Raw genomic sequence first — 55,579 nt, 5'->3', positions numbered from 1 at the left:
GCAGACCAACATCGTCGACCGCTTCCACTTCGCCCTGCGCCCCGGCGGGCACCTCTTCCTCGGCAAGGCCGAGATGCTGCTGAACGACAGCGACCGCTTCGAGGTCGTCAACATGCGCCAGCGGGTCTTCCGCCGCCGGGCCTCCGACGCCGGCCTCACCTACCACCCGCCGCCGCTGAAGATCAGATCCAGCGCGAGCGCGCGGAGCGAGATGCGTTCGGTGACCCGTACCCGCCAACTGCGCGACCTGGTGCTCGACGCCGGGCCGACCTCGGTGATCGCCCTCGACAACGACGGCGTCGTCTCGGTGATCAACAGCCAGGCGCGGACCCAGCTGGGCCTGACCACCGGTGACCTCGGCCGGCCCTTCCAGGACCTGGAGGTCTCCTACCGGCCGACCGAGCTGCGCTCACTGATCGACCAGTCCACGCACGAGCGCCGGGCGCTGCGGGTCAGCCAGGTCGACCGCCAGGTGGGCGAGGAGACCCAGCACTTCGACATCCTGATCCAGCCGATCGCCGGGCCCTCGGGGCTGCACGCCGCGACCGTCATCTCCTTCACCGACGTCACCGTCGCCACCCGGCTCAAGGCCGAGATCAAGCGGGTCCGCGAGGACCTGGAGACGGCGTACGAGGAACTCCAGTCGACCAACGAGGAGCTGGAGACCACCAACGAGGAACTCCAGTCCAGCATCGAGGAACTGGAGACGACCAACGAGGAACTCCAGTCGACCAACGAGGAGCTGGAGACCACCAACGAGGAACTCCAGTCCGGCAACGAGGAACTGGAGACGATGAACGAGGAGCTCCGCATCCGCACGGAGGAGCTCGACGAGGCCAGGGCCTTCCAGGAGGCGGTCCTGACCAGCATCGCGGCGGGCGTGGTCGTCCTCGGCCGGGACCTGCGGGTCAAGAGCTGGAACCGCGGCGCGGCCGATCTGTGGGGGCTGCGCGAGGACGAGGTGGCCGGCCAGCCCTTCTTCGACCTGGACTTCGGGCTGCCGACCGAGGACCTGCGCTCCGTGGTGGAGCGGTGCCTGGAGAGCCGCAAGCGGTCCGGCCCGGTCGGACTCCAGGCGCGCAGCCGGATCGGCCGGCCCTTCACCTGCGACGTGTTCTGCTCGCCGTTCGGCGGACGGCACGGCGGGGTCGTCCTGATGATGGAAGAGAGCCGAAGCGGTACCTCCGGCTGACCCCTCGGCGTAGCCTGGGCGGCATGGACCCGCAAGGGCACAGGGGAGACCTCGGTCTGGCGGCGGTGGCGAGGCGCCGCGCGGCGCTGGCGCGCGAGCGCGCGGCCCGTGCGGAGGCCGCCGCCGCGCGCAACGAGCGCCTGGCCGAGGCCCCCGGCCGGGAGTACCACGCGATGATCGCGGAACGGCACCGCAGATCCGCCGAGTGCCACCACGCCACCGCGCGCCTCCAGGACGACTTCGCCGACCGTGCCGCCGCGTGGACGGAGGGCGGGGCCACCCGGCCCCGGTTCATGACAGTGGTCGCCGAGGCCTGCGGCACCGGCAGCGCGGCGGTCGCCCTGCTCGACTCACAGCGCCACCAGCTCACCGTCGCCGGGTCCGACCACCGCTCGCGCAGCGCCCAGGACCTGGAGTACGTGCTCGACGAGGGACCCGGCCAGGACGCGGCGACGCAGCGCCGCGCGGTGCACGCCGCCGGTTCCGCGATCGAGGAGCGCTGGCCGCGCTACGGCCCCTCCCTGCTCTCCCTGGGCATCGCCTCGGTGTCCGCCGTGCCGCTGCAGACACCGGACAACTGCGTCGGCACGCTCACCGTCTTCCGGTCGCGGCCCGCGGAGCCGGACCCCGGCCGGCTCTCGGAGGTCGCCGCCGCCCTGACCCACATCGTGCTGCTCGACCCGGACGCCGACCCGGACCTCTACGGCGGCGCCGACTTCCGGGCCGTCGTGCACCAGGCGGCCGGGGTCCTGTCCGTCCAGCTCGGCCACCCCGTCGACGACGCGCTGGCACTGATCAAGGCGCGGGCGTTCGCCGAGGAGGTGTCCCCCGACACGATCGCCCGGCGCATCATGCGCGGAGACCGCGAACCCTCTGAGGAAGAGATGCCATGACGCCCGAACAGCGGCTGGCCAACGCGTTCGTCGCCCTGGCAGGCGGCACCGAAGCCGGTCCCCTGGACGTGCCCAGGACCCTGTCGGTCCTGGCCCACCGCGCTCCGGTCCTGCTCGGCGTGCGGGCCGCGACCGTGGTGTTCGCCCCCGAGGGCCGGGAACCGGCCCTGGTCGCCGGCTCCGACCCACAGGTGTCCCGCCTGGAGCAGGACGCCGCCGAGTGGCGCGAGGGACCGGGCCACGACTGCCGGCAGGCCGGTGACCGTCCGCCGGCCCAGGAGTCCCTGGACAGCCTGATCGTCCGGCAGCGCTGGCCGCACTACTCCCCGCGCGCCCTGCGGCTGGGTTACACGCATGTGATGGCCCTGCCGCTGCGCTCCCGGCCCGCCGCCAACGGCGCCCTCGTACTGCTCTCCCGCGCGCCGCGCTCCGTCTCGCCGGGCGCGGTGACCCTCGGCACGTCGCTCGCGGACTTCACCGCGCTGATGCTGGAGCGGGCCCGCGAGGCCGACCGCAGCCGCACCCTCACCGCCCAGCTCGAACAGGCCCTGTCCGGCCGCGTCATCATCGAACAGGCCAAGGGCGTCCTCGTCACCCTGCGCAACCTCTCCCCGGAGGACGCCTTCGACATCCTGCGCAAGTACGCGCGGTCACGGCAGCGGCCGGTACGCGACGTGGCGCGCGAGGTGGTCGAGGGCCGCGCCGACCCGGAACTGACCGGGGGCGGCCCGTTCTGACGGTGCGTGGGGCGGCATCCCGGCGGCCCGGCGGGCTCAGGGCGTGATGCGCGCCCGCCGGACCGCGGTCGTCTGGTCCACCTCCGACACCCGGACCGTCGCCCGCAGGGTCCATGTCCCGGGGAGCGGCAGGGTGACGGTGTTGGCGCTCCAGTAGCCGCCGCGGTCGACCAGCTCCGCGTCGATCGGGCCGATGTCCCGCGCCTCCAGGGTGAAGGACAGCCGCAGTTCCGGTACGGAGATCAGCCCGCCGTCGGCCCCGAAGACCACGGCCTGCACGGCGTTGTCGCCGGTACGGCCGGGATCGAAGGTGACCTGGACCGTGCCCTCGCCGTCCGGGGTGCCGACGTCGAACGGGATCGTGGTGACGGAGGCGGGCAGCAGCGCGCCGGCCGGGGCGACCCGGGCCGCCTCCTCGTCGGCACGGCCCGGTGAGGTGCCGGTCAGCACGGTGGTCACCGCGAGGACGACGGCGGCGACCAGCGCTTCGGCGAGCACGGAGCGGCGCAGGGACCGGCGACGGGGGTCCTCCGAGACCCGCGCCTCGTCACCGCCCGCGTGCACGCCGGCGTCGGCGGCACCCTCGTCCGCGTCTGCGTCGTCGACACGCGCGTCCGCGTCCGCGTCTGAGTCGGCGACACGCCCGTCCGCGTCGGCATCGGCGTCGGTGCTCACGCGCGCGTGCCCGTCCACGGCAACAGGCTCGACCTCCGCCTCCGTCTCGGCTCTCCCGCCGAGGGGCGGCGTTCCGGCGCCCGGTCCGCCGAGGGGCGGCGTTCCGGCGTCCGGTCCGCCGAGAGGCGGCGTTCCGGCGTCCGGTGGGGGCGGGCCACCGGACGGTACGGAGATCCGTGCGTGGACGGCCGTGGGGGTGCGGGAGGTGTCGGCCGGCACGGCATCCCGCACGTCCCCCGCCGGTACGGCGACCCGCGCCTCCCCCGCCGGTACGGCGACCCGCACGCCCCCCACCGACGCCCCCAGTCGGCTCGTCCAGCGGCGGGACACCGCCGCCAGTGTCACCAGCGCGGCCACCGTGATCGCCTTGGCCGTCAGGAGCCTGCCGTACGGCGTGCCGGTGAGGGCTGTCCAGGAGCCGAGGCCGCGCCAGGACTGGTAGACGCCGGTGGCGACCAGGACGATCACCGAGGTCAGGGCCAGCCGGGAGAACCGGGCGACGGCGGCGGCCGGTAGTTCAGGCCCCGCCGGAACCCGACGGCGGCGCAGCAGGACCAGCAGGGCCGCGAGCCCGCCCAGCCAGCTCGCCGTGGCCAGCAGGTGCAGTACGGACGACACCAGCGCCACCGGCACCTGCGGGCCCGCGGCGGCGTGTTCGGCGCCGGACCAGGTCAGGGCCAGCGCGGTGGCGACGGCGGCGCCCGCGACACGTTCGCCGCGCCCTGCCGGGGCGCCGCGCAGGAGGCGGGCCAGCAATGCCGCCGCCGGGGCGAGCAGCACCAGCCGCGCCGCCAGCAGCAGTCCCGGCCGGGTGGTCAGCGTCCGCCCGAGCGCACCGGGGTCGAGGGCCGCCGCCGGTCCGGTGCCCGCCTCGTAGGGGGCGCGCAGCAGCAGGAGTACGGCGGTGGCGGCCGCCAGGGTCCAGCAGCCCGCCGCCGCGAGGGGGCGCAGCCGCCCGGCGCCGGGCGGCCGGCACACGGCGAGGAACACGCCCGTGCCGACGAGCAGCGCGGCGGCGAGGTAGGCGAGGAACCGCGTGGCCGTCCACAGGGAGACCGTCAGCGGGTCGTCGTCCGCGCCGGTTACGGGGGCGGCCCCGGCGGAGGGCGCGCCGACGGAGAAGGTGAACGCGCCGGAGACCGGGTGGCTGTCGGCGGACACCACCCGCCAGGCGACGGTGTACGTGCCGTCGCCGAGCCGGTCCGGCAGGGCGACCCGCGCGGTGTCGGACCGGCCGTCGGCACGGTCCGCCTCCCCGGTGCGGACGCGGTGGCCGTCGGGGGCGAGAACGCGGAAGGAGTCGTCGCGCAGGCCGACGGACTCGCTGAAGGTCAGGGTGAGATGGCGGGGGGCGCGCTGGAGGACGGTTCCGTCGCCGGGGTCGGTGGCGGTGAGGGCGGCGTGGGCGGACGCGGGCCCGGCACCGCCGAGGAGGAGCAGGCCCAGCACGGCGCCCAGCAGCACCAGCCCCCGGACCGCCCGGCGTCCCCGTCCGTCCCGCCGTGCCCGGCGCTCTCGGTCTCCGTCACGCTCCACGTCACCACCTCGTCCCGCGCCCCGTCGTGTCGGGGTGGGATACGGACCGCGGGGGCGCCGTGCTCACCAGGACGGGCGGGCGGTCACCCCGCCGTCCACCACCAGGTCGTGGCCGGTGACGAAGGACGCCAGCCGGGAGGCGAGGAACACGCAGGCGTCGCCGATGTCCTCGGGGCGGCCGAGGCGTCCGGCGGGCACCGCGTCGAGCCAGCGCCGTACGCCCTCGGGCCACTGTTCGGCCAGGCCGTCCCGGTCGGTCAGGCCGGGGGAGACGGTGTTGACGCGGACGCCCCAGGGCCCGTACTCCTGGGCCGCCGCGCGGGCGTGCTGGACGACCGCGGCCTTGGCTGCGCCGTAGTGGGCGTGCCCGGGGGCGGGGGCGCGGGCCTCGATGGACGCGATGTGGGTGACGGTGCCGCCGGTGCCGGTGCGGCGCATCACCTCCGCTGCCGCTGCCGTGCAGGCGAAGACGCTGGTCAGGTCGGTGTCGACCACGGTCCGCCACTCGGCGGCCGTCATCTCGGCGAGAGGGCGGACCGGTTGGACGGCCGCGTTGTTGACGAGCGCGTCCAGCCGGCCGCCGCCCCAGTCGGCGGCCTCCTCGACCAGGCGGCGGCAGGCGTCGTCGTCGGTGAGGTCGGCGCGCAGGACGACGGCCCGTCCGCCGCGTGCCCTGACCCGTGCCGCCACGTCACCGGCCGCCTCCACCGACGTACGGCAGTGGACCGCGACCGCCGCGCCCTCCTCGGCGAGGCGGAGCGCGATGCCCCGGCCGATGGAGCCGCCCGCGCCGGTGACCAGGGCGGTCTGTCCGTCGATGAGTTTCATGGGCGGCACAGTTCCACGATCCGGCGGGCCTCGGCCGGGTAGCGCGCCGTCAGGTCGGCCGCGGCGCCGTGCTCGTAGTCCGCGTCGGTGAAGCCGGGGGCCATGGTGCAGCCGAAGAGGGTCCAGGCACCGCCCGCCGTGACCCGGCCGCCCATCCAGGTGCCGGCGGGGACGACGTACTGGACGTGCTGGCCGCCCAGGACGTCCGGTCCCAGCACGATCGTGCGGGTGGCGCCGTCGGGGGCGAGGAGCAGCAGGGTGATCGGATCGCCGAGGTAGTGGTGCCAGACCTCGTCGGTGGGCAGGCGGTGCAGGGCGGAGAAGTCGTCCGGTCGGGCGGTCAGCAGCGCGACGATGGCGGTACCGGCCGGGTGGCCGTCACCGCGGTCGGGCCCGGCCCAGGTAGACCGGAACAGGCCGCCCTCGCGCGGGATGGGCTCCAGGCCGTAGTGGGCGACGAGGTCCTCGGGGGACGGCGGGGCCGTCCGGCGCGGCTGGCTCATCCGGGGAGCGTACGCGCGCGCGGCGGGCACCCGCGCGCGGTCCACAGACCCACGCGCGATCATCGGGGCATGGACGTCACCCTTCACCTCGCCCAGGACCCCGAGGCCGACGAGCTGCTCGGCCGCAGTCCGCTCGCCGCGCTGACCGGCATGCTGCTCGACCAGCAGATCCCGATGGAGTGGGCTTTCAAGGGCCCCGCCACCATCGCCAGGCGGCTGGGCGCGGACGACCTGGACGCGCACGACATCGCCGCCCGCGACCCGGAGGAGTTCGCCGCGCTGCTGGCGGAGAAACCGGCGGTGCACCGCTACCCCGGTTCGATGGCGGGCCGCGTCCAGCAGCTGTGCCGGTACCTGGTGGAGCACTACGACGGTGACGCCGAGGCCGTCTGGCGGTCCGCGGCGACCGGCCGCGACCTGCTCAAGCGCCTCCAGGAGCTGCCCGGCTTCGGCAAGCAGAAGGCGCAGATCTTCCTCGCGCTGCTCGGCAAGCAGCTCGGTGTCCGCCCGGACGGCTGGCGCGAGGCGGCCGGCGCGTACGGCGAACCGGACGCCTTCCGCTCGGTCGCCGACATCGAGGGCCCCGAGTCCCTGGCCAAGGTCCGCGCCCACAAGCAGGAGATGAAGGCGGCGGCCAAGGCGACCAAGGCGGCCAAGGCGTCGAGGACCACCGGGGAGAAGTGAGGGCTGGGGGCGGGGCCCGGGGGGACGAGCCTGTGGGGCGGAGGACCCTACCGGCCCAACCGGGGTCGCGGCCCCCGCCCGGCCGGGCCCAGCATGAAACATGACCGAGCCACCGAGCGGCCTCTGTACGCCGGGTGAGCGAATCTCGCGTGCGGCGCGAGGGGCGGCGTACGCCCAGCGGGGACACGACCTGACGTGAGCCCCGTACCGCACCCCGCCGTCCGCGCCGCGCGCCGGAGCGCCTGGCCGCGGGTGCTGGTCCTGCTGCTCGCCCTGCTCGTGCCGACGGCCCACGCGCAGGCGGCGACCCCGCCGCCCGCCGCCGTGGCGGGCGACGGCTCCGCGGCCGCCGAGTACGACCTGCTCGACACCGCCCTGCGCGCCCCCGCACGCGGCACCCGGCGCCCGGCCGCGCCCCGGCGTCCCGCGCCGCCGCCGGGCGTTCCGCGCCCGCCCGCCGCGCGCTGCCCCGGCCTCGCGCCGGTCAAGCCCCCGCCCTTCCCGCGCCCCGCACGCTCCGTCGTCCTGCGCTGCTGAGCGGACCGGCCCCCGGCCCGCCCACGCGACCGACGTACGCACTGCGCGTACACAGCGACCAGGGAAGACGAGAACCCCCCATGCTCAAGGACCCGTACGCCGTCCTGCGCGCCCTCCTGCGCGCGGAGGCGAGCCGCACCACCCCCGAGCCCCCGCCCGCCCCGACCCGCCCCCTCGACCGGGACCGGGACCGGCGCCCCGCACCGGAGCGTGAACGCGGCTGACCCACCGTCACCGGCGGCGGGAGCGGCGGCGTCCGCCGTCCCCGCCGCGCCGGACGGGAACACCCGGCCGATGTCCTCGTTTCCCGTGTTTCCCCCTCTTTGCTCCGTCTTTTTCAGCCCCGCACTCGGCCTCCATGGCTGCGCCCGGAACGTCTGGCCCGGTAGGCTTTCCGTGTGATCTTCAAGCGCATCGGAAACGGCCGGCCGTACCCCGACCACGGCCGGGAGAGCACCCGGCAGTGGGCGGACGTCGCGCCGCGCCCGGTCCGCCTCGATCAGCTCGTCACCACCAAGCAGCAGCTGGACCTGGAGACGCTCCTCGCCGAGGACTCGACGTTCTACGGCGACCTCTTCGCGCACGTCGTGAAGTGGCAGGGCGACCTCTATCTGGAGGACGGCCTGCACCGCGCGGTCCGCGCCGCGCTCCAGCAGCGCCAGGTGCTGCACGCCCGCGTCCTCGAACTCGACTGACGCGACCCGGGTCGACACCGCGGGCCGACATCGCGGGTCGACACCGTGGGCCGACGCTCGAACGGACGCTCCGACGCCCGTCGCTCAGGCCGGTTCTTGACCCTTTCGGGTTGCATCGGGCCGGCCACGCGCCATCGAATGATCATCTAGTAGGCATTGCAGCCCGGGAGCACTACGCTGCGTTCATGAGCATGCTGACTCCCCCCGGCATGGGCGGCAAGTACCGCATCACGGGTGACAAGTACCCGCGGATGCGGCCTCCCCGGAGGCACGGCCGGCTCGCTTTCCTCGGCGTCGCCTGTGTCGCCGTTCTCGGCGTGCTCGGCTGGGGCACCTGGCAGCTCGTCGACGTCTTCACCGGCGGCGACGAGGCGTCGGCGGCCGATCGCGCCGCCGCCGCGTGCAGCTCCCCCGACTCCGCCGAATCTGCGGGAACGAACGTTTCGTCGACCCCCGTCGCCCTGCCGAAGCCGGGGAAGGTCACCGTCAACGTGCTGAACGCGACGACCCGCGGCGGCCTCGCCCAGAAGACCGCCGACGAGCTGAAGAAGCGCGGCTTCCGCATCGGCGACGTCGGCAACGCGCCCAAGGAGTACGACAAGAAGGTCGACGGCACCGGGGTGCTGCTCGGCCCGGCCGCGTCCCTGAAGGCCGCGCTGCCCGTGCTCGGCACCCAGCTGCCCGCCGCCGAACAGCGCACCGACGCCGCCCGCAAGGACACCTCGGTGGACCTCATCATCGGCGACGGCTTCAAGGGCCTGGCGAAGAAGGCGGCGGCCGACACGGCGCTGGCCGCGCTGGCCTCCCCCTCCCCGGCCCCCAGCGCGGAGAAGGGGAAGAAGGGCTGCTGAGGCTCCCCGGGGCCCCGGGGTCCTACTCGGCCGCCCCGTACATCCGGTCGCCCGCGTCGCCGAGGCCCGGCACGATGTAGCCCTGCTCGTTGAGCCGCTCGTCGACCGAGGCGGTCACGACCGTCACCGGCGTGCCGGCCAGCTCGCGCTCCATGACCTCGACGCCCTCGGGCGCGGCCAGCAGCACCACGGCCGTCACGTCGTCGGCACCGCGCCGGATCAGCTCCTGGATGGCGGCGACCAGGGTGCCGCCGGTGGCCAGCATCGGGTCCAGGACGTACACCTGACGGCCGGAGAGGTCGTCCGGCATCCGGGTGGCGTAGGTCGATGCCTGGAGCGTCTCCTCGTTGCGCACCATGCCCAGGAAGCCCACCTCGGCGGTGGGCAGCAGGCGGACCATGCCGTCGAGCATGCCGAGGCCGGCCCGGAGGATCGGCACCACCAGCGGACGCGGGTGGGAGAGCTTGACACCGGTGGTCGTCTCCACCGGTGTGCGGATGTCGACCTGTTCGGTACGCACGTCGCGCGTGGCCTCGTAGGCGAGCAGGGTGACCAGCTCGTCGGCGAGACGGCGGAAGGTCGCGGAGTCGGTGCGCTGGTCGCGCAGAGTGGTGAGCTTGTGGGCGACCAGGGGGTGGTCGACGACGTGGAGACGCATGTCCACCACAGTAACCGGGCCCCCGGACAGCGACGTCCCCGCGCCCGGCAAGCCCCCGCCGCGCGCTTGACCCGCACGCCTGCGTCAAACCCCTCCGAGGAGGGAAGGCGACAGGAACATGACGCGGGGTGGTGAGACTGTGCCAGACCGGGAAGTCCACAACACGCCGTCCGGGCGTGCGGAACCGGGAGCGGGAGCGGAACCGGGAGCGGAGAAGCGTGCCGGGAAGGGCTCGGGGCGAGGACGGGGCGCGGACGCGCGCGGAACACCGCAGCCGAGGACGGCGGAGCCGAAGGCCCCCGCGGGGAAGCCGGCACCGGCCTCTTCCTCTGCGCCCCCCTCTCCTTCCTCCCCCTCTCCCTCCTCCCCCTCTTCCTCTCCCTCCTCCGCCGACCAGGATGCCGACCGTCGTCGGCGCCGGGCCCAGTTCCTGCGCGAGCGCCGGGAGGCCCTGGAGCTGCGGGACCGGGTCCAGCCGCGCCGGGCCAAGACCGCCCGGCTGCGACGGCAGATGCGGATGCGTACGTTCCGCTGGTAGGGCCGGGCGGGCGCCCGTACGGGGAAGATCCCGCGCCGCGCCGGTGTTGCTCCGACGGGCGTGCGCTGAGGCCGTGAAAAGCCGCGTACGATCCGCACGTGGCGGCGACGAGTGTGCTGACGGAGCCCCTCGCGACGCGGTTCCGGCGTGTTCGTCGGCGGAACCGCCACCGGGACGGATCCACGATCACGGCGGCCGGACACAGGGAGTCGAAGACATCCCCTGACGGCCGTGTTTCTGCCACGATTCCGAGTGGGTGGGGCTCGGAGCCCGCTCCTGGCCCGCCCGAGACCTCCGCCGGGGGGACCCCCAACCGGCACGCCTATGAACAGTGGGAGAGTCACGGTGTACTTCGCCGCACTGCTCGCGCGCACCGAAGACGGGTGGGAAGCGAGCGACACGGAGCTCGACGATGTGGAGACCCTGTCGGATCTGGCCGACCTGGCCCGGGAAGCCTCTCCCGACGAGGACACGGTCCTCGTCCTGATCGAGCAGGAGGGCGGGTGGTTCGGTGTCGTCCGGGTGGACGGCGAGGACGACCCGCGCATCTACGTCTCCGACGCCGCCGCCGCTGCCCGCAGCAGCTACGGCGAGATCCTGCTCACCGATGAACTGCTCGGCCGGGAACCCGACGACGCCGCCGACCTCGACGCCCTCGACCTCGACGGCACCGAGGACGGCGAGGCCAACGCCGACGAGGCCGACGACGCGGCGGACACCCCCGCCGCCGACTCCGCCGTACCGCACGGCCCGGTGGGCGACGCCGAGGTCCTGGAGGACCTGGGCGTGAGCGAGAAGGAACTGCGCTCGCTCTCCGAGGACGCGCTCATGGAGATCGCCGAGTCGCTGGGCGCCTCGGAGGTCCTGGAGACCGTCCGCTGACCGCATCCGACCCCGTACCCGAGTCCGTACCCGTACCCGTACCCGATCCGGTACTCAACCCCGTACCCGACCCCGTACGCGATCCCTGGCTGCCCGCGATGCGCCTCGCCCTGGACGGGGCGCGCCGGGCCGCCGCGGACGGTGACGTCCCGGTGGGTGCCGTCGTGCTGTCCCCGGACGGCCGTACGGTGCTCGCCGCCGGGCACAACGAGCGCGAGGCGACCGGTGATCCGACCGCGCACGCCGAGGTCATCGCGCTGCGCCGGGCCGCCGCGGAGCTGGGCGAGTGGCGGCTGTCCGGCTGCACCCTGGTGGTCACGCTCGAGCCCTGCGTCATGTGCGCGGGGGCGCTCGTGCAGTCCCGGGTGGACCGGGTGGTCTACGGCGCCCGGGACGAGAAGGCGGGCGCGGCCGGCTCCCTGTGGGACGTCGTCCGCGACCGGCGCCTCAACCACCGCCCCGAGGTGATCGAGGGCGTGCTGGCGACGGAGTGCGCGGCACTGCTCACCGGCTTCTTCCGGACCCGCTGAGCACGGCCGGCCGCCGGCGACGATATCGATTTCGGAGCACACCCCGCGGTGGGGTAAGGTCTCTCTCGGTAGCGTGTCCGAGCGGCCGAAGGAGCTCGCCTCGAAAGCGAGTGTGGCGCAAGTCACCGAGGGTTCAAATCCCTCCGCTACCGCTCTTGAAGGGCCCCGTCGAAAGACGGGGCCCTTCGTGCGATCATGAGCAGCGCCCGGGGCGGCGAGCGACGTCCGGGGCGGCAGGGACGTCAGCGACAGGGGAGGCCGCTGTGGCGGTGAACGCGAAGAAGATCGCCGTCTATGTGGTCGTGGTCTTCGTGCTGTACCTGATCATCACCGATCCGGCCAAGGCCGCGGACTACGTGCAGATAGGCTTCGAGGGCATATCCGACGCCGCCAAGGCCATCGGCGACTTCATGTCCTGGGTCGCGCACGGAGGTAAGTGATGATCCGGCACCTGGTCCTGTTCAAGCTGAACGAGGGCGTCGACCGCGACGACCCGCGCGTGGTGAAGGGCGTCGAGGCGTTCCGGGCCCTCGGCGGGCAGATCGACGAGCTGCGGTTCTGGGAGTGCGCCTGGAACATCAGCGACCGCCCCATCGCCTACGACTTCGCCATCAACTCAGCGGTGGACGACACCGACGCCCTGCGGCGCTACCTGGAGCACCCGGCGCACCAGGCCGGTGTCGCCCTGTGGCGCGAGTTCGCCACCTGGGTGATGGCCGACTACGAGTTCTAGGCCCGGCGGCCGCCTCCGCCGGTCCCCGCCCCGCACCGTTCAGGTGCGGGGCTGCTTTGCGTTATATGCCCTTTTGCTCCTAACAGTTCCCAACACGGCGTTATGTGGTGCTTGCGCACAGTGCTCATGTCTTGTGATGCTATGACCGCTTTTGACGGATGAGTTGACCGAAAGCTGATGGATCACGAGGTGGAGTTGACCGTGCCGGCCAGTACTGCGCCTCAAGCACCGCCCCAGGAAGCACCGGCACGGGAGGCACCGCTCCAGGCGGCCCCGGCCCAGGCGACCCCGGCCAAGGAGGCCCCGGCCCAGGAGGCGTCACCCGCGCCGCAGCGCAGCAGCCGGGGCGCCGACACCCGGGCCCTGACCCAGGTGCTCTTCGGCGAGCTGAAGGGGCTCCAGCCGGGCACGAGCGAGCACACCCGGGTCCGCGCGGCGCTCATCGAGGCCAACCTGCCGCTGGTGCGGTACGCCGCCGCGCGGTTCCGCTCGCGCAACGAGCCGATGGAGGACGTCGTCCAGGTCGGCACCATCGGCCTGATCAACGCCATCGACCGGTTCGATCCGGAGCGGGGCGTGCAGTTCCCGACGTTCGCAATGCCGACGGTGGTCGGCGAGATCAAGCGGTACTTCCGCGACAACGTCCGCACCGTCCACGTACCGCGCCGGCTGCACGAGCTGTGGGTGCAGGTGAACAGCGCGACCGAGGACCTGACGACGGCCTTCGGACGGTCCCCGACGACCGCCGAGATCGCCGAGCGGCTGCGCATCACCGAGGAGGAGGTGCTCTCCTGCATCGAGGCGGGACGGTCGTACCACGCCACCTCCCTGGAGGCCGCGCAGGAGGGCGACGGGCTGCCCGGCCTCCTCGACCGGCTCGGCTACGAGGACCCCGCGCTGGACGGCGTGGAGCACCGCGATCTCGTCCGCCACCTCCTCGTCCAGCTCCCCGAGCGGGAACAGCGCATTCTGCTGCTGCGCTACTACAGCAATCTCACCCAGTCGCAGATCAGTGCGGAACTCGGCGTCTCCCAGATGCACGTGTCGCGGCTACTCGCGCGTAGCTTCCAGCGTTTGAGGTCCGCGAACCGGATCGACGCATAATCGCAAGCGTGAGCGGGCTATAACCGGCGAGAGCGAATCGCTCACCTGGGCCGTTGTGGGCGATTGGCGCCCGAAAGGCCGTCAGACCCCCTGTTTCCAGGGGGTTTTCACATCTCGCATGTCGACATGTCACTACAGCGTGTTGCCGACATGTGACATTCTGCGGGAAGCGCGTTTGCCGGAGCTCCGGCTCCGGTATTCAGGTGAAGGCTGCGTTCCTGAAGTGGGGACGCCACGCCGCGACCGTCCCGCGACCCAAAGGGGGTGGCATGTCCGCAGACCAGGGCAGCTCGAAGGTGCTCGCGCTCGCGGAGAGCGAGACCGCGCCCGACTCGCTCGATGCGCTCGGCTCCGTCGACTCCGTCGACTCCGTCGGTGAGTCCTCTCCGCTCGATGCCGTGCCGGCCCAGGCGCTTCCGGTGACCACGGAGGCGATCGACACCCGCACCCTGTCCCGCTCCCTGTTCCTGCGGCTCGCCGCACTCGACGAGAACAGCCCGGAGCGGGCGTACGTCCGGGACACCCTCATCGAGCTCAACCTCCCGCTCGTGCGGTACGCCGCCGCGCGGTTCCGCTCGCGCAACGAGCCGATGGAGGACATCGTCCAGGTCGGCACGATCGGGCTGATCAAGGCGATCGACCGGTTCGACTGCGAACGAGGCGTGGAGTTCCCGACGTTCGCGATGCCGACGGTGGTCGGGGAGATCAAGCGGTTCTTCCGCGACACGTCGTGGTCGGTGCGGGTGCCGCGCCGCCTCCAGGAGCTGCGGCTCGCCCTCACCAAGGCGTCCGACGAGCTGTCGCAGAAGCTCGACCGCTCTCCCACGGTGAGCGAACTGGCCACCGTGCTCGGGGTGTCGGAGGAGGACGTCGTCGACGGCCTCGCGGTCGGCAACGCGTACACGGCGTCCTCGCTGGACTCGCCGGCCCCCGAGGACGACGGCGGCGAGGGGTCACTGGCGGACCGCCTCGGCTACGAGGACACGGCCCTGGAGGGCGTGGAGTACCGCGAGTCCCTCAAGCCGCTGCTGGCCAAGCTGCCGCCGCGCGAGCGCCGCATCATCATGCTGCGCTTCTTCGCCAACATGACCCAGTCGCAGATCGGCGAGGAGGTCGGCATCTCCCAGATGCACGTCTCCCGCCTCCTGACCCGGACGCTGGCACAGCTCCGGGACGGCCTGATCGCGGACTGACCCCCACCGCCACGCCACGGTCCGCGTGCCTCGCGGCGGGAGGGTCACGCCGCGAGTCGTGGGACGTGGACCGTGGGACGTGGACCGTGGGACGTGAGACATGGGCCGTGGGACATGGAACATGGGCCGTGGGAACGTGGGCCGTGGGGACTTAGGCCGTGGGCCGGACGCGTCGTAGTAGCGGCTGCGTGCAGGGTGCGCCTGGGCGGGCCTGAGCCGCCTGGGCGGGCCTGAGCCGCCTGAGCGCGGTCGCCCGCCTCGCCCCCTGCCCCCCGGCCCCCGGCCCCCGGCCCCCGGCAAAGACAAAGCGCCGCACCCCGTGCGGACACGGAGGCGGCGCCGGAGCCGGAGCGGTCGGGTCAGCTCAGTGCCAGCCACGCCACCGCCGCGATCACCACGACCGCGACCACGACGCCGATGATCAGGCCGACGCGGGGGCCGGAGGAGCCCGGGGCGGCCGACTGCCGGGTCTGCGGGCCGTCCTCGTCGACGAACGCGCGGAACATCTGGGTGCTGCCTGCGGGATCGTAATTGCCCTGGGGGCCCTGGGTGTTAGCCATGAGGCGAGACACTAGCGAATCCGGCGGACGGCCCCAAGCGCGGGGCGGGCGGCGACGGCCGCGACCGGTCCCGGAGCGGCGCGACACGCCCTACCAGCACGTTTACGTTCGCAATACTTGCCTTTGCCAAGCTTTTAGTGCTCTCTTACCTTCTTTATTTGCCTTCAGCAACCAACGGCTCCTATGGTTGCCCTAAGCAACAAATCAGGAGGTGCAGATGGCCGAGAAGGCGCAGTACGAGGAGCTGATCCGCCAGTTCAGCGCCTTCGGCGCCGTGAAACGGGAGCTGGGCCGCATCCTGCCGGCCGACTGCCCCGGAGGTTCCGTCGCCGTACTGACGTTGCTCGGCCGCCACGGCGACATGCGCATGAGCAAGCTCGCCGAGCTGCTCGCCGTGGACATGTCGGTGACCAGCCGCCATGTCGCCCACATCGCCGATCGGGGTTGGATCGAACGGTCCCCCGATCCGGCCGACAAACGCTCGCGCATCCTGCACCTGACGCCCGAGGGCCAGGAGCAGCTCGACGAGCTGTCCGAACGGACCACACAGCTGCTCGCCCACCGCCTGGGCGACTGGACCGACGACGAGGTCGGCCAGCTCGCGGGGCTCATGGCCCGGCTCAGGGCGAGTTTCGACGACTGCCGGTCGGCACCGGCGCGGACCACCGCGCCCGCCCCGGACGCGCAGTCCACCCGTACACCCGCGATCACCACGTAAGAAAAGGAAGTCCATGGCAACGACCACACCAGCCGGTGTGCGGGCTCATGCCAAGCACGGGGGAGGCTCCTCCGAAGGCGCTCCTATGACGCACCGGCAGATCATGGAGGCGCTGTCCGGGCTGTTGCTCGGCATGTTCGCCGCCATCCTGTCCTCGACCATCGTCACCAACGCCCTGCCCGAGATCATCGGTGACCTGGGCGGCGGACAGAGCGCCTACACCTGGGTCGTCACCGCCTCCCTGCTGGCGATGACCGCCTCCACCCCCCTGTGGGGCAAGCTCGCGGACCTGGTCAGCAAGAAGGCCCTGGTCCAGATAGCCCTGATCGTCTACGTCGTCGGTTCGGTCGTCGCGGGTCTCTCGCAGAACCCGGCGATGCTGATCAGCGCACGTGTCATCCAGGGTCTGGGCGCCGGCGGTCTCTCCGCCCTGGCCCAGATCATCATGGCCGCGATGATCTCCCCGCGTGAGCGCGGACGGTACTCCGGCTACCTCGGCGCGACCTTCGCGGTCGCCACCGTCGGCGGTCCGCTGCTCGGCGGTGTCATCACCGACACCTCGTGGCTCGGCTGGCGCTACTGCCTCTACGTCGGTGTGCCCTTCGCGATCATCGCGCTGATCGTCCTGCAGAAGACGCTGAAACTCCCGGTCGTCAAGCGCAAGGTCAAGGTCGACTGGGCCGGTGCCTTCTTCATCACCGCCGCTGTCTCCCTGCTGCTCATCTGGGTCACCTTCGCCGACGACAAGTACGACTGGATGTCGTGGCAGACCGGTGTCATGGTCGGCGGCTCGGTCCTGCTGGCGCTGGTCTTCTGCTTCGTCGAGACCAAGGCCAGCGAGCCGATCATCCCGCTGCGCCTGTTCAGGAACCGCACCATCACCCTGGCGTCGATCGCCTCGCTGTTCGTCGGCATCGCGATGTTCGCGGGCACCGTCTACTTCAGCCAGTACTTCCAGCTGGCCCGGGACAAGTCCCCGACCATGTCGGGCGTCATGACCATCCCGATGATCGGTGGTCTCTTCGTCTCCTCCACCGTCTCCGGTCAGATCATCACCAAGACCGGTAAGTGGAAGGGCTGGCTGCTGGCCGGCGGCGTGCTGCTGACGGCGGGCCTGGGCCTGCTCAGCTCCATGCGCTACGACACCCCGTACTGGCACATCGCGATCTTCATGGCGCTGATGGGTCTCGGCGTCGGCATGATGATGCAGAACCTCGTGCTCTGCACGCAGAACCAGGTGGCCCCGCAGGACCTCGGTGCCGCGTCCTCCGTGGTGACCTTCTTCCGGTCCCTCGGCGGTGCGGTCGGCGTCTCCGTGCTCGGCTCGATCATGTCCAGCCGGATCAGCCACTACGCCTCCGACACCATCGGGCAGCTCAGCCCGCAGGAGCAGGCGGCGGCGGCCAAGGCGGCCGGCGGCAGCTCGATCCCGGACATGGACCTGCTGCCCCCCGGCATCCGCGAGTGGCTGGAGAGCGCCTACGGGCACGGCATCGCCGACATCTTCCTGATCGTCGCGCCGATCGCCTTCCTCGGCTTCCTCGTGACGCTGTTCATCAAGGAGGTGCCGCTGCGCACCTCCGGCGCCCTGGCGCAGGCCGCCGAGGCGGGCGGTCAGAGTGCCGCCCCGGCCGCCCCGGCCCCCGCCGAGGCCGTCGCCCCGGCCGCCCAGCCGGTCCCGGCCGCCGCGGTCGCCGCCACCTCCGCGTCGGACTCCGGCACGGTGACGCAGACCCAGCGGCTCGCCGCCGTCGCCTCGGCGGGCGTCCCCGACGTCCCCGTCTCCGCCGGCATACCGGTCCGCGGCTTCGTCCGCGGCGCCGAGAGCGCGCCCGTCCCGCAGGCCGCCGTCACGCTGATCTCGCTCGGCGGACGCCAGCTCGGCCGGTCGGTCGCGCAGGCCGACGGCTCCTACGCGGTGGACGCGCCCGGCGCAGGGTCGTACGTCCTGATCGCCTCCGCCGACGGCTACCAGCCGCAGGCGTCGACGATCGTCGTCAACGACGAGCCGGTCGCGTACGACGTCCTGCTCAGCGGCACCAGCGGACTGACCGGTCTGGTGCGGGCCGCGGCGACCGGGCAGCCGGTCAAGGACGCGATGGTCATCGTGACCGATGTCCGCGGCGACCTGCTGGCCACCTCCGCCACCGGCGACAACGGCGACTTCACCCTCGCCGAGCTGGTGCCCGGCACGGTGACCGTGGCCGTCAACGCCGCCGGGTTCCGGCCGCGGGCGCTGCCCGTCGAGGTCGGCTCCACCGGGGTCACCCGGGTCGAGCTCGACCTGGAGGCCGGAGCCAAGGTCCAGGGCACCGTCAAGGCGCCGGCCGGCCCGCTGGCCGACGCCCGCGTGACGCTGGTCGACGCGGCCGGCAACGTGGTCGGCACCGCCACCACCGGTTCGGACGGGGCGTACGCCTTCACCGACCTGGACAGCGGCGAGTACACCGTCATCGCGACGGGCTACCCGCCGGTGGCGACCTCCCTGACCGTCAACGGACAGGGTGCGGACGGCCACGACATCGAACTCGCCCACCCGGGCGAGTAGCGAGAACCCCGGCCCGTGGTGGCGTGCGCGCTCTGAGCGGAGGCGCGCTCGCCGCCGCGGGCCGGTCTCTTTACGACCAATTTCTGCGCCTTTTCAGGCAATTCCTGAGTCTTACCAGGTCTTTTCAGGCCGCCACTGGGTTCAGGCCGCCACTGGGTTTTTGAGGGAGAGAACGGGATGGGACTGACCGCGAGGATCCGTACCAGGGACGGATGGGCCGTGTCGCACGCGGTCGTCACGGTGACCGACATGACCGGCACGCAGGTGCTGCGCGCCGAGGCGGACGCCGAGGGCGCCGTACGGGACACCACGGAGCTGACGCCGGGCGCGTACACCGTGATCGTCACCGCCGTGGGCTACGCGCCGGCGGCGTCCAGCGCGATCGTGACCGCCAGCGGCCGGGCCGAGGTCGGCACCGTCACCCTGGCCCGCCAGGGCGGCACCGAGCTGCCGCCGCCGGGACCCTGGACCATCGACCCGGCGCACTCCAGCGTCGGCGCCGTCGCCCAGCACCTGGGCATCTCCAGCGTGCACGGCCGGTTCACCGACTTCGCCGGGCTGGTGGAGATCGCCCCCGACGACGTCACCAAGTCCCGGGTGGAGGCGGTCATCAAGGCGGCCTCCATCGACACCGGCAACGGCATGCGCGACACCCACCTGAAGTCCGCGGACTTCCTCGACGTCGAGCGGTTCCCGGACATCACCTTCCGGTCCACGGGCGTCACCGAGGCCGGCCGCGACCGCTGGACCGTCCGGGGCGAACTGGGCCTGCACGGTGTCGTCCGCCCCGTCGACCTGGACCTGTCCTACCTGGGCACCGGCGCCGACCCGTGGGGCGGCACCCGCGCGGCCTTCAAGGCCACCACGGAGCTGCGCCGCGAGGACTTCGCCATGAACTACAACCAGGTCCTCCAGGCCGGCATCGCCGCCATCGGCACCACCCTCAAGGTGGAGCTGGACATCCAGGCGGTCCAGGGCGACTCACTGCCCCCCATGTGACCCGCGATGTGACCGGGCGGCTCACTGCCCGCGATGTGAGCGGGCGGCTCCGGCGACCCGGTCGACCAGGTCCTGGCAGAGGTCCCGGAGCTTGACGTTCCGGTCCTGCGAGATCCGCCGCAGCCGCTCCATCGCGGCCTGCGCGTCGAGCCGCTCGCGGACCATCAGGATGCCGACGGCCTGGTCGATGACGCTGCGGGAGAGCAGCGCGGTGCGCACGTCGGCCGCCGTGGAGCGCTGCCGTTCGATGCGCAGCGACGCCTCCACGGCACCGGCGGCCCGGTCCGCGAAGGCGCGGGCCGCCTCCCGGCCCGCGCCGAGCGCCTCCGGCTGAAGGCCGTAGAGGTTGAGGGCGGCACCGACCTCGCCCTCCAGCGCCAGCGGCAACGCCAGCACGCAGCGGATACCGGTGGCCAGCGCGTACTGCGTGTACTCCGGCCACCGGGTCTCCGTGGCCAGGTCCGGCACGTAGCGGGGGCTCTGCGTCTCGGCGGCGTCCACACACGGCCCCGAGCCGTTCTCGTACTGCCTCAGGTCGAGGCCGCCGGGCAGGCCGCGGCTGCCGGCCAGGGTCAGCAGCCGGTCGGCCCGGCGCACGGTGATGCTGCACGCCGAGGCACCGGGCACCTCCCGCACCGCGCGGTCGGTCAGATCGCGCAGCAGGGTGTCGAGACCCTGGCTGCGCACCATGGCGTGGTCCAGCGTGTCGGGCGTCTCGGCAGTCATGCCGTTACGGATATCCCGTCACCGCTCGTTAACGCCTCGGCCCCCGGGAGACTCGTGGGAGTCGACGATGCGGCGGGCGAGGTCGCGCAGTTTCACGTTCTCCCGCTGGGACGCCTTGACCAGGCTCTCGAAGGCGCCGGCGGCGTCTATGTCCATGCGTTCCATCAGGATGCCGGTGGCCTGGCCGATCAGGTCCCGGGTGCGCATCGCCTCGGTGAGCTGGTCTCGTTCGGTCGCCGCGTCCAGGGCCAGGCTGACGTGCGCGGTGAGCAGCAGGCCGACGCGGGTGGCGTCCTCGTCGAAGACTCTGGGCCGGGCGGCGTAGGCGTTGAGGACGGTCAGGGTACGGCGGTCGGCGCGGAGCCTGAGCGACAGCACGGACCGCAGGCCCGCCTCGGACAGGGGCCGGGCCGCCGTCTCCGTCCTGCTGTCGTCCAGCACCGCCACGGGGGCCGTCCACAGGCGGTCCCACAGAGGGTGCGGGTCCCGGCCGCCGGGGGCGGACTCCGCGGAGCGCACCGACTCGTCGCTCCACGCGATCATGCGGCGCCGGGTGCCGCGCTCGACCACCGCGATCCCCGCCTGCTCGGCTCCGGGCACGAGCGTCACCGCCAGCTTGACGGCGGTGCGCAGAGTGCCGTGCGGGGTGACCGTCTCGCGGAGTTCCCGAGCCGCCGCGGCAAGGGCCTCGGCCAGCTCGAAACCAGCCGGAAAACGCGGCACATCGGTAAATTCGGACGCAGTCACCACGAACCTCTTCGGCGAGCACGGCCGTACGGCCGTGCGCAGGAGAGCTCCGCAGCACATTCCCGACTGCGAGCACAGGACGGATAGCACTCTAGCTGCTCGGTTGCACGCAGGTGACGCCCGGCCGACGGTCCGCCCCAGCACCTTCCGCGGCCACCCTCCGGCGTGGTGGAATGGTAGACGGGTCAGGAAGCGGCCGCCCCTCTGTCGAAGCCGGGACGGACGTCTGTCAGGTGAGTGACGTGCCTTTAGTTCCACCACCCGGAGCACCGTGCGGGCCTCCCGGCCACACCGTGCTCGAACTGCCCGCCGAGATCGACTTCTGCAACGCCATGGAGCTGCTGCCGCTCGTCCTGGAAGCGGCCTGTTCCGATGACGGCCCCGCCCCTCTGCTGGTCCTGGACCTGACGGGCACCGTCTTCATGGACTCCCAGGGAGCCCGCCTCCTCGACGAACTGCGCCACCGGCTGCCCGCCGGCGTCCGGCTGCGCGTCGTGGCCACCCCCGAGGGCGTCCCCAGCCGTGTCCTGGAACTGTCCGGCCTGCGCCGCGACATACCGGTCCACGACAGTCTCGCGGAGGCGTTGGGCTCCGGTGACGGCGTCGCGGCCTAGGCTTCCGCCATGGCACCGAACATCGCTACGAACACCCGTGTCTCCCTGGACGAGCTGCTCGACTTCGTACGACCGCGCCACCGCGCGCTGCTGCTGACCCGGCGGGCCGACGGCGGGCCCCAGGCCTCGCCGTTGACCTGCGGGGTCGACGACTCGGGCCGGATCGTGGTCTCCACGTACCCGGAGCGCGCCAAGACCCGCAACGCCCGCCGGGACGAGCGGGTCGCCGTCGTCGTGCTCAGCGACGAGTGGAACGGCCCGTGGGTGCAGATCGACGGCACCGCCGAGGTCGTCGATGCGCCGGACTCCGTGGAGCCGCTCGTCGAGTACTACCGGAACATCGCCGGCGAACACCCCGACTGGGACGAGTACCGCGCGGCGATGCTGAAGCAGGGCAAGTCGATCATCCGGATCACGCCGGAGCGGTGGGGGCCGGTCGCCACCGGGGGCTTCCCCGCGCGGCTGGCCGAGAACGGCTGACGGCCTCCGCCCCGGAGGACGGAGGCCGTCGGTACGGCCGTCAATGCGGCTGTCAATGCGGCTGTCGATACGGCCGTCGGTACGGCCGTCAGCTCGCGTCGGTGGGCCGGGTGAGGTCGTAGAAGGTGGCCGAGCCGGCCGTGACCTCCTCGAAGTTCTCCTCGACCCACGACGTGATCTGCGCGGCCGTGCCGCTGTCGTCGGAGCCGCCGCCGGTGCTGCCCCCCGAGACGAAGTAGTGGATCTTCCCTTCCGCCACGTACTTCTTGAACTGGGCCAGCGTCGGTGAGGGGTCGGTGCCGTTGAAGCCGCCGACGGCCATCACCGGGGAGCCGGTGGCGAGCTGGTAGCTGGCGGCGTTCTGCGCGCCGATCGCCGCCGCGGCCCACGTGTACCGGTCCGCGTCGGTCTCCAACAGTTCCTTGGCCTCGGAGTCGACGTCGGCGCCGTTGAGCAGGCCGCCCATGCCGCCACCGCCACCGCCACCGGGGCCGCCGGATTCGCCACCGCCCGGGGCTCCCTGCGGGGCCTGGTTCTGCCCGTTCTGACCGCCGCCCTGGCCGTTCTGGCCCGGCATGCCGCCGCCCGTGCCGCCGCCGGGGAAGCCGCCCGTGCCGCCGTTGCCGTTCTGCTGGTTCTGGCCGCCCTGGCCGCCCTGGCCGTTCTGGCCCGGCATGCCGCCGCCCGTGCCGCCGCCGCCGGGGAAGCCGCCCTGGCCGCCGCCGGGCATCCCGCCGCCGCCAGAACCGCCCATCATGCTCGCGCCGGACGGACCGGCCGTGACGATGGAGCCCGTGTGGCCCTCCTGGAGCGTGCTGACCGTGTACGCGGTGGGCCCGGCCAGCGAGGCCGCCAGGCCCAGTCCGGCCGCCGCGAGCGCCAGCCGGGTCTTCAGCCGACCGGCGAAGACGAGGCCGAGCGCGGCCACCAGACCACCGACGAGGACCAGCCACTTCAGCCACGGCAGGTAGTCGGAGGTGCGGTTGAGCAGGACGTACCCCCAGGCGGCGGTCGCCGTGACGGCCCCCGCGAGGGTGAGGGAGGCCCACAGTTCCGCGCGCCGCTGCCACAGCGCGACGGCGCCCATGCCGACGACGGCCGCCAGGTAGGGGGCGAGGGCCACCGTGTAGTACTGGTGGAAGATGCCGGCCATGTAGCTGAACACGGCCGTGGTCATCAGCAGCGAGCCGCCCCAGACCAGCAGGGCGCCGCGGGCCGTGTCGGTGCGGGCGGCCCGGCGGGTGAGGACGAGGGCACCGACGAGCAGGATCAGCGCGGCGGGCAGCAGCCAGGAGATCTGGCCGCCGATCTCGGAGTTGAACATCCGGTCCCAGCCGGTCTCGCCCCACTGCCCGGTGGCGCCGCCCGTGCCGCCGCCACCGCCGCCGACGCTGCCGGTCTCCTCTCCGCTGAGGCGGCCGAGGCCGTTGTAGCCGAAGGTCAGCTCCAGGAAGCTGTTGTTCTGCGAGCCGCCGATGTACGGCCGGGACGACGCCGGCCACAGTTCGACGACCGCGACCCACCAGCCGCCGGAGACGACGATCGCGGCGGTCGACAGCGCGAGCTGGCCCAGCCGCTTCCTCAGCGCGACCGGTGCGCAGACGCCGTAGACGAGCGCGAGCGGCGGGAGGATCAGGAACGCCTGGAGGGTCTTGGCGAGGAAGGCGAAGCCGACGGCCACGCCCGCCCACACCAGCCACTTGGTCCGCCCGTCCTCCAGCGCCCGCACCACGAGGTAGCAGGTGAGGGACATCAGCAGGGCGAGCAGGGCGTCCGGGTTGTTGAACCGGAACATCAGCGCCGCGACGGGCGTCAGCGCCAGCACCGTGCCCGCGATCAGACCGGCCGCGGGGCCGAACCGGCGGCGCACGGACCCGTGCACGAGGGCGACCGTCGCCACGCCCATGAGGACCTCGGGGACGAGGATCGCCCAGGAGTTGAGGCCGAAGATCCGCACCGACAGCTCCATCGGCCAGAGCGCGGCCGGGGGCTTGTCGACGGTGATGGCGTTCGCCGCGTCCAGCGAGCCGAAGAAGAACGCCTTCCAGGACTGGCTGCCCGCCTGCACGGCCGCCGAGTAGAAGGAGTTGGCGTAGCCGGAGGCGCTGAGGTTGCAGAGGTAGAGGACGGCCGTGGCGAGGAGCAGCGCGAGGAGGGCGGGGCGGGCCCAGCGGGGGTCCTCGGGGTGGCCCTGCCAGAGTCTGCGCGGCGCGAACCCGCGGCCGGTGGCCGGTTCCGTCGCCGGGGATGCCGTCGAGGGCGGTGGCCAGGTGCCTGGTCCGGGGCCGGAGGCGGGCGCCTCCGTCCGGTCCGTTCGGTCGTAGTCGGTGGTCATCGCGCATCCCTGAGGTCGGGGTCGGCCGGCCGCACCGGCTGCAACGGCATGGTGGCCTCCGCGGGGCGCTGGGGCGCGCGCGGGAGCGGTCGCTGCGGCAGGGGGGCGTACGGGTGGAAGTTCGCGTAGGGGCCGGTCGGGGCCGCCGGTGACATGGGGGCTCCGGGGGCCGCCGGTGACGAGGGGGCCCCGGGGACCGTCGTGGCGTGGACCGGGGTGCCGCCGCCACCGGAGGCCGGCGGCTCGTCGTCGCGGCGGTCGGGGAAGACCCAGGCGCGGAAGAGCAGGAACCGCAGCACCGTGGCGGCGAAGTTCGCGGCGATCAGCACGGCCAGCTCGGTGGAGTGGGCCGGGTCGGTGGTGGCCGCGTTGAGCGCGGCGAGCGAGCCGCTGGTGAGGGCGAGGCCGATGCCGAAGACCACGAGGCCCTGCGCCTGGTGGCGGACGGCGCCGCCGCGGCCCCGGACGCCGAAGGTCAGCCGCCGGTTGGCGGCGGTGTTGGCGACCGCCGAGACCAGCAGGGCGAGCGCGTTGGCGAGCTGCGAGCCGCCGAAGGTCCGGAAGGCGCTGTAGAGCAGCAGGTAGAAGAGGGTCGACAGGGCGCCGACCACGCAGAACCCGACGAGCTGCCGGGCCAGTCCGCGGGGGACGTCGGTGAGGTCGCGGTCGCGCGGGTCGTCGCCGAAGGGGCGGCCCAGCCGGTCCAGCGGCAGCGAGCCGGTGGCCAGCGCCCGGCCCACCCGCCACACGCCCTTGAGGTCGTCGCTGGCCGTCTTGACGATGTGCACGGTGGAGTCGGGGTCGTCGACCCAGTCGACGGGGACCTCGTGGATACGGAGTCCCGCGCGCTCGGCGAGCACCAGCATCTCGGTGTCGAAGAACCAGCCGCTGTCCTCGACCAGCGGCAGCAGCACCCGGGCGACGTCGCCGCGGATCGCCTTGAAGCCGCACTGGGCGTCGGAGAAGCGGGCCTGGAGGGAGCCGCGCAGGATGAGGTTGTAGGAGCGGGAGATGAACTCGCGCTTGGCGCCGCGCACGACCCGGCTGCTGCGGCTGAGCCGGGAGCCGATCGCGAGGTCGGAGTGGCCGGAGATCAGCGGCGCGACCAGCGGCAGCAGCGCGTTGAGGTCGGTGGAGAGGTCGACGTCCATGTAGGCGAGGACCGGCGCGTCCGACGCCGACCAGACCGTCCGCAGAGCCCGGCCGCGGCCCTTCTGCTCCAGGCGGTAGGAGCGCACCTCGGCGAGTTCCGCCGCCAGCCGCGCCGCCACGTGCGGGGTGGTGTCCGTGGAGGCGTTGTCGGCGATGGTGATGCGGAAGGCGTAGGGGAAGGTGCGCGCCAGGTGGTCGTGGAGTCTGCGCACGCAGGGCTGGAGGTCCTTCTCCTCGTTGTAGACGGGGATCACTACGTCCAGGACAGGCGTACCGGCCCCCGCGGCCGGGAGGTGCTCCCGCGCCGGCAGGGTGCCCGGAGAAGAGTCGGTTCGCATGGGACCGACTCTTCTCAACTGCCCTGTCGCACCCGTGTGGTGGCGCTGTGCTGCACCTGTGAGTGCGATGCCCAGTTTGTCCGGGGGTCGGGGTGCACGCCCGCGGGGGTGTCCGCGGGGGCGCTCGCGACGGCGGGGAGCGCGGGTACGGGCACGGAAAGCGCCGGTAGATACACGGTGAACACGGTCCTGCCGGGGACGCTGTCGACGGTCACCGCGCCGCCGTGCGCCGCCGAGACGGCCTGCACGATGGCGAGCCCGAGACCGGTGGACCCGGTGGCCCGGGAGCGGGTGGAGTCGCCGCGCGCGAACCGCTCGAAGACGTGCGGGAGCAGTTCGGCGGGTATCCCCTGCCCGTTGTCCTCGATGTCCAGGCAGAGCCAGGGACCGTCCCAGCGCACCCGCGCGGTGACCGTCGTCCCGGGCGGTGTGTGGTTACGGGCGTTGCCGAGCAGGTTGACCAGCACCTGCTGGAGCCGGGCGGCGTCCGCCGACACGAGCGCGGGTTCGTCGGGCAGTTCGAGCCGCCAGTTGTGGTCCATGCCGGCGGCGCGGGCGTCGGAGACGGTGTCCACGAGGAGCGGTACGAGGTCGGTCTGCTCGAACTGCAGCGGGCGGCCGGCGTCGAGCCGGGCGAGGAGGAGGAGATCCTCGACGAGGAGCGTCATCCGGCCCGCCTCGGACTCGATGCGGCCGAGCGCGTGCCGGGTGTCGGGCCCGACCTGCTCCCTGCCTCTGCGGGTGAGTTCGGCGTACCCGCGGATGGAGGCGAGGGGGGTCCGCAGCTCGTGGCTGGCGTCCGCGACGAACTGCCGGACCCGCGTCTCGCTCTCCTGGCGCGCGTGCAGCGCGCCGTGCACGTGGTCGAGCATCCGGTTGAGCGCGGCCCCGACCCGTCCGACCTCGCTGTGCGGGTCGCACTCCGACTCCGAGACACGCTCGTTGAGGTTGACCTCGCCGGAGTGCAGCTGGAGTTCGGAGACGCGGGTGGCGGTGGCGGCGACCTTGCGGAGGGGGCGGGTGGCGACGCCGACGAGTACCCAGCCGGCGATGCCGGCCGCGACGAGTCCGGCGGCGGTGACGCTGACCTCGACGATGATCAGCGTGTTGATGGTGTTGGTGACCTCGGCGGTCGGGACGGCGACGTAGTACGAGTCGCCGTCGCCGCTGGTGATGAACTCGACGCGGTAGCCGCCGAGGCCGGGGATGTCGACGGAGTGCGCGTCGCCGTCCTGGGAGACGCCGGCGAGCGCCGCCTTGGCCGCGGTGCCGAGTTCGTCGGGCTCCATGCTCTTGAAGGCGCCGTTGCTGTCGTTCTTCTCCTCGGCGACGGCCGCGCTGGTGATCGTGCCGTTCTCCACGTAGGCGGCCACGGTGCCCCGCTGGTTCGGCCCCTGCGTGACGAACTCCTCGACCTTCTCCTCGGCCGTCTTGGAGTCGTCGGCGGCGGAGCCGTTCGGCTGGCCCGGGACGGTACCGGGCACGGGAAGTCCCGAGTCGGCGCCGGGCTTGTCCATCATGCGGCCGCCGACCGCGCGCATCGCCGACTCGTGCAGCTTCTCGTCGAGCTGTTCGTAGAGGTGCTGGTTGAGCGCGATCGTCGTGACCGTGCCGATGACCGCGCACACGACCGCGATCAACGCCACCGACGCGACGACGAGCCGCGTCCGCAGCGTCCGCGGGCGCGGGGCCCGCGGCTGACGTCGCGGTCGCCGCGACGGCTGCGAGCCCTGCGACGACTTCGCCGACCTCGACGACTTCGACGACTTCGACGACTTCGACGAACGCGACGGCTGCGGTCGTCGCCGGGTCATGACACCGCGGGCTTGATCAGGTAACCGGCCCCGCGGCGCGTGTGGATCATCGGCTCGCGCCCGGCGTCGATCTTGCGGCGCAGGTACGAGATGTACAGCTCGACGACGTTGGCCTGGCCGCCGAAGTCGTAGGACCAGACCCGGTCGAGTATCTGCGCCTTGCTGAGCACGCGCCGCGGATTGCGCATCAGGAAGCGCAGCAGCTCGAACTCGGTGGCGGTGAGGTGGATGTTGTCCCCGCCGCGCGCCACCTCGTGGCTGTCCTCGTCGAGGGTGAGGTCGCCGACGACCAGGACGGAGTCGGAGCGGCGGTCGGCCGCGCCGGACCGGCGGATCAGGCCGCGCAGCCGCGCGACGACCTCCTCCAGGCTGAACGGCTTGGTGACGTAGTCGTCGCCGCCGGCCGTCAGCCCGGCGATACGGTCCTCGACCGCGTCCTTGGCGGTCAGGAACAGCACCGGCACGTCGGGCAGGTCGCGCCGCAGCCGGCCGAGCACGCTCAGGCCGTCCATGTCCGGCAGCATCATGTCCAGGACGACGGCGTCGGGCCGGAACTCGCGGGCGGTCTGGATCGCGCCCTGTCCGTCTCCGGCGCTGCGGATCTGCCAGCCTTCGTAGCGCAGGGCCATGGACAGCAGCTCGGTGATCGACATCTCGTCGTCCACCACAAGCACTCGGACGGGGCTCCCGTCCGGCCTGAGCAGTTCGGTGCGCCCCTGGGGCGAGGTCGTGGTCATGCTCCACACCCTGGCGGGGGCCTCTGAGAACACCCTTTCCCCAACCTGTGATTTCTCTGAGAAACCCACAGGTGCTTCTCAGGACCTCCTGGCCCCCTGATCCCCTTGATCCCCCTGACCCCCCTGGACTCTCTTACCTCCCGAGCCCTCTTCCCCTCGCCCCCTTCTCAGAACAGCCCGTCCTGTTGCCGTCCGCCGTCCCCCGTCACCCGCAGGGCCCGCACGGGTACGTCGACCCGTCCGCCACCGCTCTCGTCCACCGGCAGCGGCAGCGGCAGCGGCACCAGCTCCCACCCCGTCATGAGCCGGCTGTCCAGCACGACGACCCCGTCCCCGGTCGCCAGATGGAGATCGGGCCCGGCGGCGGCGACGAGCTCACCCCCGACGGCCCCTCCCGCGACCAGCTCGGTCACCTCCCCCACGACCGGCCCGCCGCTCCCCGGCAGCCCGAACGCCCCGACGTGATCGACGGCCCGGAACGGCGCCGGCGTGAGCGACTCGGGCCACGCCCCGAGCGCCAGGGCCCGCCGGTGCAGCTCCTCGATCTCCGCGGCCCGCTCGCCCTCCGTACCGGGCAGCGCGGCCCGCACGGCACGCTTGCGCGCGTACGGAATCCGGTCGGGCACCCGCAGCGCGGCCCGCAGCAGTTCCTCCGTGCGCCGCGCGGCCATCAGCGGCCCGCTGCCCAGCCAGCTGAAGCAGACGGCCCCCTGCTCCAGCAGCCGCGCGGACCCGCGCTCCAGCGCGGTGATGCCGACCTTCGCCATCCCCGGCCCGAACCACGCGAGGTAGACCCGGTAGGGGCGGGGGTCGTCGGCAAGGGTGTCGGCGGCGACGGAGTGCGCCCGGTCCAGCCGCGCGCACTCCTCGCAGCGGGCGCCGGTGCTCCGCGCCGAGACCCCGGCCCGCAGCGGACAGACGTTCCCCCGCGCCCCCACACACGTCCGCCCACCCCCGTCCGCGACCCCGAAGGCCACGCGTTTCCCCCAGGTCAGCGGCGACTCGCGCCCACCGCCCCAGCCCAGCACGGGACCATCGGCGGACCACCGCAGCCCCGAACACGTCCATGTCTGTGCCATCTCTGCCGAGAGTAGGGGGACCCACTGACATCGGGGCCGACGAGTCCCCCGGCCGACCGGCTAACCCATGCTCTTCGCCCCGTCCAGCGACTCACGGATGATGTCGGCGTGGCCGGCGTGCTGGGCGGTCTCGGCGACGATGTGCATCAGGACCCGGCGGGCCGACCAGTGCGCGTCGGGTTCGAACCAGGGGGCCTTCGGCAGCGGCCACGCCGCGTCCAGGTCGGGGAGCGTGACGACCAGGTCGTCGGTGCGGCGGGCCACCTCCGCGTAGGCGTCCAGAACGCCGGCCAGCGTCTCGTCGGGCAGCAGCCGGAAGCCGTCCGCCCGGTGGGCCCAGTCCTCCTCGGTCATCGCCGTGAAGTCCGGCATGGCCGACGGGCCGCGCTGGATGAAGTCGCACCAGCCCCGTTCGACCTCGGTGACGTGTTTGATCAGTCCGCCCAGACACAGTTCGCTGTCGGTGGTCCGCCGCCGCGCCTGCTCGTCACCGAGGCCGCGGGCCGTGAACCGCAGGAAGTGCCGCTGTTTGCCGAGCGCCTGGAGCCACTCGGCACGCTCACCGGTGACGTCCTGCCGCTCGTCCGGGCCCGCGGTCCTCAGGTCGTTGCTGCTCATGGTGGTCTCCGCCCGTCGGTAGGTCTGTAGTGCCGTCGACGAGAACCACGCTAGGCAGGATGAAGGTCAGATCCTGTCCTACTGCCGCCGAACCGCTGCGCCCCGTACGGCTCCAGGTCGATCCCCGGGGTCTCCCCGAGCGCCAGCGCCGCCGCGCACTCCCCCGCGGCGGTGGCGAACTTGAAGCCGTGCCCGGAACAGGCCGCGACGTGGACGATCCGGGGATCGCGCGCCGCGCGGTCGATGACGAAGCCGCCGTCGGGGGTCAGGGTGTAGTAGCAGTTCCGCCAGCTCACCGGTTCCGGATCGATGCCGGTGAAGACGCGTGCCACCGCCTCGGACATCTCCCGGCGGAACGCGGGCGGTACGTCGTGCGGGGCCGTGTCCCGCGGGTCGCCCGGACGCTGCTGGTGGTTGTGGAAGCCGATCTTCACCAGCGGCCCGTCCACGCCCCGCGTCGCGCTCTGTTCGGCAAGGCCGTAGACGACCCGACCGTCGGCCGACTCGTGGAGGAAGGCAGGGAAGCCGGCGGTGCCGAGCCGGGGGTCCGCCCGGAACCAGTACACCGGCACCCGCACCGGCCGCAGCACGGCACCGAACTCCGCACCCAGAACCGCCGGGTCCATGGCCCCTGCGTCCAGGGGCTGCCCCGCCCAAGGCCCGGTCGCCAGGACGACCGATCCGCACGAGACGGTCTCCCCCGAGCGCAGCCGCACGTCCAGGCCCTGCGCGGCGGACCGCACGGCCACCACCTCGTCGCCGAACCGGACGCCGGCCCGCCGGCGGACGGCCGCGTCGAGCATCGCCAGCCGGGCCCGCGTCGCCAGGACGGTGCAGGCACCGGGTTCGTACAGCGCCTCCATGTCCGGGTCGACCCCGAACCACGGAAACCGTTCGGCGAGCCGTTCCGCGTCCCAGACCGCGTGCTCGATCCCGCCGAGCAGCGCCGTACGGCGGCTCCTGTCGACGACCCCGCTGTCGCTGGACCCGACGAAGACCCCGCCGGTCCGCACCAGCAGGGGCTCGCCGTCCGTCTCCTCCAGCTCCGTCCAGAGTTCGTACGCGCGGTCGAGCAGCGGCAGGTACGAGGGGCCCTCCCAGTAGGCACGGCGGAAGATCCGGCCCTCGCCGTGCGAGGAGCCGTACCGGTGCGTCGGGCCGTGCGCGTCCACGGCGAGGACGTGGGCACCGCGCTCGGCCAGGGCCCAGGCCGTGGCCGCGCCGAAGACACCGGCACCGACCACCAGCACGTCGCGGTTCATGACAGACGACTCCCCTCTTGCCGATCCGGAAGGTTCTGCCGGTGCTCCGCGGGAGCCGCCTCCGGCGGTCGCCGGAGGCGCTTCCCGCGGGCCCGTACCGCGGACTCCGCGACGATGGAGACCAGCGCCAGCCAGACCACGCCGAAACACAGGAGCGTGTTGCCGGACGGCCGCTGTCCGTAGCAGACCAGCGCGACGACCAGCTGGGTCGTCGGCAGTACGTACTGCATGAAGCCCGCGGTGGTCAGCGTCACCTTCTTCGCGCCGTAGGCGATCAGCCAGAGCGGCGTGACGGACACCAGCCCGCACAGGGCGAGCAGCACGACGTCGGTGGTGTCCGCGGCCGGCCCCGGGTCCAGCGAGTAGGACGAGACGGCGACCGCCACGCCGACGCCGAGGGCGAGCAGCGCGGTCTCCAGGGCGAGCCCCGTGACCGGGTCGGCGGTCGTGAGCTTCTTCAGGAAGCTGTACGTCCCCCAGGTGGTGCCGATCGTGACGTACACCCACCACTCCAGCTCGCTGCTGCGCGTGATGAGCAGCACGATGCCCAGCAGACACGTGCCGAGGGCCGCCGCCCTGACCCTGCCGAGCCGTTCGCGCAGCACGGCCGCGCCGAGGGCGATGGTGAGCGCCGGCGCGAGGAGGTACCCGAGGCCCGTCTCGATGACCCGCCCGTGGATCGACCCCCAGATGAACGCGAGCCAGTTGGCGCACACCAGCACCGCGGCAGCCAGGTGGATCAGCAGCAGCCGGGTGTCGGCGGCCGTCTCCAGGGCGGCGCGGACCCGGCCGAGGACCACCAGGGCGATGCCCAGGGTGACCAGCGAGACGAGGATGCGGTGGCCGAGCAGGGTGGCCGGCGACACCGCGCCCAGTTCCCGCCAGAACAGGGACGAGGTGCCGAGGATGACGTTGGCGACCGCCATCGCGCCCACCCCGAGCCCTCCGGCCCGACGCGACGCCCCGCTCATCCGCCGGCCACCTCCCCGTCGGACCTCAGCCGGATCTCGACGATCTCGTACGACCAGTGCAGCGTCCCGTCGGAGTCGACGCTGAACGCGGCGCCGTGCTCCTCGCGCCAACGGCGGAACTCCGTCAGCAGGGTCTCGCGCGCCTTCTGCCAGTCCCGCGTGTAGAAGAACAGCGGGAAACTGTGCCGTTCCAGCAGCCGGAACCGCAGCGCCGCGCCGGCCTGCTCGCGCGCCAGCCGCGTGAAGACCTCCCGGATGCCCGTCATGGAGTTGAGGCCGACGACCGCGCGCCCCGACGGGGTGAGGTGGTCAGGCAGGCGCCGCAGGAAGTCCAGCAGTACGGTCTCGCCCGAGAACATCGCCGACAGGTCGAGGGCGGAGAGCCCGGCCCGGTCGAGATCCCGGCGGCACTCCCGCGACGGGGTGCGCCAGCCGGGCGGGTTGAAGACGACGAGGTCGAACCGCCCGGACGCCGCGCGGTCGCCGAAGAGGCTGGTCCGCTCGAAGACGACGCGGCGGTCGGGGAAGTTGAGCAGCTCGTTCTCGGCCGCCGTCTCCACGGCGGGCGCGCTGACGTCCGTGGCGACCACGTCGTCCGCGCCCATGCCGCGCAGCAGCAGTGCCTGGGCGCCGCTGCCGGTGCCGATGTCGAGCACCCTGCCCGCCAGTACGTCACGGTCGGTGGAGCGCACCAGGTAGTCGCCGAGGGCCAGCCCCGCCGGGCTCAGTTTGAAGACCCCGGGCCGGTCCAGGAGGCGCAGCACCTGCCCGAGGCCGAAATAGGCGTCGTAGGACGTCTCGGAGGACACCCATCCGGTCGCGGCGTCCTGGAGGTGGCCACGTGTCACGCCCAGCATGATCCCCCTGCTTTCCTGACGGTGTGGGACGGCGAAGCCGTGGGACGGAGGGTCACCGGACGATCCCGTCCAGTTCGCGCGACCGGCGGGCGGCCCGGTCCAGCCCCTTCACGACGATGTCCGCCAGCCCCTTGTCACGGAAGTGGAAGATGCCCTGCTCGGTCGTGCCGCCGGGCGTCATGACCTCGGCGCACAGTTCCTGCGGCGTACGGTCCACACGGTCCAGCAGTTCCGCCGTGCCCCGCAGCACCTGCGCCGTCATCGACCGGGCCTGGCCCGCGTCGAAACCGGCCCCCACGGCGAAGTCGCACAGCGCACCGGCGAGGTAGGCGACGAACGCCGGTCCGCCCCCGCACAGCGCGGTCGCGTCGTCGATCAGGGCCTCGTCGGACACGGTCAGGACCCGGCCGAGCAGCGCCAGGACGCCCTCCGCGCGTACGACGTCGTCCGGGGTGACCGCCTCCCCGGGGGCCAGCACCGTCATCCCGAAGCCGATCTCGGAGGGCGTGTTGGGTATCGCCCGGACGACGCGGGCGGTGCCCAGCAGTTCCGTCATGGTCCGGATGCTCACGCCCGCCATGACGGAGACGACCAGCGTGCCGTCGAAGGCGCCCTGGGCCAGGTCCCGGGCCAGCGCCTCGAACTGCTGCGGCTGCACGGCCAGGATGACCGTGTCCGCGCAGCCGGGTTCGTAACGCTCCCGCGCCACGGTCCCGAACTGCTCCAGCACCGCGGCGCGCCGCGCTCCGTCGGTCTCCACTACCACGGGCCGGGGCCCCTCGGAACTGGCCACGAGGCCAGCGATCATCGCCGTGCCCATGTGCCCCGCTCCAATGACCGCGACACGGTGTGCGGATAAGTTCATGTGCGCTCCTCGATCGACCGGCCGGCCCCACCGCACGCGGGCAGCGGCAGCCTGTTCCGCCATTCGGGAATGGTGGCGGCGCCGGGAACCGGGTGGCTACATTCCGTGACAGCGCGATCATGCACCGCACGAACACGCGGGGGGTGATCACGTGGAGAAAGGGATTTCCGCGGATGGAACGGACGTGCTCCGGGACGTGTGAGGCCACCGACCTCTGCGCCGCAGGACTCGCCCTGTACGAACGGACTGCCACGGCCCCGGACCGGGCGGAGCCGCGCGCACCGGGCACGACGCCCGACCGGGCGGAGCCGCTCATCGCGGGTGAGGTGCCCGCCTGTCTGCACAGGCTCGGGCTCGTCGTCCCCTGCGCCGACGGCCCGGACCTGGTACGGATCGTGCCGCCGTCCGTCGCGGCGGCCCACCGTCTCGCCCCGCTCGAACGGGCCATCACCCGCCGGCGGACAGAACTGGCCGCCGCCACGGAGGCGTTCGCGCTGATCGAGGACGCGTACCGCCGCGCCCGCGCCTCCCGCGCCCCCGACGTGACGCTCGTCCGGGGCGGGAAGGCCGTGGACGCGACCGTCCGGCGCGCACTGGACGAGTGCCGGACGGACCTGGTGACCGCGCAGCCGGGCCCGGGACGCTCACCCGAGATCCTGGCCGGCGTCCTCGAACGCGACCTCCCCGCACTGCGGCGCGGGGTCCGCAAGCGGGTCATCTACCAGCACACGATCCGCACCCACGGCCCGACCCTGGAGTACATCGACAGCATCGTGCGGGAGGGCGCCGAGGCCCGCACCCTGAGCGAGCCCTTGGACCGCCTCATGATCTTCGACCGCCGCGTGGCGTACGCGGCGTCCCCCGTCCCGGACGAACTCGTCGAGATCCACCAGCCCGCCCTGGTGCACTTCCTCGGCCGTTCCTTCGAGCGCGCCTGGAACAGGGCCACCCCCGTCCCCACGACGGAGGGCTACCGCCGCTCCGTCGCCGTCACCAGCGACCTCCAGCGCAGCATCATGCGCATGCTCGTCCAGGGCTTCACCGAGGAGAGGATCGCCCGGGAACTGGGCATGGGCCGCCGCACGGTCGCCGAACACACCAGCCGCCTGTCCCAGCGCTTCGGCAGCTCCAGCCGCGCCCAACTCGGCTACGCGATCGCCAAGTCCGGCCTCCTGGACTGAACCGGCACCCCGGCGCTCCGGCACCACGAAGAGAACACCCCGGGAAACACCAGGGGCCCCGGATCTCTCCGGGGCCCCTGGCCTGCTGTGCACTCGGCAGGATTCGAACCTGCAACCTTCTGATCCGTAGCTCTGTAGAGATTGGTCATTGGAGGTCATACAGGCCGCGGGGAGGGCCGTGCGGGCCGGTGTCGGTTGCTGGCGGTTGCTGGGGTTGCTGTACTTCGTTGCTGTACAGCAGGATCCTGACCGGGGGTGGGTCCATGGAGCGGGCACAGCTCGAACGGCTGCTGGGCGGTGGCGACGACCCGTCGTTGGCCGCGCTGTCGGCTCTCCGCGTCGGCGCTTCCTACGTTGTCTGGGACGGAACGACGTCATCGGAGTCGCTCGCGAAGATCTACGGACGCCGACTCCGCCACACCCTTCGGAGGGGCATCGAAACTTCCGGCTTGGCGCGGGCCGTGCATTGCCTCGACCTATACGGCCGACCAGTTCGACTGGGCCAGATCAAGACGGCCGATGGAGCGTGGATCTTCATACTGTTTGTCGACGAGGACGGCAGATCGCTGGTGGCGTGCACCGGCGTACGGCAGGCCCAACCGGGCCCGGCACGCCCAGACGATTGCTGAAAATTGCATCGCCAACACGCTTTCCAACTGTCCGCGCGGTCGTACAGGGGCGTTCGTGGAGGTTCACGGGGCAGGGCAGAGGGGTGTACGTACGGTAGTGAACGGCGACGGCCGTCGGCACACTGGACAAAGACCAGGACAACGAATCACGCAGGTGTGTTTGCCAGACTTGTGTCGCTGATCACCTGGTGCACAGCCCTGAGATGGCGGCACTATACGTGCGTGGCAGTCGCTGAGCTGGTTCTCAAGTACATACAGGCGCTCGTCTGGCCCGTAGTGACACTCACATTGGTCTGGCTGTGGCGTCATCGAGTTGGTGAAGCTATCGGACGTTTGAGCCGGGTCGAAATGCCCGTCGGCGCCCTAGAGTTCCAGAACGAGGCACGACGTGTTCGTGATCGTGCGGAGTTGGTGGCGGAAGAAGAGATGGTGCCAACTGGCCCAGAGCCTGAGCCGCGACCCGAGCCCGAGCCTGAGCCGCAACCCGAGCCCGAGCCTGAGCCGCGACCCGAGCCGCGGCCTGGTGCCGAGCCTCAAGAGCCCCCTGGTGAGGCAGTGCGTCGGCGACTGGAAACGCTGTGGTCAGCGATTGATCAGCCAGACGATGTTATCGACCGCTCTCCAACTGGAGCGATCGTCTCCGCTTGGAATGCCTTGCAGACTTTCGCCGAGGAGATCCTCACTCTGTACCCGAGAATCCAGCCGCGACGTCCGGGGCCGGGGCGGGTGCCACCGGGGGAGTTGGTGCGGATGCTTCAAGCGGCTGGCCTGGACCAAGATGTGGTGGACGTCCTGAACGACCTCCGCCGCTTGCGCAACAACACTGTGCATGGCACTGCTGCGGTCACCCCGCAAGCGGCACGCGACTTCATTCGGGGCTGTAAGTCGGCAGGCCTGGCAATGGAGGATCTGACCTGGCCCGGCCCTAGCGGGTACTGAAAGTAAAGCTATCGGGCTTGGAGCCCATGCCCTTCGCCACATGTGCTACGGGTTCGTTATGTAACGGATTAGCGGTTTTCCTGCGACCGCGGTGCCTGCGGAGCACGATGCGACCATGGATCAGCAGCGATCTCTGACTGGCGTCCCAGATTGTGCTTCGCAGCCGCCGGAACTCGAAGCGAGGCGAGTAAGCGTCTTAACCGAGGAACCATGCGGTGACACACAGGCGCAGCGCGCTGAAGCCAACACGCGACCGTCTCCTCTGAAAGCCCGAATTGCCGCATTGATCTGGGGCCGGCGGCGAGCTTCTGCCCGTCGCGAGGCCGAGAAGGTCATAGCTGAACTAAATACGGCCGTGCACCGTCTTGGCATCTCCAACTCTGTTCCTAGATCAGTTCACTTGGCCGTGCGCCGTGTCCATGCTGGCAGAAGTGTCCCATTCAGGATCATCAAGTTGGTTGTTGTGATGTACGCGGTCATGCTGCTGTGGCCAGTGCTGCGCGCGCTTGGCAGACTGAGCACACTGCTATGGCGCAAGGTCCCTGACCCATCCACCTGGTCTTACCTGGTTGAAAAGTTGCAAGCCTGGACTAGGGGGTCCCCCGACTACGTTGCGGGCCCCGCCATGCTTTACGTCGTCTTCATAGCTACGCCTATCGCAGTGGTTATAGCGGTAATGATGTACTTCGGTCCACTGATTGCGGGTTTTGTCGCGCTTAGCGGGCGGTACCCCGGGCCGCTGGCCGACGTCGCTACAAGTGGTCTTGCGTACCGCTACAACCTCACCGCTGTCGCAGTGCAGGCGATAGTAGCCTGCGGTGATGCATACGGGGCAGGGAACGGAAATCGTGGCGCCCAGCGTCTGCGGAATGCAGGTTCTGCGCTGCGGGAGGTTGAAGGCGCCATCTGGGCGGCGCGCCGGACAAGGGGAGTTACTCCTATTCTGCGCTGGCATCGCCGCAAGATCCTGCACCGGCACGCAGGACAGGTGGTTGCACGCCTTCGTGTGGCGGAGGAGCGCCTTGATACTGATCCCGCTGATGCACTACGAGAACTAGCCACTCTTTTGCTTGTCGTGGCCGCGCGCTATAGCGATGGGCGTGTCGGGGCCCTGCTAGATGAGGCCGAGCTGGTTGATGTCGCCCCGGCCCGTGACCGGGAAACGCTCCGTCTGATGGCTGTTGCAATTTTGACCGTGGCAGGTGCTGCTTCGCTTTCTTCGATGGGCTTGCCTGATGGAGCTATGGGGCCGGCGGTCGCTGCGGTCGCCCTGTGCGCCGTCGCGCTGATCTACCGGCGCCGGGCTCTGAGAATGCTTGAGCTTCTCCCTGGCCCTTTTGGTAGAGGTGGACAGCAGTGATCTGAGGTGAAGTGTCATCACACCTGGCTGGAACTGGCTGGCAGCTTCGTTGTGTGGAGACTTCTTCGTCCCGAAGCAACTGGGACGGGGGTGCTGCCTCGGGTCGGCTTGGCTGTCACCTGCGCTGATGTTCCGTAGACGTCCGTGCTCGTCCGCCATCGTTCGTCGGCGGTGTCACGCAGTTGGACACTCACCAGTCGGGACGCTCGAAGCCTCCTCATGCCTCGGGGGATGGCGCCCTTGCTGTCGTAGGGGTCGGCTAGGTTGCGGGGATGACTGCGATGGATCCACTTGTGCCGGCTCTTGCCGGGTTGATTGTCGACGCCCTCTGGTTCCTCGACAGTTGCGGTGACGATGAAGTCGACCCCGACTCCGCGGTGAAGATGATGGAAAGTGTGGGCGGGGAGCTGCTGCGGCTGCCTCTGGACCAGCGCGACCGCCTCTTGCAGGTGCTCACCGACCTGGCCGAAGCAGAACCGAATCCCGCGCGACGGGAGTTCTTGCAGTCGTTCCCCTTCGACTGCGGCCTGGTCGAGGAAGAGGAAGGCTGAGTCCACCGTCGGTTGAGAGCACCGCTTTAGGAGTTCGGTCACTGCGGGACACCGCCAGGGAGCCGCCTGGCCACGCCGACCGTGCCAGACCGCCTGGAGATGCCGGCGTCCGGAGCCGTTGATGTCCCTAGTGGATGTCAGAACAGGATCACTACGTGTGCTCGCTGACGTGATGGTCCCATGGACGACCTGGAGCGATCACGCATGTGGGTACCGGCCGCTGCGTACAGCGGCACGAGCATCGACCGCAGTTCCTCCCGCGTTCCGACCACGAGTTACGTGTCCAGCTCGTAGGGTGTTCTCGTGACATTCTTGAACTGGCTGCAGTTTTCCGCGACCTGCATCACAGTGGCGCTGGGATCTTTCCTCCTCACCAAGTTACTTAATTTTATATTCTCGGTAAATCATCAGGTGCCATCACGGGATGAACTTCTATTTCATCACAGAGGCCGACTTCCGTCAGCAAGGCATAACAAACTAGTATCGAGCCTTCGGCTTAGCTGTCGATCTTTTGGCGTTCGCTTCTCCATATCGGGCAAGACGTTGAATTCAATGGCTCTAGATGGATTTTGGAGTCAACAGGTGACTCCTCGGTGGGGAGCCGTTACTGCCTTCCTGCTGCCCATTGCGGCTTTCGCTGTGTCGACTCAGGCTGCAGCACCTTTTGTTCGGGAGGCGTATTAGGCAGAGTTTCACACGCTGGGTGATAGGGAGCCCTTCTATATCGCAATTGTCCTCTATGTCTTTGCGATCATGTGGTGGCCTATGGAGCTACGGCGAGTTAGGGTACGGATGGCTGCGGTGGGGCACCGCAGGGCCTTCTTTGAATGTTGCAGATGTGTAGTTGTGTGTCTCGAAGTCCGAGAACGCCAGTCATCCATCATCACGGTTGATCGAAGGGTTCATCAAATCGGCAGAGCGTTGATTCGCTTCAGTGAAAGCGAAATAAGAAAAGGCGCTTCTTCTCGGCAGGGTGAAATATTCGAGCACACAGTTCGGGTCAAAATGGCGCTAGATGAGTGTGCTGGGCGAGTGCTCAAAGAAGGTGAGAGTGCGATGCCCGCTTTGGTGGCCATGCTTATGAAGATCCTGGAGCGCCTCTCATCTGGCCGATTGCTCGGATTGCTGGACGAGGATGAGCTCCCTGCTTATGTTCCACCGTCCCCGGTAGAGCTTGAGGATGAGGTGAACAAGGGTGATCGCCGCATTGTATTGTGGGGAGCTTTGTTCGCTGCTATCGCTGCCGGTGTAATGATTTCGCTCGGCGTTCCTGCAGCGGCTGTCGTGCCTGCCGCTTTGATCTTCCTGATGGGTCCTGCAGTGCTCTGGGGGAGTAAGAAGATCGGGATCCCTGGGGAACTGATGGACTCTATGCGTCAGGGAGTAATGCAGCCTCAGGAGCCGCAACAGAGCGTGGTGGTGAACGGGAACCCGCCGGCCTCTGGCGGCAACGTGCCTTCGACAAGGGTGCCAAGTCTCTGAGTTGCATCTGGTTCGGTTAGGCCGATGGCAGTTTGCGGCGCTTCGGGGCACTGGTCTTCCGATCTCGTGTGGGCGAACAAGGTCACCCCTGGGCTGTGATCCTGTAGCCTCTCACTTGTTGTCGGTTGAGTGATTCAGCGAGGGTACGTGGGGGATAGGGGGTTCCGTGCCATCATCTGCATACTTGGAATGGTCAGGGACGAGAAGAAGAAAAATAGATGAGCTATTTTCAGTGCATGCAAGCGTTGGGGGTACTGGACCTGGCAGGAGATGGCGGACCAGTCAACTCAACTGGTCCATAACGCTGCGCCTAGCTGGAGAATTTCAGGGATTCGCGAGAGATTTGCATGACGAGGCATCCGATGCGCTATGTGATCCCATAACCGAGCTCGATCCTAGCTTGTCTGTGGTGCTCAGGAGTGGTTTGTCGCGAGCGCGTAAATTAGACAAGGGAAATGCTCAGCCCGCTGCACTTGGCAACGATTTCTCCTACCTAGGGCTGTCGCTATGGCCAGCGCTCAAAAGAGCTAACATTAAGGCCGCTAAGTGGAATGATGAGCTTGAGTCGCTCAATATAGCTCGTAACGCAATTGCTCACGACGATCAAGATGAGTTCCTGAAGCTTCAGCAGCGCAACAGATATCCGATCACTCTGGGTGTCGTTAAGCGATGGTCTCGCGCTCTGGATGGTCTGGCGGTGACAATGGACGCTGTGGTGGGAGACTATCTGGCGGGGTTTCTTGGTGGTCAGCGACCGTGGTGAGGAGAATGATGGATATCCCGGAGCCTGGCTCGGAAGTGCAGGTGCCATGGGGGCTTGACATGCTGCTAGGAACTGTCCAGCGGACCTATGACACGGGGCGAGGGCCGCAAGCAGTCGTTCGCGTTCACGTTCCTGGTGTGAGCGGTTCCAGCGTTGACGACGTAACTGTGACGCTACCCGTTAGTGCGCTGGAGCCGGTGCCGGAGTCTGGTGGCCCAGAGGAGGCTGCTGGATCATGGGTTAGTGGACTTGCTTACGAGCGCCAAGTGATCCCGCAGCTAGAGGCTGCTCTGCTGGATATTGATCCCACAGGGAAAACGCGTATCGCCATTGAAGCGCTGGATCTAGGGCATGATTTCTACGTGTATCGGGCACTACCTGATTCGTCGGCGATCAATATCCTTTTCTTTGGGGTGATTAAGTATACCCAAAGAAGCATCTTCCCGATCAGTCGCATACAGGAAGATCTGCGCAAGTTTCACGGAATGGGTAAGCCCTTGTTGCTTATCGCGAATGCGGATGTGGCGCGGCAGGGTAAAAGGGTTATTGATTCTAGTGACCTGAAGGTGATTTGGCAGAAATGGCGCAATGAAAGCGACAACTTGGAACTCAAGGCGGCGCTGGCGAGTCTGCTTCGTTAGTATCCTTTTCCTTAGGGCTCCAGAGCGGTCCACAGTCATCCAGCGCGGTCACATACCTAGCCTTCATGATGAACCGGTCGCCAAGTAAGCCAACTGGTCACGAGAACACGTGAGGTTGGTGGAGCGGCTTTGGGCTGGAGCTGCTTTGGCGCGAGTGATCATGGCCCCGTAAGCTTCCGGCGCGTCGGGCAGTCTGTGGACCTGCCCGCTAAAGCACGACGTTGAGGCCATGATCTTCGAGGCTCGCGCCAAAGTGGCTGCCTAAAGCCGTGGAGCCGACCGCCCCAGCCACGATGTACCCCTTCTCGGGCATCAGGCGGCTGCATGCTTGAGTGCGGCACGGGCGCCGGCCGGGCCGGAGCGGGGCGGAGACAGGAGCGCCGGCCCGGCCGGGGGCCGGGCCGCGCGGGGAGCGGAGCGAGCCGCCTTGAACCAGTAAAGAAGGTTGTAACTCAGGTGGCGTCTGGGATGCGCCAGAGTGGGGCTGCGTACTGCTCCGGGCGTCTGGTGAGCAGGAGTTGGCGCAGGTTGCTGCGCTGGGTGCCGTTGAGGTTCAGGGCCTCGGTGAGGTGGCGGAACGTCGTGTGTGTGACTCCGCGGGTGCGGGCTTCCGACTCGAACTCGTCGACCTGGCGCAGTACCGCCCCCTCGTCGAGCGGGGCCGGCGGCTGGTCCTTCAACCACAGGGCCTTGTTGCGCTCGTAGTCGATCTCCGAGAAGCCGCACACTTCGCGGCTGTGGGCCTCGGCCTCGTCCAGGGTCGTCGTCGCCGTGATGGCTCGGGCGAGGGTGTTGTGGCTCAGTGCCTCGTCCAGGTCGACTTCGTGGATACGTGGGCCTTCGTCCGTGAGCGGTACCGGCAGGCCGGCGTCGCGTACCTCGCAGATGCCGCGCGTTCCCTGGGCCGTCGCCGCGAGCATCCCCGTGGCTTCGGACGGGTGCCACTCCAGGATGTTGCCGACCGGGGCCACGTCCTCCGCCGTGAGGGTGTGGACGACAGGGCCCAGCAGCGGACGGAGATCCTCCGCCGACAGCTCGCCGTCGAGACCGGGGCCGGCGACCAGGAGCCGGACCGGGGCGTTCACCTGGCAGCACGCTGCAAGCGTCACTGCGTCGGCAAGCGGGCTCTTCAGGGTCGGTTCGTCGCCGCGGGCGAGGATGTCTCCGCCGACGTCCAGGAGGTCGATCGACTCGGGCGCCAAGTGGGCCAGTAGCTCTTCCATCTGGCGCGTCACGCCCTCGACTCCGTGGGAGGGGTCCAGCAGGGCGAGTGTCTGTGGGAGTTCGGCCGCGAGGCGAGGGAGCGTCGACCCTGCCGGAGCGACTGGGCGGGCGGTCGGCGGCACTGACCACACGGACGGGGTGACGGCTTCCAGGCCGGTGAAGTCGTGCGCGCCGCGCGGGCCCGGTACCGGGTCGACCAACAGGCGGTCCCACGCGTACGTGAGGATCACCGCCTGGTCCTCGTCGCCGTACAGGGCGGCGTGAAGCATTGCGGCGGCGACTGCGTCGCCCCCTCCTCCTGCTGCGACGATCAACCGCGTCATGTGGTCAACATTACGGGTTCTGGTATTCACCACTCACCCTATAGTGGCGGGAGGCCATAGCCACTTGGACGAGGAGGGAACGTGCCGCAGATCGAGGAGGCGCAGCCGAAGTATCTCCAGATCGCTCACCACATCCGCGATCAGATCCTTCGGGGCGACCTGCGAGCGGGTGACGAGGTGCCGTCGGAGCGGCAGTTGGCGGCGGACTGGAAGGTGTCGCGTCCGACTGCGGCTCGTGCTCTTGAGGCGCTCAGTCATCAGGGGCTCGTCGAGAAGCGGCAGGGCTCGGGGACGTATGTGCGCAGCTTGGAAGTCAACCGGCGGGCGCGGGAGTTGTACGGCCGGGCGCGTCAGACGGGGAAGATCTACACGCCCGGTGAGTACGCGGTGATCACGTCGGCCGGGTGGATGGACGCACCGGACCACGTGGCTGAGGCTCTCGGGCTGGTGAAGGACCGCCGGGCCGTGCACCGCCGGCGCGTGACCAACAACCAGGACGGTCCCATCACGTTGTCGACCTCGTGGTTCGCTCGGGACGTCGGGCAGCGGGCGCCCAAGCTCACTGACCCTGGGCGCATCCAGGAGGGGACCCTGATGTACGTCGAGAACATGACCGGACGGCAGGGGAGTTACGCCGAGGACCGGATGTGTGCCCGGAGCGCCACCGAGGAAGAGGCCGCCGACCTGGAGCTGCAACCGGGGTCCGCCGTGCTGATCGTCCACCACGTCGTCTACGACATGCAGGATCGGCCGTTGGAGTTCGCCGAAGCGACCTACCCGCCGCACCGCTGGGCGTTCGAACAGGGCTATCCGCTGGTGTGACATGACGGATCGTCAGTTAGGTGAACCGCTTGCGCGACGCGAGTGGCTAATGCCACTATTCAGTAAGTGGCTAAGGCCACTTACTGGAAGAGGGCAGGGTGTGACAGGTCGGCGGCCGGATCAGGGCACGCGCGCAGCATGCCGGGGATGCCGGGGGCGCGGTTGGAAGCGCGTCGCTTCGCGTACGTCGGTGGTCCTCGCCACCGCCAACGACCACACCCGTGCCACGTCGAAGCGGCGCTGCCTCGACTGCGACGGCAGCGGCAAGGAGTGAGCGCGGATGACCTACCGGTTCAACCGCTTCCCCAGCGAGGAATCACCGTGGCTCGGGGCGATGACCCTGCATCCGGTTCCGGAGTCCGTACCTCGGGCTCGACGCTGGTTCCGGAAGTTCATCGCCCCGTACAACCCGGCCTGCTCGGTCGACGACTGTGCGCTGATGATCTCGGAGCTGGTGACCAACGCCATCCTGTACGGACGGGCGGACGAGGAGTGGCGCGTGCGCGTGGAGTGGTTCCGGGACGAGACCTCGCTCCGCGTGGAGGTGCACAACCCCGGCTTCCCGGCGAACGTGCGCCTTCGCCGGCCGGACGCGAATGACGCGCACGGGCGCGGGCTGCTGCTGGTCGACGCCATGGCCGAGTCGTGGCACTCCGGGCCCAGTCGCTTCGGCGGGACGGTGGTCTCCTTCGTGATGGCTGATGCCTGGCCTTGCTGAGGGAGGAGTGCCCCGCTTCTACATCTGCTCAGGGATTGTCGCTAGTCTGGTTAACCAGTTGACTTGGCCAATCGCGACGGGCGGCGTTCATGGGATATGAGGTGGAGGCCCCCAAGTACGTGCGCCTCGCGCAGACCCTGCAAGGTCGCATCGAGGACGGAACGTATCCACCCGGTACCCGCGTCCCCAGCGAAAACCAGCTGGTGCAGGCGTTCGGGATGTCTCGGCCCACGGTCGTGCGGGCCCTGGAGCTGCTGAAGCGTGACGGCTGGCTGGAGTCCCGGCAGGGGTACGGCACCATCGTGTGCGGTCGTCCTGCGGGTGCCGAGGAGAGAGAGCGACGCGGCCGTGACGTCCTGACGCGTGACGAGTCGCGGACGGCCGGGCGGCTCGTGCAGGTCGGCGAGGTGGCGGTACCGGTCCGGGTGGCCTCCGCCCTCGGGCTGCCGAAGCGCGCAAAGGCTCTGATGCGTCGCCTCCTGGTCGAGGAGGACGGGGAGGCTGTTGAGCTGGTCTCCTCCTACTTCCCCGCCGGCCTGGTCGACGGCACCGACCTGGCGAGTCCCGAGGTGCTGGAGTCTGGTACGCGCGCGCACCTGGAGACGCGCAAGAAGGTCCGCTTCGACCACGTGACGGAGCGCGTCTCCGCTCGCCTGCCCGATGCGACCGAACGTGAGCTGCTGGACCTGCCGGACGGCGTACCGGTCCTGAGCGTCCTCGTCATCGCCTGTGACGCCTCCGGGCAGGCGCTGCAAGTCTCTGACGTGCTGCTGCCTGCCGACCGGCAGGAACTGGAAGACACCTACCGTCTGAACTGACCCCGGAAGCGGGCCCGTTCATCTCGGATGCCACTTGACAAGTCAACCTGGCATCCCTAGCTTCGAACTTGCTAAGTCAACTTGTCAGGTGGCAGGTTGCGACTCTCAAAAAGCTCAAGGAGACATCTGTGCGTGTGATCCGTATCGACGCCTCGTCCGCCACCGTCCTGCTCACCGAAGCGCCGGCGCCGAAGGTGCGCGACCGGAAGACCGGGGAGATCGCCAAGGACGCCGTGAGCGGTGAGGCCCTGATGACGGTCGGCGTCGTCTACATCGACGAGGGCGAGTCGTCGCTGATCCAGGTCACCATCCCGGAGAGCGGAGTCACGGACGGTCTGACCGTCGGTGCGCCCGTCTCCCTGCCCGGCCTGGTGGCCCGTCCGTGGGAAAGCGTCTTCAACGGCCAGCAGCGGCACGGCATCGCCTACCGCGCCACCGCCGTCACCCCCGGCGCCTTCCCGATGGCACAGGCGGGCTGACCGACATGACCGACTGGACGACGGTGGCGGAGGTGGGCGGGTCGCTCACCGCGATAGGCGGCGCGGCCTACGCCCGGCACGCCCACCCCGCCGCATACTGGTCCGCGGTCGGACTCCCGACCTCGGTGCTCCGGCTGCTGGCCTCGTACTCCTCGACCATGGACGCCTGCGGCCTGACCGTCGAACCGCCTCGCTGGCGGGCCCTGGCGGTCAAGGCCACCACCCGCCGGGAGATCCGTCCGGTCCCGCCCCGCCGAGGACTGATCCGGCCCACCCCGACCGGCCTGCGGATGCGGCTGCGGCTCGCTCCCGGACAGGAACCCGCCGACATCACCGCCTCGGCGGAACGGCTGCGGCACGCCTGGGGTGTCCACGCCGTGTACGTACGGGACATCAAGCCCGGCGTCGTCGAACTGCGGCTCGTCGGCTTCGACGTACTGCGCGACGTACGGATGCCCCGGCGTGCGCGGGGCGGGCTGCTGCGGGTGCCGGTGGCGCTGCGGGAGGACGCGACCGCGTTCGTCCGCGACTACCGCGCCGTACCGCACGAACTCGTCCTCGGCGCCACGCTGTCCGGCAAGTCCATGTACCTGCGCAACCTCATCGCCGGAATGGCCACTCAGCCCGTGGTCCTGGCCGGCATCGACTGCAAGCGCGGCGTCGAACTGTCGCCCTTCGCCGACCGCTTCTCCGCCCTCGCTGTCGACCAGCGACAGGCCGCTGACCTGCTGCCTGTCCTCGTGACCGAGATGGAGGACCGCTACGACCTGATCAAGGCCCGGCAGGGCATCGCCCCCGGCACCCCCGACGAACTGATCACCTCGGACATCTGGGGACTGCCCGACGAGGACCGGCCACCGCCCATCGTGCTGTTCATCGACGAGGTGGCGGAACTTTTCCTCGTCGCGAGCAGGAAGGACGAGGACCGGCGCGACGAGATGGTCACCCAACTCATCCGCCTCGCCCAGCTCGGCCGCGCCGCCGGCATCTACCTGGAGGTGTGCGGGCAGCGCTTCGGCGCCGAACTCGGCAAGGGCGCCACCATGCTCCGCGCCCAGCTCACCGGCCGCGTCTGCCACCGCGTCAACGACGAAGCCTCCGCCAAGATGGCGCTCGGCGACATCGCCCCGGAAGCCGTGTACGCGGCCTGCTCCATCCCCGCCGAACGGCCCGGCCTCGCCGCCGTCGGCGACACCTCCGGCGGCTGGTCCCGCATCCGCACCCCGCACCTGACCCTCGCCGAAGCGGCAGCCACCTGCCGCGCCGCGGCCCACTTCGCCCCCGACGTGCCGGCCCTCTCGCCCTTCTGGCCGCACGCCCCGACGGTGCGCGCAGAAGCGTCCGGGCCGGTGCCCTCTCCGTAGAGCGTCACCGAGCAGCCGCACCCGCTCCAACGGTCGGCGCGACCGTCCCGCGCCAAGCGCCTACCCCGCCAGCCTGAAAGTGCCTGAAAGGACGGCACACCTGATGTCCGAACGCCCCACCCTCGACGAGATCTCCTCCTTCCTCGCAGACCTTAAGTCCGCCTGCACCATCGGCGGTGACTTCTCCGAGTTGGTTGCCCGCAAAGCGGAGCTCCTGGAACGCATCGCCGACGCCATGCCCGGCGATCAGGAAGCTGCCGATGCCGCCCGTACCGCTCGCGCGGTTACCGGCAAGGAGCGGGGCGACGAGTGATGCGCATGGGTCGCGTCCGGGTTGATCCCGTGTTGGTGCAAGCGGTCATCGCCGCCACGCTCTCCTTCGCCCACCTTCACGACCTCGCCGCCGCTGCCGGACAGGACGGATGGAAAGCGTGGGCCTACCCGGTCTCCGTCGACCTGCTCCTCGTCGCCGCCTGGCACCGGCTCCGTACCGGCGGCGCGAAGGCGTCGGCCTGGTGCTGGTTCCTCGTCGCCCTGGTCGCCTCCCGCGGCGCCAACGTCGCGACCGCCGGCCTCCTCGACCTGCACGACGTACCGGCCTGGCTGCGCATCCTCGTCGCCGGATGGCCCGCGGTCGCCTTCCTCGGTGGAACCCTGCTCGCCCACGGAACACGGACGCTCCCCGAAGCACCGAAGACACCGACGGCACCGGAAGCGGAGACGACCGGGCGCCCGGAGACCGAAGATCCGGCCGCTCCAACAGCCCCTGAGCTGCCCACCGCACCCGCACCTGCCCCCGCGTCCGTCCCGCCGGCGCTCGTCGCCCTGGCCCGCAAGGTCGCCGACGAACACCGGACACGGACCGGCACCGCCATCGACACCTCGACCCGGCGCGCCCGGCTCGGCGTTCCGCTACCGCTCGCCGAAGCCATCGCCGCACACCTCACCTGATCAACGGAGGACCTCCGACCGTGCGCCCGTCCACGCTCCGCGCGCTCAACCGCGCCGCCGAGCTGACCCGTCAGAACCGCCTCACCGAAGCGATGCTCATCGCCGAACCCGTGATCCTCACCGCCGACGAGTACGAGGGCGAGGAGATCCGGCGCTGGCTCCTCGACCACGTCACCGACTTCACCGGCGAGCACCACGAGGGCCCGAAGCAGCTGCCCTGATGCCCCGCACCCCACGCTTCCGCCGTGCCGTCCGCATCGGCCCCGTACAGGTCGCCACCTACTACGACGACCGGGGCCGCGAGAAGCACACCGCCGCCTGCACGGCCCCGCGCTGCGGCTTCTCCGCCGACTACGACAGCCGCGCCGCCGCCGAACTCGCCGCCCGAACCCACCGCTGCCGCGTCCGCTGAGGGAGCCCCCGTGACCGTCTCACTGCCGCTCGTCCTGGTCCTGGGCCTCATCGCCTGGGGCACGGTCCGCTTCCTCGGCGTCCGCGTCTGGATCGTCGTCGTGATCGCGCTCTTCGGCTTCCTGCTCTCCCGGACCGTTCTCGCCCCGCTCATCGACTCCGGCACCCGCTCCGGGGTCGACGTCATCAACGGCACCCACGACTGACAAGGAGATCCGCCGTGTTCCGTCCCAAGCTGCCCGACGTCCCGACCCCGACCACCCTCACCCACCACCACACCCACGACCCGGCGCCCTCCGCCAGCCGCGCCCTCGCCCCGTACCTCGGCCCGGTCGCCGCCGTGGTCGTCGTCGGCGTCGTCCTCACCGCGCTCCTGGCGGCGGTCGCCGTCACGACCGTCTCGGTGGCCGTCGCCGCCGTCGTCCTGCGCTCCCTCGTCACCAGCGCGACCAAACGCTGACCGGCCGCCGGGGCGGCAACAAACCGCCAAGCATCCCGCCGCCCCGGGACCGTCCCCCCCAACCGCCGTAACAGCCGAAAGGAACCCCCATCATCACCCGGCAGACTCCGCCCCCGCTGGCGGAACTCTCCAAGCTGGCCTCATCCGGCAACCTCCCCCAGCTCGCCCACCAGCTCTCCGGCCTGGGTGGCTGTACCCACCCGATCCGCCTCGACGGCCACCGCACCGAGTACGCCGTCGACACCCGCACCGGGGAAATCGGCAACCGCCTGCGCCACCTCGACTCCACCACCCTCCCCGCCGGTCACCTCCTGGTGCGCTGCAACAACCGCCGCACCACCCGCTGCGCGGCCTGCGCAGAGGTCTACCGCCGCGACACCTTCCACCTGATCACCTCGGGCCTACGCGGCGGCAAGGGCGTCCCCGAACGCGTCGCCGCGCACCCCCGCGTCTTCGCCACCTTCACCGCCCCCGGCTTCGGCCCCGTCCACAACCGCCCCACCAGCCCCGCCCGCACCGTCCGCCCCTGCCGCTGCGGCACCCTCCACCGCCCCGACGACCCCGCCCTCGGCACCGCCCTCGACCCCGACACCTACGACTACGAGACGGCCGTCCTGTGGAACGCACACGCCGGCATCCTCTGGCGGCGCTTCTCCATCTACCTCCGCCGGGAAGTCGCCAAGCGCGCCGGCCTCACCCAACGCGACTTCCGCGAACACGCGCGCGTGTCCTTCGCCACGGTCGCCGAATACCAAAAGCGCGGAGCAGTCCACTTCCACGCCGTGATCCGCATCGACGGCCCCGACGGCGGCGACACCCCGCCCCCGGCCTGGGCCACCGCCGAACTGCTGACCGACGCCATCCGCGCCGCCGCCACCGCCGCCCGCGTCGACGGACCGACCATCGACGGCCGGGCCCACACTTTCGCCTTCGGCCGACAGCTCGACGTCCGCACCATCCGCTCCGCCGACTTCGACGGCGGCCAGGAGCTGACCGAACGCGCCGTGGCCGCGTACATCGCCAAGTACGCCACCAAGGGCGCCGAAACCGCGACCGGCGCCCTGGACCGGCCGCTGAAGTTCCTCGCCGAACTCGCCCAGCTCGACCTCACCGACCACGCCCGCCGCCTCATCCGCACCGCCTGGACCCTCGGCGCCCGCAAAGACCTCGAACACCTCCGCCTGCGCGCCTGGGCCCACATGCTCGGCTTCCGCGGCCACTTGTCCACCAAATCCCGCCGCTATTCCACCACCCTCGGCGCCCTGCGCACCGCCCGCGCCGAATACCGCCGTGCCCAAGCCGCCACAGCCGCGCACGAGGACGGCCCGGAGACGACCACGCTCGTGCTCGCCCACTGGGTCTACGCCGGCACCGGCCTCACCGACACCGAAGCCTGGCTCACCGAATCCCTCGCCCCCGCACCCGGAACGGAAGGAGAACCCACCGCATGACCACGACGAGTATCACCCGCAAGTGGCACACCACGGCCGAGGTCGCCGAGATGCTCGGTTTCGGCCTCTCCAAGACGAAGGCGCTCGTCCTGAGCGGCGAGATCCGCTCCGTGAAGGTCGGTCGCAACCGGCGCATCCTTCCGGCCTGGGTCGACGAGTACGTGAACCGCTGCGTGTCCGAGACCGAGGAGTGGGCGGCATGAGCGGGAAGCGCAGCAACGGCGAGGGGTCGATCTACCCGTACAAGAACGGCTTCGCCGCATATGTCTGGGTCACGACTCCGGACGGCGACCGGAAGCGCAAGTACGTCTACGGGAAGACCCGAGAGGAGACCCACGAAAAGTGGATCAGGCTGCACGGTGAAGCGAGCAAGGGACCTGTCCGGACCCGTCACCGCACCGTGGCGGCGTTCCTTTCCTACTGGCTTGAGTCGATCGTGAAGCCGAACCTCGCCCCGCTGTCGTACGTCTCGTACGAGGGCTCGGTGCGGCTGTACATCGCGCCTCACCTGGGAACGAAGCGACTCGACAAACTGACCGTCCGGGACGTGCGGGAGTGGCTGACCAAGCTGGCCGGCATCTGTCAGTGCTGCGCGCAGGGCAAGGACGCCAAGAGGGCGGAGGGACGGCAACGGTGCTGTGCCGTCGGGGAGTGCTGTGAGGCGTATCCGTCCCGGCGGGTCGTCCAGGCGGCCCGTGACGCCCTCCGCGCCGCCCTCACGCACGCCGTGACCGAGGAGGAGATCAGCCGGAACGTGGCCTCGCTGGTCAAGGTCCCGAAGCCGCGTCGGCGTCGTATCAAGCCGTGGTCGGTAGCCGAAGCGGGCCGGTTCCTGGCCGATGCCCTCAGCCGGGAAGATCCGCTGTTCGCCGCTTGGGTCCTGGTCCTCTGCCTCGGCCTGCAGCGGGGTGAAGTCCTCGGGCTCACCTGGAAGTCGATCGACTTCGACACGGGTGAGCTGTACGTCGATCACCAGATCCAGCGGGCGGGCCGGCAGATCCTGCACCGGGAGACCAAGACGGAGGAGTCGGACGACTTCCTGCCCCTGCCCGCGCTCTGCCTCCGGGCTCTCCGGATGCGACGCGCTCAGCAGGACGGCGACCGTAAGGCGGCCGGGGAGCTGTGGCAGGACGCCCGCGGGCTGGTCTTCACGACGAAGTACGGGACCGCGATCGAACCGGGCAACCTCACTCGCATGTTCGCGCTGCGGGCTCGCCGCGCCGGCCTCCGGGTGATCCCGCTCCGGAACACCCGGCACACGTGCAGCTCGCTCCTGGTGGCGCTGAAGATGCACCCGAAAGTCGCTCAGCGCATCCTCCGGCACTCACAGATCGCCATGACGATGGAGGTCTACGCGGAAGCGAGTGACGAGGAGGTGCGGGCCGCGCTCGGCAAGCTGTCGGCGGCCATGGACGGCACCGGCTGACGGGGTTGCTGTACTCCACTGCTGTACGGCCCTGAAACGCCAGAGGCCCCGGAGCGATCCGGGGCCTCTGACCTGTGTGCACTCGGCAGGATTCGAACCTGCAACCTTCTGATCCGTAGTCAGATGCTCTATCCGTTAAGCTACGAGTGCTTGTTCTGTTGTTGTCTCCGCTTCGTTCCTTCCGGCCCGTTCGCGGCGACAGGAAGAACATTACATGACTGCCGCCGTCATGTGAAATCCATTGGCCCTACCCCTTGTGACCTGCGGAAACGCAGGGCGAGGGGTTGGCCGGGCCGGGGAACGACGAAGCCCCGGCCGCTGGGGCCGGGGCTTCGTGTTTCCTGTGCGGAGGCGGAGGGATTTGAACCCTCGATGGGCTTTAAGACCCAAACCGCATTAGCAGTGCGGCGCCATAGACCGGACTAGGCGACGCCTCCAGACAACACACCCTCTCGCGTGAGCGCGAGCGGTGCTTGCCGATGATGACACAGCCGAGCGCGGTGTCACCAATCGGCCCCCACGGTACTAGGCGAGAAGGCCGCAGGGCAAAGCCCTTACGGTCGACGGCGCGGGCGCGGGCGCAACGTCCGGCGCGCCCGCGCGTTAGTCATGTCATGTCTCAGGTCACATCTCAGGTCACAGCACCGGTCACAGCGCCGGTCGCGTCTCCGATCACGGCACCGGTCACAGCGCAGGTCACCTCGCGCTTCACCCGTCTCCTCGGCGCCGCCGCCCTCTGCGCCGCCGCCCTCGCGTCCTTCTCCGCCGCCCCCACCGTCGCCGCCCCCGCGTCCGAGCCGCGCCCCCTCCCCGCTCCGGCCCCCCTTCCCGTCCCCGCCCCCGCCCCCGTCGACCACCTCACCGTCACCGTCAGCGACGCCGGCGACGGCAACGACGGGACGTACGAGCTGTACTGCCGGCCCGGCCGCGGCAGCCACCCCGACCCGGCCGGCGCCTGCGCCGCGGTCGACCGGAGCGACCGCGCCGGACAGGACGCCTTCGCCCCGGTCGCCGAGGGCACCATCTGCACCATGCAGCACGGCGGCCCGGCCACCGCGCACGTCACCGGCACCTGGGCCGGACGCCCGGTGGACACCACGTACGACCGGAGCGACGGCTGCCAGATCTCCCGCTGGGACCGGATCGTCCCGCTGCTGCCCGACCTGACCCCCGCCGCGTCCCCCACCGATTCCTGAACGGAGCGCTTCGCGAAGGTTCCGCGAAGGTCCCGCGACGTCAGGGTGTGCGCCCGAGCGTTCGGGCACGGCTTCCGCATCACTTCGTCGTGCGACCTCCCTCCCATCCGGCGCCGCGGGCACAACCCCAGCCCTTAGACTCCCTCGGGTGACACCCCGCGGGCCGGTTGGCAAGATGGCCCGAGCGGTCAGCAAGGTGCGGTAACAGGGAGGAAGGCGTCTCGTGAGCGGCAGGCCATCCCGGGGCGCTGCTCGCCTCGCAGCCATACTGGACGCGCTGCCGGACGCGTTGGTGCTGGTCAACGCCAACGGAACCGTCGTCAACGCGAACACCATCGCGCTGGAGGCGTTCGAAACGCCCGGCACCGCGCTCGTCGGACGCGGGCTTCTCGACCTGCTCCCCGAGTTCGACTCCAAACTCATCCCCGGCTCCATGCGCCGCCCGGACCACATCGACCCCCGGGCCCGGACCAAGCCCACCCGGATGACCGCCCGGCGGACGGACGGCACCGAGTTCCCGGTCGAGGTCGCCAGCGCCAACCTCGACACCGGCCAGGGCCAGCAGGCGGCCTACGACGCCTACGGCTACACCGGCGACGAACTGCTCATGCTCGTCGTCCGCGACCTCTCCGGCACCGTCGACACCGAGGCCGAACTGGCCCGTTCGCAGCGGCAGACCGAGATGATCCTGCGGGCCGCCGCCGAGGGCGTCGTCGGCACCGACACCGACGGCCGTATCGTCCTCGTCAACCCCGCCGCCGCGCAGATCCTCGGCTACCGCGCCAGCGACCTCGGCGGACGCGAGCTGCACACCCTCGTCCTGCACTCGCGCGCCGACGGCTCACCGTTCCCGTACGACGAGTCGCCGCTCGCCGACACCCTGCGCTCCGGGCGCAAGCACCGGGTGCGCGGGCAGGTCCTCTACGCCAAGAACGGCGACCCGGTCTCGGTCGACCTGACCACCGCGCCCGTCCGCGACGGCGACCAGCTCGTCGGCGCCGTCCTGACCTTCACCGACCGGCGGCCCTACGACACCCTCGCCGAGGAGAAGGAGGCCGCGGCCGAGCAGCACGCCGCCGAGCTGGCCCGCCTCACCGAGGAACACACCGCCGAGCTGACCACGCTGCGCGAGGAACACGCGGCCGAGCTGACCGCCCTGCGCGAGCAGCACACCGCCGAACTGACGGAACTCCGCGAGCAGCACGCCGAGGCCCTCGCCGCCGACGAGGACCGCTACGCCGCCCTCGGCGAGCGCGAGAAGGACCGCTACGAGGCCCTCTCCGCCCGGCACGAACAGCTCCTCACCCTGCTCGGCGCCTCCCTGCGCGGCCCGTTGGAGGAGCTGCGCCGCGAGCTGGCCGCCCTGGCCTCCGACGACGCCGGGCAGCTGTGGCCCGAGGCCAACCAGGTGCTGCACCACCTCTCCGCCGGATACGCCCGCATCACCACCCTCATCGACAACGTCCTCGGCTACCAGCGGCTGGACTCCGAGGGCGGTGGCATCGCCCGTACGAAGGTGATGCTCGACGCCGTCGTCGCCGCCGGGGTCGACGGGGCCGTCGAGCTGGTCGGGCCGGGCCGGGTGCAGTTCGCCGTGCACGCGCCGCCCATCGAGGCCGAGGTCGAGCCGCGGCTGCTCGCCACCGCGCTCGCGCACCTCGTCGCCGACGTCGCCGGAGTCGACGCGACCGGCAACGCGCCCGTCTCCGCGGGCGGTTACATGGACAACACCGTGGTGGTGGCCGCGGCCCAGCGCGGCGAGGTCGTACGGATCGAGGTCCGCGGGCCGTACGCCGGGGGCGACCCGGTGCACGAGCCGATCGTCCGCGGCATCGTGCGGGCCCACGGCGGCGTCCTCCAGACGCACGAGGTGCCGGGCATGAGCGGCAGCGCGTACGTCCTCGAAGTGCCGATCGGCGGCGGGGCGGGCGCCGTCGCGGCCCCGGTCACGGCGGCCGCGGACGCGGCGGTCGGCCCGGTCGACGGCGCCACGGGCGTACAGCAGCAGGCTCCCGCCGATGAGCGGAACGGTGCGGTGCCCGGCGCGGACGAGGCCGGTGCGGGCGGCGGACGGCGGCGCGCCCGGCGGTCGTCGACCGACGCCTTCCTGGAGAGCGAGGTCGCCGGCGCGTCCGGCGACACCGGTACCGAGGCCGCCACGCCGACCGGCCGGCGCCGCCGCCGGGCCGCCGCGGAGGCCG

The 55,579-nt window shown here is 70.8% G+C and carries 59 protein-coding genes and 3 tRNA genes (1 of these 62 cut by a window edge); 42 read left to right on the top strand and 20 right to left on the bottom strand.

The window, feature by feature from the left end; all coding sequences use genetic code 11:
• The 3 genes in view from UW392_RS64500 to UW392_RS64490 are tightly spaced (at most 23 nt apart) and all read left to right on the top strand, a layout consistent with a single transcriptional unit that may run on beyond the window.
• A protein-coding gene (locus tag UW392_RS64500; RefSeq protein ID WP_320784794.1) for a CheR family methyltransferase crosses the window boundary here: on the top strand, window positions 1-1,192 show its 3' portion. 680 nt of this gene lie to the left of the window's left edge; the window shows 1,192 of its 1,872 coding nt (coding positions 681-1,872); the start codon falls outside the window, past its left edge; its stop codon occupies window positions 1,190-1,192.
• Between the two features lie 23 nt (window positions 1,193-1,215).
• On the top strand, window positions 1,216-2,085 hold the full coding sequence (locus tag UW392_RS64495) for a GAF domain-containing protein (protein ID WP_320784793.1): 870 nt from the start codon (window positions 1,216-1,218) through the stop codon (window positions 2,083-2,085).
• Window positions 2,082-2,822, top strand: a complete 741-nt coding sequence (locus tag UW392_RS64490) for an ANTAR domain-containing protein (protein ID WP_320784792.1) — start codon at window positions 2,082-2,084, stop codon at window positions 2,820-2,822. Before UW392_RS64495 ends, UW392_RS64490 begins: the two co-directional genes overlap by 4 nt.
• A 36-nt stretch (window positions 2,823-2,858) precedes the next feature.
• Here the strand turns inward: UW392_RS64490 and UW392_RS64485 are convergent, their stop codons facing one another.
• The 3 genes from UW392_RS64485 to UW392_RS64475 all read right to left on the bottom strand — a co-directional run bounded on the left by UW392_RS64485 (window position 2,859) and on the right by UW392_RS64475 (window position 6,364).
• Window positions 2,859-4,961, bottom strand: coding sequence for a copper resistance CopC/CopD family protein (locus UW392_RS64485; protein WP_320784805.1), 2,103 nt, complete (start codon window positions 4,959-4,961; stop codon window positions 2,859-2,861).
• Window positions 4,962-5,096: 135 nt separating this feature from the next.
• Window positions 5,097-5,861 carry an SDR family NAD(P)-dependent oxidoreductase gene (locus tag UW392_RS64480; protein ID WP_320784791.1) on the bottom strand — a complete coding sequence of 255 codons (765 nt, stop codon included), beginning with the start codon at window positions 5,859-5,861 and terminating at the stop codon, window positions 5,097-5,099.
• Window positions 5,858-6,364: a cupin domain-containing protein gene (locus UW392_RS64475; protein ID WP_320784790.1), complete on the bottom strand. Its 507-nt coding sequence runs from the start codon at window positions 6,362-6,364 to the stop codon at window positions 5,858-5,860. Before UW392_RS64475 ends, UW392_RS64480 begins: the two co-directional genes overlap by 4 nt.
• A gap of 69 nt (window positions 6,365-6,433) precedes the next feature.
• Between UW392_RS64475 and UW392_RS64470 the strand changes: the two genes are divergently transcribed.
• From UW392_RS64470 to UW392_RS64450, 5 genes are all read left to right on the top strand, one after another.
• Window positions 6,434-7,048: an HhH-GPD-type base excision DNA repair protein gene (locus UW392_RS64470; protein ID WP_320784789.1), complete on the top strand. Its 615-nt coding sequence runs from the start codon at window positions 6,434-6,436 to the stop codon at window positions 7,046-7,048.
• Window positions 7,049-7,243: 195 nt separating this feature from the next.
• Window positions 7,244-7,585: a hypothetical protein gene (locus tag UW392_RS64465; protein ID WP_320784788.1), complete on the top strand. Its 342-nt coding sequence runs from the start codon at window positions 7,244-7,246 to the stop codon at window positions 7,583-7,585.
• A gap of 80 nt (window positions 7,586-7,665) precedes the next feature.
• Window positions 7,666-7,809, top strand: a complete 144-nt coding sequence (locus UW392_RS64460) for a hypothetical protein (protein ID WP_320784787.1) — start codon at window positions 7,666-7,668, stop codon at window positions 7,807-7,809.
• 174 nt (window positions 7,810-7,983) lie between these two features.
• Window positions 7,984-8,280 (top strand): type II toxin-antitoxin system VapB family antitoxin, encoded by a 297-nt coding sequence (locus UW392_RS64455; RefSeq protein WP_004943146.1) that lies wholly within the window; start codon window positions 7,984-7,986, stop codon window positions 8,278-8,280.
• A gap of 209 nt (window positions 8,281-8,489) precedes the next feature.
• Window positions 8,490-9,131 (top strand): LytR C-terminal domain-containing protein, encoded by a 642-nt coding sequence (locus UW392_RS64450; RefSeq protein ID WP_320784804.1) that lies wholly within the window; start codon window positions 8,490-8,492, stop codon window positions 9,129-9,131.
• 22 nt (window positions 9,132-9,153) lie between these two features.
• Here UW392_RS64450 and upp read toward each other — a convergent pair whose 3' ends face one another.
• Window positions 9,154-9,789: a uracil phosphoribosyltransferase gene (upp, locus tag UW392_RS64445; RefSeq protein ID WP_320784786.1), complete on the bottom strand. Its 636-nt coding sequence runs from the start codon at window positions 9,787-9,789 to the stop codon at window positions 9,154-9,156.
• Between the two features lie 883 nt (window positions 9,790-10,672).
• Here upp and UW392_RS64440 point away from each other — a divergent pair.
• The 7 genes from UW392_RS64440 to UW392_RS64410 all read left to right on the top strand — a co-directional run bounded on the left by UW392_RS64440 (window position 10,673) and on the right by UW392_RS64410 (window position 14,769).
• Window positions 10,673-11,209 (top strand): hypothetical protein, encoded by a 537-nt coding sequence (locus tag UW392_RS64440; RefSeq protein ID WP_320784803.1) that lies wholly within the window; start codon window positions 10,673-10,675, stop codon window positions 11,207-11,209.
• 98 nt (window positions 11,210-11,307) lie between these two features.
• Window positions 11,308-11,739 carry a tRNA adenosine(34) deaminase TadA gene (tadA, locus tag UW392_RS64435; RefSeq protein ID WP_320784785.1) on the top strand — a complete coding sequence of 144 codons (432 nt, stop codon included), beginning with the start codon at window positions 11,308-11,310 and terminating at the stop codon, window positions 11,737-11,739.
• A gap of 67 nt (window positions 11,740-11,806) precedes the next feature.
• Window positions 11,807-11,891: transfer RNA gene (locus UW392_RS64430), tRNA-Ser, on the top strand.
• A 111-nt stretch (window positions 11,892-12,002) separates the two neighbouring features.
• Entirely contained in the window at window positions 12,003-12,179 is a 177-nt protein-coding gene (locus UW392_RS64425; RefSeq protein ID WP_320784784.1) for a hypothetical protein, read from the top strand.
• A complete protein-coding gene (locus UW392_RS64420) occupies window positions 12,179-12,472 on the top strand; it encodes a Dabb family protein (RefSeq protein WP_320784783.1) in 294 nt (97 codons plus the stop codon). The genes UW392_RS64425 and UW392_RS64420 overlap by 1 nt, the downstream gene beginning before the upstream one ends.
• A 177-nt stretch (window positions 12,473-12,649) precedes the next feature.
• Window positions 12,650-13,576: an RNA polymerase sigma factor SigF gene (locus UW392_RS64415; RefSeq protein WP_320784782.1), complete on the top strand. Its 927-nt coding sequence runs from the start codon at window positions 12,650-12,652 to the stop codon at window positions 13,574-13,576.
• A 269-nt stretch (window positions 13,577-13,845) separates the two neighbouring features.
• A complete protein-coding gene (locus tag UW392_RS64410; protein ID WP_320784781.1) occupies window positions 13,846-14,769 on the top strand; it encodes an RNA polymerase sigma factor SigF in 924 nt (307 codons plus the stop codon).
• A 359-nt stretch (window positions 14,770-15,128) separates the two neighbouring features.
• Here the strand turns inward: UW392_RS64410 and UW392_RS64405 are convergent, their stop codons facing one another.
• Complete coding sequence (locus UW392_RS64405) at window positions 15,129-15,329, bottom strand: hypothetical protein (protein WP_320784780.1); 201 nt, start codon at window positions 15,327-15,329, stop codon at window positions 15,129-15,131.
• Between the two features lie 217 nt (window positions 15,330-15,546).
• Between UW392_RS64405 and UW392_RS64400 the strand changes: the two genes are divergently transcribed.
• The 3 genes from UW392_RS64400 to UW392_RS64390 all read left to right on the top strand — a co-directional run bounded on the left by UW392_RS64400 (window position 15,547) and on the right by UW392_RS64390 (window position 19,594).
• Window positions 15,547-16,047 carry a MarR family transcriptional regulator gene (locus UW392_RS64400; protein WP_320784779.1) on the top strand — a complete coding sequence of 167 codons (501 nt, stop codon included), beginning with the start codon at window positions 15,547-15,549 and terminating at the stop codon, window positions 16,045-16,047.
• A gap of 13 nt (window positions 16,048-16,060) precedes the next feature.
• Window positions 16,061-18,595 carry a DHA2 family efflux MFS transporter permease subunit gene (locus tag UW392_RS64395; protein WP_320784778.1) on the top strand — a complete coding sequence of 845 codons (2,535 nt, stop codon included), beginning with the start codon at window positions 16,061-16,063 and terminating at the stop codon, window positions 18,593-18,595.
• A 177-nt stretch (window positions 18,596-18,772) separates the two neighbouring features.
• Complete coding sequence (locus tag UW392_RS64390; RefSeq protein WP_320784777.1) at window positions 18,773-19,594, top strand: YceI family protein; 822 nt, start codon at window positions 18,773-18,775, stop codon at window positions 19,592-19,594.
• A 21-nt stretch (window positions 19,595-19,615) separates the two neighbouring features.
• Here the strand turns inward: UW392_RS64390 and UW392_RS64385 are convergent, their stop codons facing one another.
• Both UW392_RS64385 and UW392_RS64380 read right to left on the bottom strand, forming a co-directional pair.
• Window positions 19,616-20,320 carry a GAF and ANTAR domain-containing protein gene (locus UW392_RS64385; protein WP_320784776.1) on the bottom strand — a complete coding sequence of 235 codons (705 nt, stop codon included), beginning with the start codon at window positions 20,318-20,320 and terminating at the stop codon, window positions 19,616-19,618.
• 18 nt (window positions 20,321-20,338) lie between these two features.
• On the bottom strand, window positions 20,339-21,043 hold the full coding sequence (locus UW392_RS64380; protein ID WP_320784775.1) for a GAF and ANTAR domain-containing protein: 705 nt from the start codon (window positions 21,041-21,043) through the stop codon (window positions 20,339-20,341).
• A 197-nt stretch (window positions 21,044-21,240) separates the two neighbouring features.
• Here UW392_RS64380 and UW392_RS64375 point away from each other — a divergent pair, with 197 nt between their 5' ends.
• Window positions 21,241-21,681 carry an STAS domain-containing protein gene (locus UW392_RS64375; protein WP_320784774.1) on the top strand — a complete coding sequence of 147 codons (441 nt, stop codon included), beginning with the start codon at window positions 21,241-21,243 and terminating at the stop codon, window positions 21,679-21,681.
• Window positions 21,682-21,690: 9 nt separating this feature from the next.
• Window positions 21,691-22,161, top strand: coding sequence for a PPOX class F420-dependent oxidoreductase (locus tag UW392_RS64370; RefSeq protein ID WP_320784773.1), 471 nt, complete (start codon window positions 21,691-21,693; stop codon window positions 22,159-22,161).
• An 88-nt stretch (window positions 22,162-22,249) separates the two neighbouring features.
• Here the strand turns inward: UW392_RS64370 and UW392_RS64365 are convergent, their stop codons facing one another.
• From UW392_RS64365 to proC, 10 genes are all read right to left on the bottom strand, one after another.
• A complete protein-coding gene (locus tag UW392_RS64365) occupies window positions 22,250-24,496 on the bottom strand; it encodes a glycosyltransferase family 39 protein (protein WP_320784772.1) in 2,247 nt (748 codons plus the stop codon).
• Entirely contained in the window at window positions 24,493-25,986 is a 1,494-nt protein-coding gene (locus UW392_RS64360; protein ID WP_320784771.1) for a glycosyltransferase, read from the bottom strand. The genes UW392_RS64365 and UW392_RS64360 overlap by 4 nt, the downstream gene beginning before the upstream one ends.
• Before the next feature lie 14 nt (window positions 25,987-26,000).
• A complete protein-coding gene (locus tag UW392_RS64355) occupies window positions 26,001-27,659 on the bottom strand; it encodes a HAMP domain-containing sensor histidine kinase (RefSeq protein WP_320784802.1) in 1,659 nt (552 codons plus the stop codon).
• A gap of 137 nt (window positions 27,660-27,796) precedes the next feature.
• Window positions 27,797-28,537 carry a response regulator transcription factor gene (locus UW392_RS64350; RefSeq protein WP_320784770.1) on the bottom strand — a complete coding sequence of 247 codons (741 nt, stop codon included), beginning with the start codon at window positions 28,535-28,537 and terminating at the stop codon, window positions 27,797-27,799.
• A gap of 167 nt (window positions 28,538-28,704) precedes the next feature.
• Entirely contained in the window at window positions 28,705-29,616 is a 912-nt protein-coding gene (locus tag UW392_RS64345) for a DUF2797 domain-containing protein (RefSeq protein WP_320784769.1), read from the bottom strand.
• 60 nt (window positions 29,617-29,676) lie between these two features.
• A complete protein-coding gene (locus UW392_RS64340) occupies window positions 29,677-30,234 on the bottom strand; it encodes a DinB family protein (RefSeq protein ID WP_320784768.1) in 558 nt (185 codons plus the stop codon).
• 50 nt (window positions 30,235-30,284) lie between these two features.
• Window positions 30,285-31,496 (bottom strand): N-methyl-L-tryptophan oxidase, encoded by a 1,212-nt coding sequence (gene solA / locus UW392_RS64335; protein WP_320784767.1) that lies wholly within the window; start codon window positions 31,494-31,496, stop codon window positions 30,285-30,287.
• Window positions 31,493-32,467 (bottom strand): EamA family transporter, encoded by a 975-nt coding sequence (locus UW392_RS64330; protein ID WP_320784766.1) that lies wholly within the window; start codon window positions 32,465-32,467, stop codon window positions 31,493-31,495. The genes solA and UW392_RS64330 overlap by 4 nt, the downstream gene beginning before the upstream one ends.
• Window positions 32,464-33,315 carry a methyltransferase gene (locus tag UW392_RS64325; RefSeq protein WP_320784765.1) on the bottom strand — a complete coding sequence of 284 codons (852 nt, stop codon included), beginning with the start codon at window positions 33,313-33,315 and terminating at the stop codon, window positions 32,464-32,466. Before UW392_RS64325 ends, UW392_RS64330 begins: the two co-directional genes overlap by 4 nt.
• A 61-nt stretch (window positions 33,316-33,376) precedes the next feature.
• Complete coding sequence (gene proC / locus UW392_RS64320; protein WP_320784764.1) at window positions 33,377-34,189, bottom strand: pyrroline-5-carboxylate reductase; 813 nt, start codon at window positions 34,187-34,189, stop codon at window positions 33,377-33,379.
• Between the two features lie 173 nt (window positions 34,190-34,362).
• Between proC and UW392_RS64315 the strand changes: the two genes are divergently transcribed.
• The 6 genes from UW392_RS64315 (at window position 34,363) to UW392_RS64290 (ending at window position 41,735) form a co-directional block, all read left to right on the top strand.
• The gene (locus tag UW392_RS64315; protein WP_320784763.1) at window positions 34,363-35,370 is read left to right on the top strand and encodes a LuxR C-terminal-related transcriptional regulator; all 1,008 of its coding nucleotides are present in this window, start codon (window positions 34,363-34,365) and stop codon (window positions 35,368-35,370) included.
• A gap of 263 nt (window positions 35,371-35,633) precedes the next feature.
• Complete coding sequence (locus UW392_RS64310; protein WP_320784762.1) at window positions 35,634-35,999, top strand: hypothetical protein; 366 nt, start codon at window positions 35,634-35,636, stop codon at window positions 35,997-35,999.
• Window positions 36,000-38,570: 2,571 nt separating this feature from the next.
• Window positions 38,571-38,849, top strand: a complete 279-nt coding sequence (locus UW392_RS64305) for a hypothetical protein (protein WP_320784761.1) — start codon at window positions 38,571-38,573, stop codon at window positions 38,847-38,849.
• Window positions 38,850-39,695: 846 nt separating this feature from the next.
• Window positions 39,696-40,331, top strand: coding sequence for a hypothetical protein (locus UW392_RS64300; protein ID WP_320784760.1), 636 nt, complete (start codon window positions 39,696-39,698; stop codon window positions 40,329-40,331).
• 343 nt (window positions 40,332-40,674) lie between these two features.
• Window positions 40,675-41,094 (top strand): hypothetical protein, encoded by a 420-nt coding sequence (locus UW392_RS64295; RefSeq protein WP_320784759.1) that lies wholly within the window; start codon window positions 40,675-40,677, stop codon window positions 41,092-41,094.
• A gap of 137 nt (window positions 41,095-41,231) precedes the next feature.
• The gene (locus UW392_RS64290) at window positions 41,232-41,735 is read left to right on the top strand and encodes a hypothetical protein (protein ID WP_320784758.1); all 504 of its coding nucleotides are present in this window, start codon (window positions 41,232-41,234) and stop codon (window positions 41,733-41,735) included.
• A 452-nt stretch (window positions 41,736-42,187) separates the two neighbouring features.
• On the opposite strand, the gene UW392_RS64285 is transcribed toward UW392_RS64290, so the two are convergent.
• The gene (locus UW392_RS64285; RefSeq protein WP_320784801.1) at window positions 42,188-43,282 is read right to left on the bottom strand and encodes a DUF1152 domain-containing protein; all 1,095 of its coding nucleotides are present in this window, start codon (window positions 43,280-43,282) and stop codon (window positions 42,188-42,190) included.
• Window positions 43,283-43,363: 81 nt separating this feature from the next.
• Here UW392_RS64285 and UW392_RS64280 point away from each other — a divergent pair, with 81 nt between their 5' ends.
• The 14 genes from UW392_RS64280 (at window position 43,364) to xerC (ending at window position 52,182) form a co-directional block, all read left to right on the top strand.
• Window positions 43,364-44,104: a GntR family transcriptional regulator gene (locus UW392_RS64280; protein WP_320784757.1), complete on the top strand. Its 741-nt coding sequence runs from the start codon at window positions 43,364-43,366 to the stop codon at window positions 44,102-44,104.
• Between the two features lie 280 nt (window positions 44,105-44,384).
• A complete protein-coding gene (locus tag UW392_RS64275; protein WP_320784756.1) occupies window positions 44,385-44,822 on the top strand; it encodes an ATP-binding protein in 438 nt (145 codons plus the stop codon).
• Window positions 44,823-44,911: 89 nt separating this feature from the next.
• Window positions 44,912-45,640, top strand: coding sequence for a GntR family transcriptional regulator (locus tag UW392_RS64270; RefSeq protein ID WP_320784755.1), 729 nt, complete (start codon window positions 44,912-44,914; stop codon window positions 45,638-45,640).
• Between the two features lie 128 nt (window positions 45,641-45,768).
• Complete coding sequence (locus UW392_RS64265; protein WP_142194138.1) at window positions 45,769-46,119, top strand: hypothetical protein; 351 nt, start codon at window positions 45,769-45,771, stop codon at window positions 46,117-46,119.
• 5 nt (window positions 46,120-46,124) lie between these two features.
• Complete coding sequence (locus tag UW392_RS64260; protein WP_320784754.1) at window positions 46,125-47,483, top strand: FtsK/SpoIIIE domain-containing protein; 1,359 nt, start codon at window positions 46,125-46,127, stop codon at window positions 47,481-47,483.
• Window positions 47,484-47,586: 103 nt separating this feature from the next.
• A complete protein-coding gene (locus UW392_RS64255) occupies window positions 47,587-47,796 on the top strand; it encodes a hypothetical protein (RefSeq protein WP_320784753.1) in 210 nt (69 codons plus the stop codon).
• Window positions 47,796-48,434, top strand: coding sequence for a DUF2637 domain-containing protein (locus tag UW392_RS64250; RefSeq protein WP_320784800.1), 639 nt, complete (start codon window positions 47,796-47,798; stop codon window positions 48,432-48,434). Before UW392_RS64255 ends, UW392_RS64250 begins: the two co-directional genes overlap by 1 nt.
• Window positions 48,435-48,454: 20 nt before the next feature.
• Entirely contained in the window at window positions 48,455-48,655 is a 201-nt protein-coding gene (locus UW392_RS64245; protein ID WP_320784752.1) for a hypothetical protein, read from the top strand.
• Window positions 48,655-48,846: a mobile element transfer protein gene (locus UW392_RS64240; RefSeq protein WP_228900241.1), complete on the top strand. Its 192-nt coding sequence runs from the start codon at window positions 48,655-48,657 to the stop codon at window positions 48,844-48,846. Before UW392_RS64245 ends, UW392_RS64240 begins: the two co-directional genes overlap by 1 nt.
• Window positions 48,847-48,856: 10 nt before the next feature.
• A complete protein-coding gene (locus tag UW392_RS64235) occupies window positions 48,857-49,051 on the top strand; it encodes a hypothetical protein (protein ID WP_320784751.1) in 195 nt (64 codons plus the stop codon).
• A 14-nt stretch (window positions 49,052-49,065) separates the two neighbouring features.
• Window positions 49,066-49,305 (top strand): SpdD protein, encoded by a 240-nt coding sequence (locus UW392_RS64230; RefSeq protein WP_320784750.1) that lies wholly within the window; start codon window positions 49,066-49,068, stop codon window positions 49,303-49,305.
• A 116-nt stretch (window positions 49,306-49,421) separates the two neighbouring features.
• Window positions 49,422-50,756 carry a replication initiator gene (locus UW392_RS64225; protein ID WP_414497784.1) on the top strand — a complete coding sequence of 445 codons (1,335 nt, stop codon included), beginning with the start codon at window positions 49,422-49,424 and terminating at the stop codon, window positions 50,754-50,756.
• Entirely contained in the window at window positions 50,753-50,959 is a 207-nt protein-coding gene (locus UW392_RS64220; RefSeq protein WP_320784749.1) for a helix-turn-helix domain-containing protein, read from the top strand. Before UW392_RS64225 ends, UW392_RS64220 begins: the two co-directional genes overlap by 4 nt.
• Complete coding sequence (gene xerC, locus UW392_RS64215; RefSeq protein WP_414497774.1) at window positions 50,956-52,182, top strand: site-specific integrase; 1,227 nt, start codon at window positions 50,956-50,958, stop codon at window positions 52,180-52,182. Before UW392_RS64220 ends, xerC begins: the two co-directional genes overlap by 4 nt.
• A 77-nt stretch (window positions 52,183-52,259) precedes the next feature.
• Here the strand turns inward: xerC and UW392_RS64210 are convergent.
• Window positions 52,260-52,332, bottom strand: a tRNA-Arg gene (locus tag UW392_RS64210).
• Window positions 52,333-52,528: 196 nt separating this feature from the next.
• A tRNA-Ser gene (locus UW392_RS64205) sits at window positions 52,529-52,619 on the bottom strand.
• Between the two features lie 177 nt (window positions 52,620-52,796).
• Between UW392_RS64205 and UW392_RS64200 the strand changes: the two genes are divergently transcribed.
• Together UW392_RS64200 and UW392_RS64195 are read left to right on the top strand one after the other, a co-directional pair.
• A complete protein-coding gene (locus UW392_RS64200) occupies window positions 52,797-53,378 on the top strand; it encodes an SSI family serine proteinase inhibitor (RefSeq protein ID WP_320784747.1) in 582 nt (193 codons plus the stop codon).
• A gap of 223 nt (window positions 53,379-53,601) precedes the next feature.
• Window positions 53,602-55,579, top strand: a 1,978-nt coding sequence (locus tag UW392_RS64195; RefSeq protein ID WP_320784746.1) for a PAS domain-containing protein, incomplete at its 3' end; no start/stop codon positions are given.

This window comes from Streptomyces sp. CRN 30 (assembly GCF_034105845.1).
The sequence above is the reverse complement of the archived record's forward strand: the minus strand, read 5'-3'. Positions and strand labels throughout refer to the sequence as shown.

Coding starts and splice junctions, on each gene's coding strand:
- UW392_RS64470 (WP_320784789.1), top strand. CDS start 6,434: ATGGACGTCACCCTTCACCTCGCCCAGGACCCCGAGGCCGACGAGCTG.
- UW392_RS64240 (WP_228900241.1), top strand. CDS start 48,655: ATGCCCCGCACCCCACGCTTCCGCCGTGCCGTCCGCATCGGCCCCGTA.
- UW392_RS64480 (WP_320784791.1), bottom strand. CDS start 5,861: ATGAAACTCATCGACGGACAGACCGCCCTGGTCACCGGCGCGGGCGGC.
- UW392_RS64200 (WP_320784747.1), top strand. CDS start 52,797: ATGTCTCAGGTCACATCTCAGGTCACAGCACCGGTCACAGCGCCGGTC.
- UW392_RS64410 (WP_320784781.1), top strand. CDS start 13,846: ATGTCCGCAGACCAGGGCAGCTCGAAGGTGCTCGCGCTCGCGGAGAGC.
- UW392_RS64390 (WP_320784777.1), top strand. CDS start 18,773: ATGGGACTGACCGCGAGGATCCGTACCAGGGACGGATGGGCCGTGTCG.
- UW392_RS64450 (WP_320784804.1), top strand. CDS start 8,490: ATGGGCGGCAAGTACCGCATCACGGGTGACAAGTACCCGCGGATGCGG.
- UW392_RS64395 (WP_320784778.1), top strand. CDS start 16,061: ATGGCAACGACCACACCAGCCGGTGTGCGGGCTCATGCCAAGCACGGG.
- proC (WP_320784764.1), bottom strand. CDS start 34,189: ATGAACTTATCCGCACACCGTGTCGCGGTCATTGGAGCGGGGCACATG.
- UW392_RS64420 (WP_320784783.1), top strand. CDS start 12,179: ATGATCCGGCACCTGGTCCTGTTCAAGCTGAACGAGGGCGTCGACCGC.
- UW392_RS64275 (WP_320784756.1), top strand. CDS start 44,385: ATGACCTACCGGTTCAACCGCTTCCCCAGCGAGGAATCACCGTGGCTC.
- UW392_RS64285 (WP_320784801.1), bottom strand. CDS start 43,282: ATGACGCGGTTGATCGTCGCAGCAGGAGGAGGGGGCGACGCAGTCGCC.
- tadA (WP_320784785.1), top strand. CDS start 11,308: ATGCGCCTCGCCCTGGACGGGGCGCGCCGGGCCGCCGCGGACGGTGAC.
- UW392_RS64495 (WP_320784793.1), top strand. CDS start 1,216: ATGGACCCGCAAGGGCACAGGGGAGACCTCGGTCTGGCGGCGGTGGCG.
- xerC (WP_414497774.1), top strand. CDS start 50,956: ATGAGCGGGAAGCGCAGCAACGGCGAGGGGTCGATCTACCCGTACAAG.
- UW392_RS64310 (WP_320784762.1), top strand. CDS start 35,634: ATGGAGCGGGCACAGCTCGAACGGCTGCTGGGCGGTGGCGACGACCCG.
- UW392_RS64345 (WP_320784769.1), bottom strand. CDS start 29,616: ATGGCACAGACATGGACGTGTTCGGGGCTGCGGTGGTCCGCCGATGGT.
- UW392_RS64330 (WP_320784766.1), bottom strand. CDS start 32,467: ATGAGCGGGGCGTCGCGTCGGGCCGGAGGGCTCGGGGTGGGCGCGATG.
- UW392_RS64270 (WP_320784755.1), top strand. CDS start 44,912: ATGGGATATGAGGTGGAGGCCCCCAAGTACGTGCGCCTCGCGCAGACC.
- UW392_RS64250 (WP_320784800.1), top strand. CDS start 47,796: ATGCGCATGGGTCGCGTCCGGGTTGATCCCGTGTTGGTGCAAGCGGTC.
- UW392_RS64315 (WP_320784763.1), top strand. CDS start 34,363: ATGGAACGGACGTGCTCCGGGACGTGTGAGGCCACCGACCTCTGCGCC.
- UW392_RS64305 (WP_320784761.1), top strand. CDS start 38,571: ATGACTGCGATGGATCCACTTGTGCCGGCTCTTGCCGGGTTGATTGTC.
- UW392_RS64375 (WP_320784774.1), top strand. CDS start 21,241: ATGGTAGACGGGTCAGGAAGCGGCCGCCCCTCTGTCGAAGCCGGGACG.
- UW392_RS64260 (WP_320784754.1), top strand. CDS start 46,125: ATGACCGACTGGACGACGGTGGCGGAGGTGGGCGGGTCGCTCACCGCG.
- UW392_RS64365 (WP_320784772.1), bottom strand. CDS start 24,496: ATGACCACCGACTACGACCGAACGGACCGGACGGAGGCGCCCGCCTCC.
- UW392_RS64360 (WP_320784771.1), bottom strand. CDS start 25,986: ATGCGAACCGACTCTTCTCCGGGCACCCTGCCGGCGCGGGAGCACCTC.
- UW392_RS64475 (WP_320784790.1), bottom strand. CDS start 6,364: ATGAGCCAGCCGCGCCGGACGGCCCCGCCGTCCCCCGAGGACCTCGTC.
- UW392_RS64370 (WP_320784773.1), top strand. CDS start 21,691: ATGGCACCGAACATCGCTACGAACACCCGTGTCTCCCTGGACGAGCTG.
- UW392_RS64255 (WP_320784753.1), top strand. CDS start 47,587: ATGTCCGAACGCCCCACCCTCGACGAGATCTCCTCCTTCCTCGCAGAC.
- UW392_RS64415 (WP_320784782.1), top strand. CDS start 12,650: ATGGATCACGAGGTGGAGTTGACCGTGCCGGCCAGTACTGCGCCTCAA.
- upp (WP_320784786.1), bottom strand. CDS start 9,789: ATGCGTCTCCACGTCGTCGACCACCCCCTGGTCGCCCACAAGCTCACC.
- UW392_RS64350 (WP_320784770.1), bottom strand. CDS start 28,537: ATGACCACGACCTCGCCCCAGGGGCGCACCGAACTGCTCAGGCCGGAC.
- UW392_RS64340 (WP_320784768.1), bottom strand. CDS start 30,234: ATGAGCAGCAACGACCTGAGGACCGCGGGCCCGGACGAGCGGCAGGAC.
- UW392_RS64490 (WP_320784792.1), top strand. CDS start 2,082: ATGACGCCCGAACAGCGGCTGGCCAACGCGTTCGTCGCCCTGGCAGGC.
- UW392_RS64405 (WP_320784780.1), bottom strand. CDS start 15,329: ATGGCTAACACCCAGGGCCCCCAGGGCAATTACGATCCCGCAGGCAGC.
- UW392_RS64220 (WP_320784749.1), top strand. CDS start 50,753: ATGACCACGACGAGTATCACCCGCAAGTGGCACACCACGGCCGAGGTC.
- UW392_RS64385 (WP_320784776.1), bottom strand. CDS start 20,320: ATGACTGCCGAGACGCCCGACACGCTGGACCACGCCATGGTGCGCAGC.
- solA (WP_320784767.1), bottom strand. CDS start 31,496: ATGAACCGCGACGTGCTGGTGGTCGGTGCCGGTGTCTTCGGCGCGGCC.
- UW392_RS64460 (WP_320784787.1), top strand. CDS start 7,666: ATGCTCAAGGACCCGTACGCCGTCCTGCGCGCCCTCCTGCGCGCGGAG.
- UW392_RS64400 (WP_320784779.1), top strand. CDS start 15,547: ATGGCCGAGAAGGCGCAGTACGAGGAGCTGATCCGCCAGTTCAGCGCC.